The organism is Cupriavidus sp. 01T418 (assembly GCF_056398885.1).
The window spans coordinates 56,101-112,014 of the sequence record NZ_JBFTQG010000014.1 but is presented as its reverse complement, the minus strand read 5'-3'; the positions used below and the strand labels follow the sequence as shown (position 1 = coordinate 112,014).

General features: G+C 65.0%; 50 protein-coding genes and 1 pseudogene (2 of these 51 cut by a window edge). 30 read left to right on the top strand and 21 right to left on the bottom strand.

The features are described from left to right. From AC1DQ3_RS16690 to AC1DQ3_RS16665, 6 genes are all read left to right on the top strand, one after another. Positions 1-1,411: the 3' portion of a xanthine dehydrogenase family protein molybdopterin-binding subunit gene (locus AC1DQ3_RS16690; RefSeq protein WP_477121275.1), read on the top strand. 1,637 nt of this gene lie to the left of the window's left edge; 1,411 of the gene's 3,048 nt are visible here — the last part of the coding sequence; its start codon lies beyond the left edge, outside the window; the stop codon is at positions 1,409-1,411. Continuing rightward, positions 1,408-2,223 (top strand): FAD binding domain-containing protein, encoded by an 816-nt coding sequence (locus AC1DQ3_RS16685; RefSeq protein WP_477121274.1) that lies wholly within the window; start codon positions 1,408-1,410, stop codon positions 2,221-2,223. Before AC1DQ3_RS16690 ends, AC1DQ3_RS16685 begins: the two co-directional genes overlap by 4 nt. Then, entirely contained in the window at positions 2,220-2,783 is a 564-nt protein-coding gene (locus AC1DQ3_RS16680) for a (2Fe-2S)-binding protein (RefSeq protein WP_477121273.1), read from the top strand. The genes AC1DQ3_RS16685 and AC1DQ3_RS16680 overlap by 4 nt, the downstream gene beginning before the upstream one ends. Next, positions 2,776-4,368, top strand: a complete 1,593-nt coding sequence (locus tag AC1DQ3_RS16675; RefSeq protein ID WP_477121272.1) for an AMP-binding protein — start codon at positions 2,776-2,778, stop codon at positions 4,366-4,368. Before AC1DQ3_RS16680 ends, AC1DQ3_RS16675 begins: the two co-directional genes overlap by 8 nt. Before the next feature lie 3 nt (positions 4,369-4,371). After that, complete coding sequence (locus AC1DQ3_RS16670) at positions 4,372-5,187, top strand: enoyl-CoA hydratase/isomerase family protein (protein WP_477121271.1); 816 nt, start codon at positions 4,372-4,374, stop codon at positions 5,185-5,187. A 138-nt stretch (positions 5,188-5,325) separates the two neighbouring features. Continuing rightward, the gene (locus AC1DQ3_RS16665; protein WP_477121270.1) at positions 5,326-6,678 is read left to right on the top strand and encodes an MFS transporter; all 1,353 of its coding nucleotides are present in this window, start codon (positions 5,326-5,328) and stop codon (positions 6,676-6,678) included. A 15-nt stretch (positions 6,679-6,693) separates the two neighbouring features. Here AC1DQ3_RS16665 and AC1DQ3_RS16660 read toward each other — a convergent pair whose 3' ends face one another. The 5 genes from AC1DQ3_RS16660 to catA form a co-directional block, all read right to left on the bottom strand. Next, positions 6,694-7,479 carry a 1,6-dihydroxycyclohexa-2,4-diene-1-carboxylate dehydrogenase gene (locus AC1DQ3_RS16660; RefSeq protein ID WP_477121269.1) on the bottom strand — a complete coding sequence of 262 codons (786 nt, stop codon included), beginning with the start codon at positions 7,477-7,479 and terminating at the stop codon, positions 6,694-6,696. Positions 7,480-7,506: 27 nt separating this feature from the next. Next, positions 7,507-8,526: a benzoate 1,2-dioxygenase electron transfer component BenC gene (gene benC, locus AC1DQ3_RS16655; protein WP_477121268.1), complete on the bottom strand. Its 1,020-nt coding sequence runs from the start codon at positions 8,524-8,526 to the stop codon at positions 7,507-7,509. A 25-nt stretch (positions 8,527-8,551) separates the two neighbouring features. Next, positions 8,552-9,055 (bottom strand): benzoate 1,2-dioxygenase small subunit, encoded by a 504-nt coding sequence (benB, locus tag AC1DQ3_RS16650; RefSeq protein WP_477121267.1) that lies wholly within the window; start codon positions 9,053-9,055, stop codon positions 8,552-8,554. Further along, positions 9,052-10,431, bottom strand: coding sequence for a benzoate 1,2-dioxygenase large subunit (benA, locus tag AC1DQ3_RS16645; protein ID WP_477121266.1), 1,380 nt, complete (start codon positions 10,429-10,431; stop codon positions 9,052-9,054). The genes benB and benA overlap by 4 nt, the downstream gene beginning before the upstream one ends. A gap of 119 nt (positions 10,432-10,550) precedes the next feature. Next, positions 10,551-11,471: a catechol 1,2-dioxygenase gene (catA, locus tag AC1DQ3_RS16640; protein WP_477121265.1), complete on the bottom strand. Its 921-nt coding sequence runs from the start codon at positions 11,469-11,471 to the stop codon at positions 10,551-10,553. A 218-nt stretch (positions 11,472-11,689) separates the two neighbouring features. Between catA and AC1DQ3_RS16635 the strand changes: the two genes are divergently transcribed. Both AC1DQ3_RS16635 and acnB read left to right on the top strand, forming a co-directional pair. Then, positions 11,690-12,613: a LysR family transcriptional regulator gene (locus AC1DQ3_RS16635; protein ID WP_477121264.1), complete on the top strand. Its 924-nt coding sequence runs from the start codon at positions 11,690-11,692 to the stop codon at positions 12,611-12,613. Between the two features lie 158 nt (positions 12,614-12,771). Further along, positions 12,772-15,357, top strand: coding sequence for a bifunctional aconitate hydratase 2/2-methylisocitrate dehydratase (acnB, locus tag AC1DQ3_RS16630; protein WP_477121263.1), 2,586 nt, complete (start codon positions 12,772-12,774; stop codon positions 15,355-15,357). A gap of 430 nt (positions 15,358-15,787) precedes the next feature. Here acnB and AC1DQ3_RS16625 read toward each other — a convergent pair whose 3' ends face one another. Next, positions 15,788-16,837 (bottom strand): AraC family transcriptional regulator, encoded by a 1,050-nt coding sequence (locus AC1DQ3_RS16625; RefSeq protein ID WP_477121262.1) that lies wholly within the window; start codon positions 16,835-16,837, stop codon positions 15,788-15,790. A 192-nt stretch (positions 16,838-17,029) separates the two neighbouring features. Between AC1DQ3_RS16625 and AC1DQ3_RS16620 the strand changes: the two genes are divergently transcribed. From AC1DQ3_RS16620 to AC1DQ3_RS16595, 6 genes are all read left to right on the top strand, one after another. After that, a complete protein-coding gene (locus AC1DQ3_RS16620) occupies positions 17,030-17,596 on the top strand; it encodes an RBBP9/YdeN family alpha/beta hydrolase (protein ID WP_477121261.1) in 567 nt (188 codons plus the stop codon). A gap of 202 nt (positions 17,597-17,798) precedes the next feature. Next, positions 17,799-18,794, top strand: a complete 996-nt coding sequence (locus tag AC1DQ3_RS16615) for a Bug family tripartite tricarboxylate transporter substrate binding protein (protein ID WP_477121295.1) — start codon at positions 17,799-17,801, stop codon at positions 18,792-18,794. Between the two features lie 194 nt (positions 18,795-18,988). After that, positions 18,989-20,047 (top strand): beta-keto acid cleavage family enzyme, encoded by a 1,059-nt coding sequence (locus AC1DQ3_RS16610; RefSeq protein ID WP_477121260.1) that lies wholly within the window; start codon positions 18,989-18,991, stop codon positions 20,045-20,047. Between the two features lie 265 nt (positions 20,048-20,312). Continuing rightward, on the top strand, positions 20,313-21,161 hold the full coding sequence (locus tag AC1DQ3_RS16605) for a TauD/TfdA dioxygenase family protein (RefSeq protein ID WP_477121259.1): 849 nt from the start codon (positions 20,313-20,315) through the stop codon (positions 21,159-21,161). A gap of 112 nt (positions 21,162-21,273) precedes the next feature. Further along, positions 21,274-21,534: a hypothetical protein gene (locus AC1DQ3_RS16600; RefSeq protein WP_477121258.1), complete on the top strand. Its 261-nt coding sequence runs from the start codon at positions 21,274-21,276 to the stop codon at positions 21,532-21,534. A gap of 91 nt (positions 21,535-21,625) precedes the next feature. Next, positions 21,626-22,108 carry a DUF4440 domain-containing protein gene (locus AC1DQ3_RS16595; RefSeq protein WP_477121257.1) on the top strand — a complete coding sequence of 161 codons (483 nt, stop codon included), beginning with the start codon at positions 21,626-21,628 and terminating at the stop codon, positions 22,106-22,108. Here AC1DQ3_RS16595 and AC1DQ3_RS16590 read toward each other — a convergent pair. Beyond that, entirely contained in the window at positions 22,078-22,419 is a 342-nt protein-coding gene (locus AC1DQ3_RS16590) for a hypothetical protein (RefSeq protein WP_477121256.1), read from the bottom strand. The genes AC1DQ3_RS16595 and AC1DQ3_RS16590 overlap by 31 nt on opposite strands. Before the next feature lie 180 nt (positions 22,420-22,599). Beyond that, complete coding sequence (locus tag AC1DQ3_RS16585; RefSeq protein ID WP_477121255.1) at positions 22,600-23,253, bottom strand: TetR/AcrR family transcriptional regulator; 654 nt, start codon at positions 23,251-23,253, stop codon at positions 22,600-22,602. A gap of 241 nt (positions 23,254-23,494) precedes the next feature. On the opposite strand from AC1DQ3_RS16585, the gene AC1DQ3_RS16580 reads away from it, so the two are divergent. From AC1DQ3_RS16580 to AC1DQ3_RS16530, 11 genes are read left to right on the top strand one after another with little or no spacing between them, the layout of a single operon-like run. Continuing rightward, positions 23,495-24,271 carry an enoyl-CoA hydratase/isomerase family protein gene (locus AC1DQ3_RS16580; protein ID WP_477121254.1) on the top strand — a complete coding sequence of 259 codons (777 nt, stop codon included), beginning with the start codon at positions 23,495-23,497 and terminating at the stop codon, positions 24,269-24,271. Between the two features lie 20 nt (positions 24,272-24,291). Then, positions 24,292-25,086 (top strand): enoyl-CoA hydratase-related protein, encoded by a 795-nt coding sequence (locus AC1DQ3_RS16575; RefSeq protein ID WP_477121253.1) that lies wholly within the window; start codon positions 24,292-24,294, stop codon positions 25,084-25,086. Then, positions 25,079-26,917, top strand: coding sequence for an acyclic terpene utilization AtuA family protein (locus AC1DQ3_RS16570; protein ID WP_477121252.1), 1,839 nt, complete (start codon positions 25,079-25,081; stop codon positions 26,915-26,917). Before AC1DQ3_RS16575 ends, AC1DQ3_RS16570 begins: the two co-directional genes overlap by 8 nt. Positions 26,918-26,922: 5 nt before the next feature. Continuing rightward, on the top strand, positions 26,923-28,410 hold the full coding sequence (locus AC1DQ3_RS16565) for an acetyl-CoA carboxylase biotin carboxylase subunit (RefSeq protein WP_477121251.1): 1,488 nt from the start codon (positions 26,923-26,925) through the stop codon (positions 28,408-28,410). Beyond that, entirely contained in the window at positions 28,410-28,907 is a 498-nt protein-coding gene (locus tag AC1DQ3_RS16560) for an acyl-CoA carboxylase biotin carboxyl carrier protein subunit (protein WP_477121250.1), read from the top strand. Before AC1DQ3_RS16565 ends, AC1DQ3_RS16560 begins: the two co-directional genes overlap by 1 nt. Before the next feature lie 2 nt (positions 28,908-28,909). Further along, positions 28,910-30,511 carry an acyl-CoA carboxylase subunit beta gene (locus tag AC1DQ3_RS16555; RefSeq protein WP_477121249.1) on the top strand — a complete coding sequence of 534 codons (1,602 nt, stop codon included), beginning with the start codon at positions 28,910-28,912 and terminating at the stop codon, positions 30,509-30,511. A 27-nt stretch (positions 30,512-30,538) separates the two neighbouring features. Then, positions 30,539-31,726 (top strand): acyl-CoA dehydrogenase family protein, encoded by a 1,188-nt coding sequence (locus AC1DQ3_RS16550; protein WP_477121248.1) that lies wholly within the window; start codon positions 30,539-30,541, stop codon positions 31,724-31,726. A 39-nt stretch (positions 31,727-31,765) separates the two neighbouring features. Beyond that, complete coding sequence (locus AC1DQ3_RS16545; protein WP_477121247.1) at positions 31,766-32,587, top strand: SDR family oxidoreductase; 822 nt, start codon at positions 31,766-31,768, stop codon at positions 32,585-32,587. A gap of 43 nt (positions 32,588-32,630) precedes the next feature. After that, positions 32,631-34,214, top strand: a complete 1,584-nt coding sequence (locus tag AC1DQ3_RS16540; RefSeq protein ID WP_477121246.1) for a class I adenylate-forming enzyme family protein — start codon at positions 32,631-32,633, stop codon at positions 34,212-34,214. A gap of 43 nt (positions 34,215-34,257) precedes the next feature. Beyond that, positions 34,258-34,545: a hypothetical protein gene (locus tag AC1DQ3_RS16535; RefSeq protein ID WP_477121245.1), complete on the top strand. Its 288-nt coding sequence runs from the start codon at positions 34,258-34,260 to the stop codon at positions 34,543-34,545. Continuing rightward, a complete protein-coding gene (locus tag AC1DQ3_RS16530; protein ID WP_477121244.1) occupies positions 34,542-36,140 on the top strand; it encodes a class I adenylate-forming enzyme family protein in 1,599 nt (532 codons plus the stop codon). The genes AC1DQ3_RS16535 and AC1DQ3_RS16530 overlap by 4 nt, the downstream gene beginning before the upstream one ends. Positions 36,141-36,325: 185 nt before the next feature. Here AC1DQ3_RS16530 and AC1DQ3_RS16525 read toward each other — a convergent pair whose 3' ends face one another. The 3 genes and pseudogenes from AC1DQ3_RS16525 to AC1DQ3_RS16515 all read right to left on the bottom strand — a co-directional run. Beyond that, the gene (locus tag AC1DQ3_RS16525) at positions 36,326-36,895 is read right to left on the bottom strand and encodes a ComEC/Rec2 family competence protein (protein WP_477121243.1); all 570 of its coding nucleotides are present in this window, start codon (positions 36,893-36,895) and stop codon (positions 36,326-36,328) included. 198 nt (positions 36,896-37,093) lie between these two features. Beyond that, the gene (locus AC1DQ3_RS16520; protein WP_477121242.1) at positions 37,094-37,546 is read right to left on the bottom strand and encodes a hypothetical protein; all 453 of its coding nucleotides are present in this window, start codon (positions 37,544-37,546) and stop codon (positions 37,094-37,096) included. Positions 37,547-38,340: 794 nt separating this feature from the next. Continuing rightward, positions 38,341-39,167, bottom strand: a pseudogene (locus AC1DQ3_RS16515) (IS4 family transposase); the annotation flags it as partial. Between the two features lie 152 nt (positions 39,168-39,319). On the opposite strand from AC1DQ3_RS16515, the gene AC1DQ3_RS16510 reads away from it, so the two are divergent. Next, positions 39,320-39,484 carry a hypothetical protein gene (locus tag AC1DQ3_RS16510; protein WP_477121241.1) on the top strand — a complete coding sequence of 55 codons (165 nt, stop codon included), beginning with the start codon at positions 39,320-39,322 and terminating at the stop codon, positions 39,482-39,484. 435 nt (positions 39,485-39,919) lie between these two features. On the opposite strand, the gene AC1DQ3_RS16505 is transcribed toward AC1DQ3_RS16510, so the two are convergent. After that, a complete protein-coding gene (locus tag AC1DQ3_RS16505; protein ID WP_477121240.1) occupies positions 39,920-42,655 on the bottom strand; it encodes a DUF2235 domain-containing protein in 2,736 nt (911 codons plus the stop codon). A gap of 735 nt (positions 42,656-43,390) precedes the next feature. Here AC1DQ3_RS16505 and AC1DQ3_RS16500 point away from each other — a divergent pair. The 3 genes from AC1DQ3_RS16500 (at position 43,391) to AC1DQ3_RS16490 (ending at position 46,075) form a co-directional block, all read left to right on the top strand. Next, positions 43,391-43,969 carry a DUF1294 domain-containing protein gene (locus AC1DQ3_RS16500; RefSeq protein WP_477121239.1) on the top strand — a complete coding sequence of 193 codons (579 nt, stop codon included), beginning with the start codon at positions 43,391-43,393 and terminating at the stop codon, positions 43,967-43,969. A 310-nt stretch (positions 43,970-44,279) separates the two neighbouring features. Next, positions 44,280-44,723: a thioesterase family protein gene (locus AC1DQ3_RS16495; protein WP_477121238.1), complete on the top strand. Its 444-nt coding sequence runs from the start codon at positions 44,280-44,282 to the stop codon at positions 44,721-44,723. Between the two features lie 68 nt (positions 44,724-44,791). Next, positions 44,792-46,075, top strand: a complete 1,284-nt coding sequence (locus AC1DQ3_RS16490; protein WP_477121237.1) for a DUF1444 domain-containing protein — start codon at positions 44,792-44,794, stop codon at positions 46,073-46,075. Between the two features lie 30 nt (positions 46,076-46,105). Here AC1DQ3_RS16490 and alkB read toward each other — a convergent pair whose 3' ends face one another. From alkB to fliF, 7 genes are all read right to left on the bottom strand, one after another. Continuing rightward, entirely contained in the window at positions 46,106-46,759 is a 654-nt protein-coding gene (alkB, locus tag AC1DQ3_RS16485; RefSeq protein WP_477121236.1) for a DNA oxidative demethylase AlkB, read from the bottom strand. 134 nt (positions 46,760-46,893) lie between these two features. Continuing rightward, a complete protein-coding gene (locus tag AC1DQ3_RS16480) occupies positions 46,894-48,303 on the bottom strand; it encodes a flagellar hook-length control protein FliK (protein ID WP_477121235.1) in 1,410 nt (469 codons plus the stop codon). A 25-nt stretch (positions 48,304-48,328) separates the two neighbouring features. After that, positions 48,329-48,784 carry a flagellar export protein FliJ gene (gene fliJ, locus AC1DQ3_RS16475; RefSeq protein ID WP_477121234.1) on the bottom strand — a complete coding sequence of 152 codons (456 nt, stop codon included), beginning with the start codon at positions 48,782-48,784 and terminating at the stop codon, positions 48,329-48,331. After that, a complete protein-coding gene (fliI, locus tag AC1DQ3_RS16470) occupies positions 48,777-50,240 on the bottom strand; it encodes a flagellar protein export ATPase FliI (protein WP_477121233.1) in 1,464 nt (487 codons plus the stop codon). The genes fliJ and fliI overlap by 8 nt, the downstream gene beginning before the upstream one ends. Then, entirely contained in the window at positions 50,233-51,066 is an 834-nt protein-coding gene (gene fliH, locus AC1DQ3_RS16465; RefSeq protein WP_477121232.1) for a flagellar assembly protein FliH, read from the bottom strand. Before fliH ends, fliI begins: the two co-directional genes overlap by 8 nt. Further along, positions 51,053-52,045, bottom strand: a complete 993-nt coding sequence (gene fliG, locus AC1DQ3_RS16460; RefSeq protein WP_477121231.1) for a flagellar motor switch protein FliG — start codon at positions 52,043-52,045, stop codon at positions 51,053-51,055. The genes fliH and fliG overlap by 14 nt, the downstream gene beginning before the upstream one ends. Further along, entirely contained in the window at positions 52,035-53,708 is a 1,674-nt protein-coding gene (gene fliF, locus AC1DQ3_RS16455) for a flagellar basal-body MS-ring/collar protein FliF (RefSeq protein ID WP_477121230.1), read from the bottom strand. Before fliF ends, fliG begins: the two co-directional genes overlap by 11 nt. A 515-nt stretch (positions 53,709-54,223) precedes the next feature. Here fliF and fliE point away from each other — a divergent pair. Next, the gene (fliE, locus tag AC1DQ3_RS16450) at positions 54,224-54,547 is read left to right on the top strand and encodes a flagellar hook-basal body complex protein FliE (RefSeq protein ID WP_477121229.1); all 324 of its coding nucleotides are present in this window, start codon (positions 54,224-54,226) and stop codon (positions 54,545-54,547) included. A 122-nt stretch (positions 54,548-54,669) separates the two neighbouring features. On the opposite strand, the gene AC1DQ3_RS16445 is transcribed toward fliE, so the two are convergent. Together AC1DQ3_RS16445 and AC1DQ3_RS16440 are read right to left on the bottom strand one after the other, a co-directional pair. Beyond that, on the bottom strand, positions 54,670-55,323 hold the full coding sequence (locus AC1DQ3_RS16445) for an LbetaH domain-containing protein (RefSeq protein ID WP_477121228.1): 654 nt from the start codon (positions 55,321-55,323) through the stop codon (positions 54,670-54,672). Further along, positions 55,314-55,914, bottom strand: partial view of an NAD-dependent epimerase/dehydratase family protein gene (locus AC1DQ3_RS16440; protein WP_477121227.1) — the 3' portion only. 209 nt of this gene lie beyond the right edge of the window; 601 of the gene's 810 nt are visible here — the last part of the coding sequence; its start codon lies beyond the right edge, outside the window; the stop codon is at positions 55,314-55,316. Before AC1DQ3_RS16440 ends, AC1DQ3_RS16445 begins: the two co-directional genes overlap by 10 nt.

Genomic DNA, 55,914 nt, shown 5'->3' with positions numbered 1-55,914 from the left:
GGACCCGGCCGATGTGGTGGTGAACGTCGAGTTCGATACGCACAAGGATGCGTGGTCGGTCGCTGCCGGCAACTACTCGAGCCGCTTCGCCGGCGCCGTGGCCGGCACCGTGCACCTGGCCGCCGAGCGGGTGCGCCACAAGCTGGCGCGTATCGTGGCGCCGCAGTTCGGCTGCACGCCGGCCGACGTGGTATTCGAGGACGGCCGCATTGCCCGCAAAGGCGCGCCCGAAGCCGGCCTGCCGTTCGCGCGCGTGGCCAGCAATGCGCCGCACTGGTCGCCGCAACTGCTGCCGGCGGGCGAGGAGCCGGGCCTGCGCGAGACGGTGTTCTGGTCGCCGCCCAACCTGGAAGCGCCGGACGACCTGGACCGCATCAATACCTCGGCCGCCTACGGTTTCGCCTTCGATATGTGCGGCGTGGAGATCGACCGCGCCACCGGGCGCGTGCGCATCGACCGCTATGTGACCGCGCACGACGCCGGCACGCTGCTCAACCCGGCGTTGGCCGACGGCCAGATCCGCGGCGCCTTCGCCCAGGGGCTGGGCGCGGCGCTGATGGAAGAGTTCCGCTATGGCGCCGACGGCAGCTTCCAGTCCGGCACGCTGGCGGATTACCTGATGCCGACCACCTGCGAGGTGCCCGATGCGGTGATCGTGCACCTGGAAACGCCGAGCCCCTTCACGCCGCTGGGCGCCAAGGGCCTGGGCGAGGGCAACAACATGAGCACGCCGCCCTGCATCGCCAATGCGGTGGCCGACGCGCTCGGCGTGCAGGATATCCGCCTGCCACTGACCCCGGCCAAGGTGATGGCGATGGTTGGCTTCGACGACCCGCCGCCCTCGCGTCCCGAACTGCTCGAAGCCATGCGCCAGGCCGCCGCACCCACGGCCCGCAAGGGCAGCGGCAAGGCGCTTACCGCGCGCGGTTCGGTCGATCTCGACGCCACGCCCGAGGCCATCTTCGCCGTGCTGCTCGACCCGCAGGCGCTGGCCAAGGTGGTGCCCGGCTGCCACGCGCTGGAACGCACCGCCGAGAACCACTACCGCGCCGACGTGACGGTGGGGGTGGGCATGATCAAGGCGCGCTTCGAGGCGGAGATCGCGCTGTCGGACCTCGATCCCCCGCGCCGGCTGCGGCTGGCGGGTGCCGGCATGTCCGCGCTGGGCAGCGCGCGCGGCGCCGGCCTGGTGGAACTGGTCCCGCATGGCAGCGGCACGCGCCTCAGCTACGACTACGAGGCCGAGGTATCCGGCAAGGTCGCAGCCGTGGGCGGACGCATGCTGGAGGGCGCGGCCAAGGTGGTGCTGCGCCAGTTGTTCGAATCGCTCGGCCGCCAGGCCGCCGGCAGGCCGGTACGGCCGCAAGGCTGGCTGGCCCGCCTGCTGGCACGTTTGGGAGTCCGCCGATGAAACCGTCCGCATTCGATTACCTGCGCGCCGAAACCACGCAGCACGCGCTGGAGGCGCTGGCTCGTGGCGGCGAGGGCGCGCGCGTGCTGGCCGGCGGCCAGTCGCTGATGGCGGTGCTCAATATGCGCCTGGCGCAGCCGCAACTGCTTGTCGATATCTCGCGCACCGCTGAGCTGAACACGGTGCGCGTGGAAGACGGGCACCTGGTAGTGGGCGCCGCGGCCACGCAGGGCAGCGTCGAATGGCGCAGCACGCTGGCCGACGAGGTGCCGCTGCTGGCCATGGCCTTCCCGCATATCTCGCACTTCCAGATCCGCAACCGCGGCACTGTGTGCGGCTCGGTCGCCCATGCCGACCCCAGCGCCGAGCTGCCGCTGGTGCTGACCGCGCTGGGCGGCGAAGTGGTGCTGCGCTCCGCGCGACAGCGCCGCGTGTTGCCCGCGGCCAGCTTCTTCCAGGGCATGTTGATGACGGCGCGCGAGCCCGATGAACTGGTGGAGGCAGTGCGCTTTGCACTGCGGCGCCCCGGCGCGCGCTACGGCTTTGCCGAATTCTCCGCGCGCCACGGCGACTTTGCGCTGGTGGCCTGCGCGGCCACCGTCACCGACGACGCCATCGCGCTGGCGGTCGGCGGCGTTGCGGACCGGCCGGTGCTGGAGACCTGGCCGCGGCTGCGAGGCAAGGACTTGGTGGAAGCCATCAACGATTTCAGTTGGAAGCTGGGCGCGCAGGACGACGCCCATGTCAGCGCGCAGTACCGCCGGCACCTGGTGCGGCAACTGGGAATGCGCGTGATCGAGGAGGCAAAATGAGCAAGACCATCAAGGGCAGCCCATTGGGCAAGCCAGCCGGGGTGATGTCGCGCCAGGAGCGGCGCCGCATCACCCTCACCCTGAACGGCCGCGAACGCAGCGGCTGGTGCGAGCCGCGCGAGCTGCTGTCGGACTTCCTGCGCCACCAACTGGGCGCCACCGGCACCCATGTCGGCTGCGAGCACGGCGTCTGCGGCGCCTGCACGGTACACGTCGACGGCGTGGCCGCGCGTTCCTGCCTGATGCTGGCGGTGCAGGCCGAGGACCGGGCCATCGATACCGTCGAAGGCCTGGCGCCGGCCGTAGGCCTGGGCGACCTGCAGGAAGCCTTCCGCCGCCACCACGCGTTGCAGTGCGGCTTTTGCACAGCCGGCATTCTGATGTCGTGCGCGGACTACCTGGAGCGCGTGCCGGCACCCACCGAGGCGCAGGTGCGCGACATGCTCTCCGGCCACCTGTGCCGCTGCACGGGCTACACCCCCATCGTGGCCGCCGTGCTCGACGTGGCCGCGCGCCGTGCCGCTGCCGGCGCGACCAGCGAGGAGGCCTGCGATGCTTGATCTTGGCCGCACCTTCCTGCAGAGCGTCGAGCGCAGCCCGCACGCGCCCGCCATCGTCGATGGCGACCTGATGCTCACCTATGCGCAATGGTACGAGCGCATCCGCCGCGTGGCGGCCGGCCTGCGCGAGTTGGGGCTGGAACCGGGCGATCGCTTGCTGGCCGTCTTGCAGAACCGCTGGGAATTGGGCACGCTGCACTGGGCCTGCCAGTTCGCCAGCATCGTGATGGTGCCGCTGAACTGGCGGGCCAAGCCGGAGGAGCTGGAGTATTGCGTGCGCGATGCCGGTGTCAAGGCGCTGGTGTTCGAGCCGGTCAGCGCCGATGCCGTGCTGGCCAGCCCGGCGGCGCAGGCCGTGCCGTGTATTGCGCTCGATGGCGCGGCCGGCGGCTGGATGTCCTTCGCCTCGCTGCTGGACAGCATTGCGCCGGCCGCGGCGCCGCTGGCCGAAGCGGGCGATGTTTCGCTGATGCTCTACACCTCCGGGACCACGGGCAAGCCCAAGGGCGTGCCGCGCCGGCACCGGCAGGAGCGCGCCGCCGCGCTCGCGCACGTGGCGCAGAACCTGTATCGCTACGGCGAGCGCACCCTTGGGGTGATGCCGCTGTACCACACCATGGGCGTGCGCTCGCTGCTGGCGATGGCGCTGGTGGATGGCTTGTTCGTTTGCATACGGCGCTGGAACGCCGGGCAGGCGCTGCAGGAGATCGCCGCCCACCGTGTGAGCTGCCTGTACCTGGTGCCCACGCTGTACCACGATCTGCTGGCCGATCCGGGTTTCGACACCACGGCGGTGCGCACCGTGACCAAGCTCGGTTTTGCCGGCGCCTCGATGAGCGACGGGCTGCTGCACCGCCTTGCGCTGGCCTTCGAGCCGCACCTGTTCGTGAACCACTACGGCTCGTCGGAGGTGTACACCTTCAGCATCGACCAGCACGCCACCCGCAAGCCCGGCAGCGCGGGCCGCGCCGGCATCAACACGCGGCTGCGCGTGGTGCGTCTGGAGGCAAGGTCGCCCGACGATCTGGCAGCCATCGGTGAGGAAGGCCAGATCATTGCCGACCTGCGCGGCGACGAGGCCTTCGAAGGCTACTGGAACCGCGACGACGCCAACGCCAAGTCCTTGCGCGATGGCTGGTACTTCACCGGCGACACCGGCTACTTCGATGCCGACGGCGACCTCTTCGTCAGCGGCCGGGTCGACGACATGATCATCAGCGGCGGCGAGAACATCTCGCCGGCCGATATCGAATCGGTGCTGTCGCTGCATCCTGCGGTGGACGAGGTAGCGGTGGCTGGCGTGCCCGACGCGCGCTGGGGCCAGAAGGTGGTGGCCTTCGTCAAGCCGCGCGGCAGCGTCGATGCGCAGGCGCTGGACACCTATTGCCGAAGCTCCGACCTCGTCAACTTCAAGCGCCCGCGCGACTACGTCTTCGTGGCGGAGATTCCCAGGTCGCCGGTGGGCAAGATCCTGCGCCGCAAGCTGTCCGCCGGCGAGTACGCGCTGGCCCCGCATTCCGTCAACCCCAAGCCCAACCCCAATCAGGCCGCGCACGCCGCGCCAGCCGACACCATCAAGGAGTAAGACATGACCCAGGTAACCGGACTGATCAATCCCGACCAGCAACGCTTGCAGGAACTCGACGGCTTTTCCGTGCAGATCGATGCCGCGCGCGAGCGCGCGGACATCATCCTGCACCGCCCGCCCTACAACGTCATCTCCATGCCCGCGCGCGACCAGCTGCGCGCGGTGTTCGAGGCGCTGGATGCGCACGAGCGCGTGCGCGTGATCGTGCTGCGCGCGCAGGGCGAGCATTTCTCCAGCGGCGGCGATATCAAGGGCTTCCTGGAGGCGTCGCCCGAGCATGTGTCGCAACTGGCCTGGAACGTGGCGGCGCCGGCGCGCTGCAGCAAGCCGGTGATAGCCGCCAACCGTGGCTATTGCTTCGGCGTGGGTTTCGAGCTGTCGCTGGCCTGCGACTTCCGCATCGCCACCGAGACCACGCAGTACGCGCTGCCCGAGCAGAAGCTCGGGCAGATCCCGGGCTCGGGCGGCTCGGCCCGGCTGCAGAAGATGGTGGGCATCGGCCGCACCAAGGACATCGTGATGCGCTCGCGCCGCATCTCGGGCAAGCAAGCCCATGCGTGGGGCATCGCGGTGGAATGCGTGGCCGACACCGAACTGGAAGCCGCCACCGATGCGCTGGTCGACGAACTGCGCGGCTTCTCGCCGCTGGCGCAGCGCACTGCCAAGAAGCTGCTCAACGACACCGAGGACGCGCCGCTGTCGATCGCCATCGAGCTGGAAGGGCACTGCTATAGCCGCTTGCGCAGCTCGGACGACTTCCGAGAGGGCGTGGAAGCTTTCCACGGCAAGCGCAAGCCCGCGTTCCAGGGCAGCTGATGCCATCGGCGGGCGCGACCCACAGGCAACGAAGCGCGCTGGCCGCGCATCGCGGGGAGGCGCTTGCCTGGCGGCTGGCACCGCTGACGCAGAAGAGATCCGCGGAGATTCACCGAGATCCAACCAAAGGAGACAACCATGGAAGTCGCAGTAGAAAAAATCGCGGCGCTGCCAGCCCCAAGCAACCGCCAGGTCCTTGGCGCCGTGGCCGCGTCGTGCATGGGCTGGGCGCTGGACCTGTTCGACCTGTTCATCCTGCTGTTCGTGGCGCCGGTGATCGGCAAGCTGTTCTTTCCGTCCGAGCACGCCATGCTGTCGCTGGCGGCGGTCTACGCGTCGTTCGCCGTGACGCTGCTGATGCGTCCGATCGGCTCGGCCATATTCGGCTCCTACGCCGACCGTCACGGCCGCAAGGGCGCGATGGTGGTCGCCGTCACCGGGGTGGGCTTGTCCACGGCGGCCTTCGGCCTGTTGCCCACGGTGGCCCATGCCGGGCTGCTGGCGCCGGCCTTGTTTATCCTGCTGAGGCTGGTGCAGGGCGTCTTCGTGGGCGGCGTGGTGGCTTCCACCCATACCATCGGTACGGAGTCGGTGCCGCCCTCATGGCGCGGCGCGGTGTCCGGGCTGGTGGGCGGCGGCGGTGCCGGGCTGGGCGCGCTGCTGGCCTCTGTTATTTATATGGCAATGACCGCGCTCTTCCCCGGCGAGGCCTTCGATGACTGGGGCTGGCGCTGCATGTTCTTTTCCGGCATTGTCAGCTCGGTGCTCGGCCTGCTGATCTTCAATTCGCTGGAAGAGTCTCCGCTGTGGAAGCAGTTGCAGGCCGCCAAGGGCCACGCGGCGCCGGTGGAGAACCCGTTGCGCACCCTGTTCTCCCGTCAGTACCGGGGCGTCCTGCTGGTCAATATCCTGCTGACCGTCGGCGGCGGCAGCGCCTACTACCTGACGTCGGGCTACCTGCCTACCTTCCTCAAGGTGGTGGTGAAGGCGCCAGCCGGCGAGGGTGCGGCCATTCTCATGGCGAGCAGCCTGGGGGTCATCGTCGCATCGGTGCTGGCCGGCCATCTTAGCTCGGTGGTGGGGCGCAAGCGCGCCTTCCTGCTGATCGGCACGCTTAGCCTGGTCGTGCTGCCCGCGCTCTACCTGCTGATGCCGACGGCGCCAAACGTCGCGATGCTTGGTTTCTACTCGGTGATCCTGAGCATGCTGGGCTGCGCCGGGTTCGCGCCCATCCTGATCTTCCTCAACGAGCGCTTTCCCACCAGCATTCGCGCGACCGGCACGGGTCTGTCCTGGAATATCGGCTTTGCCATTGGCGGCACCATGCCTACCTTTGCCTCGCTGGTGGCCAGCTCGCCGGCGGCGCTGCCGCAGGTGCTGGCGGCCTTCCTGGGCCTGGTCACCCTGGTGTACCTGGCAGGGGCGCTGATCGTGCCGGAGACCTTGGGCCGTATGCGCGACGGGGCATCCGCGCAGCCCGGGGCGCGCTGAACCGCCCCGCGCGGCTTAGCCCGGATCCCCACCGCCCACCGGCAGGACCGTGCCGGTGATATAGGAGGCCTCGTCGGAGGCCAGGAACAGGATGGCGCGCACCTGTTCGCCGATGGTGCCGTAGCGGTGCATCAGGCTGGAGGCGATGGTCTGGTCGACGATGCCCTGGTACCAGGCGGCTTCCTGCGGGGTTGGTTCCGCCGTGTTGCGGGGCACCTTGCGCGGCGGCGCCTCGGTGCCGCCGGTGGCGACCGCGTTGACGCGGATGCCGTCCTGCGCGTGCTCGAAGGCGAGGCTGGCGGTCAGCGCATTGACGCCGCCCTTGGCGGCCGCGTAGGGTACGCGGTAGATGCTGCGCGTGGCGATGGACGAGACATTGACGATCGTCCCCTGCCTGCGCCCGATCATGGCGGGCAGCACGGCGCGGCAGCACCACAGCGTGGGAAACAGGGAGCGGCGGATCTCGGCTTCGATCTGCGCTTCCTCGTATTCCTGGTAGGGCTTGGCCCAGATGGTGCCGCCCACGTTGTTGACGAGCACATCGATGCGGCCGTAGGCCTGCAGCGCGGCGCTGGCCATCTGGCAGGCGCCGGCGTAGGTTTCCAGATCGGCCTGTACTGCCAGTGCCTGGCCGCCATTGGCGACGACTTCCGCGGCGACCTCCTGCACCAGTTCCGAGCGGTCGACCAGCACCAGGCGGGCGCCCTCGGCGGCGGCGGCGAGCGCCACGCCGCGGCCGATCCCTTGCGCCGCGCCGGTGACGATGGCGATTTTTTCGCTAAAGCGCGCGTTTGTGTTCATGGCGTGTCTGCGTTCCGTGGCGTGTGATCAGGCAGCGTTGCTGGCCGAGAATTTTTCATAGTGGAAGCTGCCCGGCGTCACCGCGGCGTCCTGCAGCCAGCCACGCACCGCGTCCACCATGGCGACCGGGCCGCACAGGTAGATGTCGACATCCCCGCCGTTGAGCCAGTCCTGCTCCACGTGCTGCGTCACATAGCCCTTGCGGGTTTCGCTGCTGGCGGGCTCGACCACGCAGGTGCGGTACTCGAAGCCGGCAAGCTTGCGCTGTGCCTCGTCGAGCTGTTCCAGGGCCACCAGATCGATGTCATGCGTCACGCCGTATACCAGGCGGATCGGATGCTGGCTGCCGTTCGCGGCCAGCACGTCCAGCATGGACAGGAACGGCGCGATGCCGGTGCCGCCCGCCAGGAACAGCACCGGGCGGGTCACCTCGCGCAGGTAGAAGCTGCCGTAGGGGCCGGCGAAGGAAATCGGCTGGCCGGGCTGCGCCTCCTTGCTCAGGAACTCGCTCATGCGGCCGTTGGGCACGTTGCGCACCACAAACGCAGTGCGCGTGGCGCCGGGGGCCGAGCTGAACGAGTAGGAGCGGGTCAGGCCGGTGCCCGGGATTTCCACGTTGACATACTGCCCCGCCAGGAAGGTCGGCGCGGCGGTCTCGCCGAGGTCGATCGAGAAGGCGATGGTGGAGTCCGACAGCTTGTCCACCGCCGCCAGCTTGCCCTGGAAGCGGGTCACGCCCGTCTTGCACGCGGCCGACGATGCCGGCACCTTGATCACGCAATCCGAGCGCGGGCGCGTCTGGCAGGCCAGCACATAGCCCTTGGCCGCTTCCTCGGGCGTCAGGGCGTCTTCGATATAGCTCGACTCGGGCAGGTCGTACTCGCCGGACTCGCACAGGCCGCGGCAGGTGCCGCAGGCGCCATCGCGGCAGTCCAGCGGGATATTGATCTGCTGGCGATAGGCGGCATCGGACAGGGTCTCGTTGGCGGCGCAGGTGATGAAGCGGGTGACGCCGTCTTCGAACTGCAAGGCGATGTTGTATTCCATGGCGTGTTTCCTCCGGCGCGTCCGCTCAGATGTGATAGATGTCGATGACCTGGTTGATGTAGTCGTTCTTCAGCACGACGTACTTGTCCAGGATCTGCGGGCGCTCGCCGGCAAAGTCGATGACGTAGCGCGACATGCCGAAGTAGCTGTAGTTGGTCTTGTAGCGGTGGCTCAGCGTGTGCCAGTTGAAGCGCACCGTGCAGACGCTGCCTTCCGCGCGCTCCAGTTCCACGTTGCTGATGTGGTGGCTGGTGCGCGTGTCCGGCATGGTGGCGCTGGAACGCTCGGTCTTGATGCGGAACACGCGGTCTTCCAGGCCCTGGCGGCTCGGGTAGTAGATCAGCGAGATCTCGCGCTGCGGATCGGTCACCAGCGTGTCGTCGTCGTCCCAGGACGGCATCCAGAACGCGGCATCCGGGTGATAGCAGGCCAGCCATTCATCCCATTGTTCGTCGTCCAGCAGGCGGCTTTCCCGGTAGAGGAAGGCCTGGATATCGGCAAGGCTGGTGGTGGCGGCGGTGGTGCTCATGCTTCGCTCCCTGCCTTGCTGGTTTCGGCGCCGGTGGCTTTCTTCATGACGTCCAGCCAGTAGCGGTGCTGCACGGTGTACAGGCCTTCGTCCTCGGTCTTGACGCCGCTCATCAGCGGCTTGAGGCCAATCTTCTGCGCGGCTTCGTCGGCGCCTTCCACCCAGTGCGTGGCGCCGCGGCACATATCGTTCCACTCCAGCGCGCTGCCGGCATAGCCTTGCTGGCAGGCACGGAATTCTTCCAGGTCGTCCGGCGTGGCCATGCCGCTGACGTTGAAGAAATCCTCGTACTGGCGGATGCGGCGGGCGCGCGCCTCGTCCGCCTCGCCCTTGGGCGCGATGCAGTAGATGGTGACTTCGGTCTTGTTCACGGACAGCGGGCGCAGCACGCGGATCTGCGAGCCGAACTGGTCCATCAGGTAGACGTTGGGATACAGGCACAGGTTGCGCGAGTTCTGGATCATCCAGTCCGCCGTCTGCGCGCCGCAGCGCTCGGCGAACTCCTCGCGCCGGCTGAAGTTGGGCCGGTCTTCCGGATTGGCCCAGCGCGACCACAGCAGCATATGGCCGTGATCGAAGGCGTAGAAGCCGCCCCCTTGCCGCCCCCAGTTGCCCGCGTCCATGGCCCGGATCTTGTCCTCGCGGAGGTTCTCCTGCTTGCGGTGGTTGGTGGTGGCGGCGTAGTTCCAGTGCACTGCGGAGACGTGGTAGCCGTCGGCGCCGTTCTCCGTTTGCAGTTTCCAGTTGCCTTCGAAGGTATAGGTGGAAGCGCCGCGCAGCACTTCGAGCCCGTCGATGGACTGGTCCACGATCATGTCGATGATCTTGGCGGCTTCGCCCAGGAAATCCTTGAGCGGCGCCACATCCGGGTTCAGGCTGCCGAACAGGAAACCACGATAGTTCTCAAAGCGCGCCACCTTCTTCAGGTCGTGCGAGGCTTCCTTGTTGAAGCAATCGGGGTAGCCGGCGCCTTCCGGGTCCTTGACCTTGAGCAGCTTGCCGCTGTTGTTGAAGGTCCAGCCATGGAAGGGGCAGGTGTAGGTGGCCTTGTTGCCGCGCTTGTGGCGGCACAGCATGGCGCCGCGGTGCGTGCAGGCGTTGATCAGCGCGTTGAGTTCGCCCTGGCGGTTGCGCGCGATCACGATCGGCTGGCGGCCGATGTAGGTGGTGTAGTAGTCGTTGTTGTTGGGGATCTGGCTTTCATGCGCCAGGTAGATCCAGTTGCCCTCGAAGATATGCTTCATCTCGAGTTCGAACAGGGCCTGGTCGGTGAAGGCGCTGCGATGCAGCCGGTAGTCGCCGGTTTCGCGGTTCTCCACCAGGTAGTCGTCCAGTCGCTTCAGGGTCGGGCTGTGGTCCGGGTAAATGGGGATCATGAGGTGTCTCCAGCATCCGTGGCGGATGCGCGGGGCCGTGAGGGGTCCTCAGGCGGCCCTGATGTTGCTTGCGCGGCCGGCGGGTGCGCCGGCCGCGTGGTTCCTGTCGTGGGGACCGCTTACGCGGCGGCGCGCGTGCGCTCGACTTCCGGTGCCGGCGCTGCCGCGCAATCACCGTACAGGCGGAAATCGAAATCGATCGAGGCGAACGGCTTGTTCAGGCCGCGCGCGGCAATTTCCTGCGGCGCATCGATGCGCTCGACCGCCGGCACCAGCCCCTCGCGGCTGGCGAAGGCGAAGTCGTCCCACAGGTACGCATCGCCGTCGATATTGATCTGGGTGGTCAGCTTGCGATGGCCGGGCGCGGACACGAAGAAGTGGATGTGCGCGGGACGGCGGCCATGGCGGCCCAGCAGGTCCAGCAAACGCTGGGTGGTGCCTTGCGGCGGGCAGCCATAGCCCATCGGCACGTTGCTGCGGAACTGGTAGCGGCCCTCGCTATCGGTCACGATGGTGCGGCGCAGGTTGAAGTCCGACTGGGTCTTGTCGAAGAACGAGTAGTTGCCCAGCAGGTTGGCGTGCCAGACCTCCACCGAGGCGCCGGGCAGCGGCTTGCCGTCGACGCCGAACACCGTGCCCTGCATGAACAGCACTTCGCCCTTGCCGTCCTCGCTGCCGTCGTCGAGCCGGGCAACGCCCACGCTGGACGGTGCGCCGGCTACGTACAGCGGGCCCTCGATGGTGCGCGGGGTGCCGCCGATCAGGCCGGCCTTCGCCTCCGCTTCGTCGGCGCGGATATCCAGGAAGCGCTCCAGGCCCAGGCCGGCGGCCAGCAGGCCGAGCTCCTGGCTGGCGCCGGCCTCGGCGAAGTACTCGATGCCTTTCCAGACTTCGCTGGCGCTCAGGTCAAGATCCTCGATGGCCTTGAACAGGTCGGTGGCCAGGCGGACCACCACGCTTTGCGCACGCGCGTCGACATGGCCCTTGGCGGTGTCGACGACGAACGCTTTCACCAGCGCTTCGATTTCCGGGTGAGTCATTTTGTCTGCTCCTTGTCTCTGGTTTTCTGGGTGGGGCCCGTCTTGCAGGGCCTCGCTTGCGCCTCGGCGCAAGGTCATCGGCGGGGCGGTGCGATTCGAATTAGAATGCCAAAAAGGTATAAAAAATCGTTGTCACAGCCTGATGCGAAGAATAGGAGCGCTAAATTTGGCGGTCCAACACTGTTTTAGTATCGGCTGAATACTCAAAAGGTATAGTCGTGGACTTGCGTCACTTACGTTACTTTGTCGCCGTCGCGGAGGAACTCAACTTCACTCGCGCCGCCGAACGGCTGCATATCGCCCAGCCACCGCTAAGCCGTCAGATCCAGCAGCTGGAAGAGGGCCTGGGGGTGCAGCTATTCGAGCGCAACGCGCGGCCGCTCAGGCTGACCGAGGCGGGGCGCTTCTTCCATGCGCACGCCCTGCAACTGCTGGCGCAGGCCGCGGAGCTGGAGTCGATGACCCGGCGGGTGGGGCAGATCGAGCGGAAGATGTCGCTCGGCTTTGTCGGCTCGACGCTGTACGGCATGCTGCCCAAGATCATCCGGCGCTTCCGCACGGCGCACCCCGAGATCGAGCTCAGCCTGCACGAGATGACCACCATGGACCAGATCGCGGCGCTCAAGCAGGGCACCATCGACGTGGGGTTTGGCCGCATACGGCACGAAGACCCCAGCGTGCGCCGGGTCGTGCTGCGCGAGGAGCGGATGATCGTGGCGCTGCCGGTCGGACATCCGCTGTCGCTGGTCAAGCACGTGGTGTCGCTGCACGACCTGCTGGGCGAGACCCTGATCATCTTTCCCAAGGCGCCCCGTCCCAGCTATGCCGACCAGGTGCTGGCGGCGTTCCACGACCGTGCCTTGCAGCCGGGGCGCATCCATGAGGCGCGAGAGCTGCAGATCGCGCTGGGGCTGGTGGCGGCGGGGGAGGGCATTGCCATCGTCCCGAGCAGCGTGCATGGCCTCAAGCGGGACGACATCAGCTACCTGGAACTGGACGATCCCAACCTGGTGTCCCCCATCATCATGAGCACGCGCAGGCTCGACGAGACGGAGGAAATCCGCAGCATGCTCGACACGATCTACCGGCTGTATGAAGAGGAGAAGCTGGTGTACCTGCCCCCGGGCAAGGAGCAGGGCTAGCGCGGAGGAATGGCGGCCTGGAGAGGGTGACCGTTGATTTTATTGGATTTTTCTTTATCCACTCTTATATAAGATATAAGACGTTTGACCTAAAACGCACTTCCCTTTAGAATCGCGGCACAACCGGTTTTTGCAACCCTATTACTCCGCAGGTTCCCATGCTTGAAAACTATCGCGCCCATGTTGCCGAACGCGCCGCGCTTGGCATTCCTCCTCTGCCGCTGACCGCCAGGCAGACCGCGGAGCTGATCGAATTGCTGAAAGCGCCCCCTGCGGGTGAAGAGCAGGTCCTGGTCGACCTGGTCACGCATCGCGTGCCGGCCGGCGTGGACGATGCCGCCAAGGTGAAGGCCTCCTACCTGGCCGCCGTCGCGCTGGGCAAGGAAGTCTGCCCGCTGATCTCGCGCGCCAAGGCAGCCGAGTTGCTGGGCACCATGCTGGGTGGCTACAACATTTCCCCGCTGATCGAACTGCTGGACGATGCCGAGATCGGCACCGTTGCCGCCGAAGCGCTCAAGAAGACGCTGCTGATGTTCGATGCCTTCCATGACGTCAAGGAAAAGGCCGACAAGGGCAACGCCAACGCGAAGTCGGTGCTGCAAAGCTGGGCCGATGCCGAATGGTTCACCAGCCGTCCGGAAGTGCCGGAAAGCCTGACCGTGACCGTGTTCAAGGTCACCGGCGAAACCAATACCGACGATCTGTCGCCCGCCCCGGACGCCACTACCCGCCCGGACATCCCGATGCACGCGCTGGCGATGCTCAAGAACGCGCGCCCGGGCATCACCCCGGAAGAAGACGGCAAGCGCGGCCCGGTCAAGTTCATCGAATCGCTGAAGGACAAGGGCAACCTGGTTGCCTACGTGGGCGACGTGGTCGGTACCGGTTCCTCGCGCAAGTCAGCCACCAACTCGGTGCTGTGGTTCACCGGCGAAGACATCCCCTTCGTGCCGAACAAGCGTTTCGGCGGCGTGTGCCTGGGCAGCAAGATTGCCCCGATCTTCTACAACACCATGGAAGACGCAGGCGCGCTGCCGATCGAGCTGGACGTGTCGCAAATGGAAATGGGCGACGTGGTCGAACTGCGCCCCTATGACGGCAAGGCCCTGAAGAATGGCCAGGTCATCGCCGAATTCACCGTCAAGTCCGACGTGCTGTTCGACGAAGTGCGCGCCGGCGGCCGTATTCCCCTGATCGTTGGCCGTGGCCTGACCGCCAAGGCTCGCGAGTCGCTCGGGCTGGCTCCGTCCACGCTGTTCCGCCTGCCGAACAACCCGGCCGACACCGGCAAGGGCTTCACGCTGGCCCAGAAGATGGTTGGCCGCGCCTGCGGCCTGCCGGAAGGCCAGGGCATCCGCCCGGGCACCTACTGCGAACCGAAGATGACCTCGGTGGGCTCGCAAGACACCACTGGCCCGATGACCCGCGACGAGCTGAAGGACCTGGCTTGCCTGGGCTTCTCGGCCGACCTGGTGATGCAGTCGTTCTGCCACACCGCGGCGTATCCGAAGCCGGTCGACGTCAAGACCCACCACACGCTGCCCAAGTTCATCAGCACCCGTGGCGGCATCTCGCTGCGCCCGGGCGACGGCGTGATCCACTCGTGGCTGAACCGCATGCTGCTGCCCGACACCGTCGGCACCGGCGGCGACTCGCACACCCGCTTCCCGATCGGCATCAGCTTCCCGGCAGGTTCGGGCCTGGTGGCATTCGCCGCCGCCACCGGCGTGATGCCGCTGGACATGCCGGAATCCGTGCTGGTGCGCTTCAAGGGCAAGATGCAGCCCGGCGTGACGCTGCGCGACCTGGTCAATGCCATTCCGCTGTACGCCATCAAGGCGGGCCTCCTGACCGTGGCCAAGCAAGGCAAGAAGAACATCTTCTCTGGCCGCGTGCTGGAAATCGAAGGCCTGCCCGACCTGAAGGTCGAGCAAGCGTTTGAGCTGTCCGACGCTTCCGCGGAGCGTTCGGCCGCCGGTTGCTCGGTGCGCCTGAACAAGGAACCGATCATCGAATACATCAACAGCAACATCACGCTGCTGAAGTGGATGATCGCCGAAGGCTACCAGGACCCGCGCAGCCTGACGCGCCGCATCCAGGCCATGGAAGCCTGGCTGGCCGATCCGAAGCTGCTGGAGCCGGATGCCGACGCCGAGTACGCCGCCGTGATCGAGATCGACCTGGCCGACGTGCATGAGCCCATCCTGGCCTGCCCGAACGACCCGGATGACGTCAAGACCCTGTCGGAAGTGGCTGGCGCCAAGATCGACGAAGTCTTCATCGGTTCGTGCATGACCAACATCGGCCACTTCCGCGCAGCCTCCAAGCTGCTCGAAGGCAAGCGCGATATCCCGGTCAAGCTGTGGGTTGCCCCGCCGACCAAGATGGACGCCAAGCAGCTGACCGAAGAAGGCCACTACGGCGTCTTCGGCACCGCAGGCGCCCGCACCGAAATGCCGGGCTGCTCGCTGTGCATGGGTAACCAGGCGCAAGTGCGTGAAGGCGCGACGGTGATGTCGACCAGCACCCGCAACTTCCCCAACCGTCTCGGCAAGAACACCAATGTGTACCTGGGTTCGGCCGAACTGGCGGCGATCTGCTCGCGCCTGGGCCGCATCCCGACCAAGGAAGAGTACATGTCGGACATGGGCGTGCTGAACGCCAACGGCGACAAGATCTACAAGTACATGAACTTCGACCAGATCGAAGACTTCAAGGACGTGGCGGATACCGTGACGCTGTAAGCGGCACCGGTTTTCGACAGATACGCCTTGGTACTACGCATTACTAGTCGCCAATGACCGTCCCCTGTTTGCCCGGAAACGCGCGCCAGGGGCGGCATTGGCATTAACCAATGCATGGTCCGGTGCGAGCATTTTGCCCATGCCGACCACTGGGGTTGCCCTCCCAATTTTTTTGAGCTTTGTGTTTTAAAGGCATATCAAGCTCAATCCCACCTCTCGCAGGCCGAGTGTCCCTCCAGACACCATTCCGGCCGCCATAACGCCCCAACTCTGGCTACGCTAGTGACCTCGGACATTAAAGTCCTTGCACGACCCGTGGCTCCGGCGTGCCATTGACGGTCCTTCTCCCTACAGCCGAAGGCTGTATCAGGCCGGTCGAGCCACTCACCAGGGGAGTCAGCGCGGCGACATCCGGGCAGTGGTACGCCAATCACGCCAGACGCTCTGGCGTCGACAGACAACTGTCTTCTTCAGTCAATGCATGTTGTTTCCACTTTGAAACGGTCATGCCAAAGTGCTTTCTGAACCAGAAGGCGAAAGCGCTGGCACTTGAGAATCCGAGAAGATCCGCGAGTTCGGCGAGCGAGCGGTCGCTGTCGAGTATCTGGCGGGACGCGAGTTCAGCCCTGATCGACTGAAGCAAGGAGAAGAAACTTACGCCCTCTGCGGAAAGACGGCGATGCAATGTTCTGCGGTCTACCCCAAGGTGCTTTGCCACCTGATCCGACGTACACCTTCCGCTGGGCAACATGGCAACCACGACATGCCGAACGGTGTGCGTCGCGCTTTCAACTGAATCAGAAAGCGCCTGGTCCAGAAATCGACGGACATATGGCGCCATGCGGTAGTCATTGCCAGATATCGGTACAGCCAGATCCCGCGCGGCGCAGACGATGCCGTTGAAACTCGCATTGAACTCGACGGCGACGCCGAACAGTGCCTTGTGACATGAGGCATTGCGCGGTGGACGGTGCTCGAAACAAACGCTTCGGGGACGCCATGTTGGCCCCAATAGCTCTTCGATGGTCCGGTATAGCACGCCCACTGCCAGTTCAATCGACTGCCGCACTGGGAGCCTGCCGGTGTCCAGCATCTTCTCTCGAATCAGCACAGCGTCCTCGTAGTCCTCAATGCTGGTCAACAGCGTGGCATTGATCAGCCGCATGTATCGACACAGGTTCTCCAGCGCTTGCCGCACATTTGGGGCTTCCCGCATCACAACGCTGATCGGCCCCATGTTGGACAGTCGCCGGTTCATGGCGAGTTGCAACCCGAAGTCCTCCACACCTGCCGCCTGGGCGCTGTCCTGAAGTACTCGGCGTACTGCTGCGGTACTGACAGGTGTGTCCGGGTCGAGAAGGCTGCGGGGATTCAGTCCTGCCTTGCGCAACAGGCCGTCCGGATTGAGTCCGTGGTAGCGCGCCAGTTCCGCGTAGCCGGCAAGGCTGGCGCTTCGGACCAGGGGGATGTGCTGCGGCATGGTTGTGTCCCAATTTAGACATTACACGTCCCAAATGATACATCGATACCGACGTTGCAGAGGTATCCTTCGGATGCTGGCCTTGGTTCCATGGGGGGCCAGCCCGCGGTGCAGGACTGCATACCAACATCAGGAGTAGACGCGAGCCGTTGGCAAGCTCGCGTGCTGCACCAGCTCAAACGGAATTCCATCATGACAAGATCCACTGTGCTCATCGTGCCCGGTCTGCGTGACGAGGTTGCGCAGCATTGGCAAACATTGCTGGCGGAGCGGTTGCCCGATGCCCGTACGGTGCCGCCCATGGGGCGGGAAAATCTTGACTGCTCCCGCCGGGTCGCGGCGATCGAGCAGGCGGTGGCAGCCATCGACGGGCCAGTCGTGCTGGTCGCCCACAGTGGCGGCTGCATCATGCTTGCTCACTGGGCCCTGACAACCGCACACGCGGCACGAATCAAGGGCGCGCTTCTGGCATGCCCACCTGACTTTGAACGCCCCATGCCGGAAGGCTACCCGACACTGTCCGCGATACAGGCCAGCGGTTGGCTCCCGGTACCGCGCCAGCGGCTACCGTTTCCAAGCCTGGTCGCGACCAGCCAGGACGATCCGCTGGGCGAGCTGTACAGGGTTCTCGAACTCGCACTAGCCTGGGGCAGCGACACGACGGACCTGGGCAAGGTCGGTCACCTGAACCCGGCATCGGGCTACGGCCCATGGCCGATGGCCGAACAGTTGATTGCGCAGCTCGACGCAGCGCTCTGATCTCCGAGGTGCACTGAGGCTACGTCGCACCGCTGACTGAGCAAAGGGCAGCTCTCAACGCAAGAGCTGCCTGCTTATCCCGCGCTGCAGGACCTTGGCCCGATGCCAAGGTTCCGTGCGCACTGTTCGATGGCGCGGCCGCCGCAATGATTTTGCAGAAACGAGAGGAGACCATATGCACAAGAAAATGAGAGGAGACCATATGCACAAGAATTACAGAATGCAAGGGCGTCGCTGGGTGCTGGCGGCAGCCTTGGGGCTGGCGTGCGGCGTGCCTGCCGCGCATGCGCAGGTGAGTTGGACGAGCAAGCCCCTGCGCCTGGTCGTGGGGGGGCCCGGCGGCGGTACCGCCGATGCGGTGGCGCGCGTGCTGGCCGAAGGGTTGCACCAGAAGCTGGGCAGGCCCGTGATTGTCGAATCGAAGCCGGGTGCGGCTGGAGCCTTGGCAATCAGCGATCTGATCAATAACGGCAAGGATGGCTCGACCTTTCTGGTGATCCAGGGCGGTGCCGTCAGCGAAACGCCGCTGGCCATCAAGGTGCACTACCAGCCGTTCAAGGACCTGAAGCCGCTGGCACAGCTCAGCCGCACAGCACTGGTGCTGGTCGCCAACAATGAATTGCCGGTCAACAACCTGCGGCAGTTGGCCGAGTACGGCAAGGCGCAGAAAGAGGGCGTGCTGTTCGCTTCCTACGCGACGGGTATGCGTGCCCATACATCGGGGATGTTGCTGGGGCAACTGCTAGGCATTTCGATGAGGCATGTGGGCTACAAAGGATCGCCGCCTGGGCTGACCGATCTGATGGGAGGGCATGTGCCCTTGATGATGGATGGCTTGTTGACGTCGCTGCCGCTCATCAAGGCTGGCAAGATCAAGGCGCTGGCCGTGAACTACCCAACGCGTGCATCTGAATTGCCGAATGTGCCCACATTCAAAGAGCTGGGCTATCCGCAACTTGCAGATACTACTGGCTGGATGGGCGTTTGGGCGAATCCCGCTGCGCCAGCCGAAGCCCAGCAAGCGATTCGTGATGCCTCGCTGAAATTCTTCGCGCAGCCGGATACCCAGAAAAAACTGCGTGAAATGGGCATGGAGCCTGGAAGCAATGACACGCCCGAGGAGCTGGCAGCCGGCCTGAAGCAGGCGTACAAGAAACAGGATGAGATCCTGAAGTCCATTAACTATCAGCCTGAATAAACGCCAGGGAACCGCTCTTGTGGACCTCTCCCGGATTGCAGGTCGATTGACATGATGGTCGGCGCGATTCTTATCACGGCAAGCTTTATCAAAATACCACGAAGATTGAGATTTAGTTGTGGCAATGTTTTCTGCTGCCATGACAGCGCTTGCAAGCGAAATCAGTTTATTTAACTTTTAATCGGAGACTAATAATGAACTTTCTTGACGGCCACCTGTATCCCGAAAACCAGCAACCCCTGGTTATTACCGCTGCGCCATATGCGCCGGGTTATTTGCCTTCAGACTTCCCTGAGGACATCCCCGTATCCATGGAAGCACAGATCCAAAAGGCCGTGGATTGTTATAACGCAGGCGCAACCGTGCTGCATCTGCATGTGCGCGAAGCGGATGGCAAGGGCAGCAAGCGCCTGTCCAAGTTCAACGAGTTGATTGCCGGCGTGCGCAAGGCCGTGCCCGAGATGATTATCCAGGTGGGGGGCTCCATCAGTTTTGCCCCCGAAGGCGAAGGCGAAGCCGCCAAATGGCTGAGCGACGACACCCGCCACATGCTGGCCGAACTGGATCCCAAACCAGACCAGGTAACCGTTACCGTCAACACGACCTTGATGAATGTTACCGAGCACGCCGAAGACGCAGACTACGCGGGCCTTTCGCGGGGGGTTCCAGCCTACTACAGCGCATACAAGGAGATGATCGTTCCCTCTGGTCCGGGTTGGGTGGAGGAGCATATTCGCCGTCTTAGCAAGGCAGGTATCCAGAGTGCCTTTCAATGCTACAACATCAACAGCTTCGAGACGGTGGAGCGGCTGATGCGCCGCGGCATCTACAAGGGCCCGCTGGTAATGAATTGGGTAGCACTCAGCGGCGGCTTTGACAAGCCCAGTATCTATAGCCTCGCCAATATCGTTCGCGATGTGCCAGATGGCGCCATGCTGACCGTGGAAAGCAACCAGCGCAACGTGCTGCCGGTGAACATGATGGGTATCGCCATGGGCTTGCATGTGCGCTGCGGCATTGAAGACGGTGTCTGGAACCAGCAGCGCAACGGTAAGGCTAGCAGTGTGTCTCAGATCGAGCAACTGGTGCGTATTTCGCGCGAGTTCGGCCGTCCTATCGCAAGTGCCAAGGAGGCACGTGAGATCTGCAAGATCGGCGTGTTCTATGACACCGTCGAGGAAACGCTGGAAGCGAACGGCTTTGCCCCCAATCGTAAGGGCGGAACCCAGGGGTATCTGCTCAAGACGGCCTGAGGGCTCAACTCAACTCAACTCATCATCCGATTCCCGGCTGCGTCATTGCTACGGGCGGAGCGAGGCAGCATGCTGGTTTTTACCAACGTGCTGCCAGGCATTTGCTGTAAGAGAGCCATGGTGCATTCTTTAGCCTTGAGCAAAAAAAAATGCACTGTGGCATCTCAAACACGGCCTCGATGAGGCGAACGAAATGCGAAAGCGGTCTGCGCGGGCGTCCACGCATGCTCGCGCACCAGACTCTCACTCTCAAAGGAGAATGGCTATGCAGGTCGAACGATTGACTTGTTCCATCGGCGCCGAGGTGTCAGGCGTCAATCTCGGTGATGTATCGCGCGACGCGTCGTTGTTCGCCGAGATCAAGGCGTTGCTGCTCGTGCACAAGGTTCTGTTCCTGCGCGACCAGGACATCACGCGCGCCGAGCACCTTGCATTCGCGCGCCGGTTTGGCCAGCTTGAGGATCATCCGATCGTCGGCAGCGATCCGGAGCATCCGGGCCTCGTGCAGATCTACAAGTCGCCGGACCAGCCGCTCGACCGCCGCGAGAATTCGTGGCACACCGACGCGACGTGGCGCGTGGCGCCACCAATGGGCGCGGTGCTGCGCTGCGTCGAGTGCCCGGACGTTGGCGGCGACACGATGTGGGTGAACATGGCACTCGCGTATGAGCAATTGCCGCAGCACGTGAAGGACGATATCGCTGATCTGCAAGCAAGCCACAGCATCCAGTCGAGCTTCGGCGCTTCGATGCCGATCGAAAAGCGTCTGGCGCTGAAGGCACAGTACCCGGACGCCGAGCATCCGGTGGTGCGCACGCACCCGGAGACGGGCGAGAAGGTGTTGTTCGTCAACAGCTTCACGACGCACTTTGTCAATTTCAAGACGTCCGCGCGCGTGCGCGTCGGGCAGGACGGCAACCCGGGCTCCGGCCAGTTGCTCGCCTATCTGATCAGCCAAGCCTATATCCCCGAATACCAGGTCCGCTTCCGCTGGAAGAAGAACAGCGTCGCGATCTGGGACAACCGCTGCACCCAGCACTACGCAGTAATGGATTATCCACCCTGCGTCCGGAAGATGGACCGGGCGGCGATCATGGGCGACCGGCCGTTCTGAACCCGGGACCTTCGCCGGCACAGCGTCGGCGGACCGCACACACACATCGGCCCCCGTTCATATAGGCCGACGGCGGCGTCCCGCCGTCCCGCCGTCCAAACAGACGACTAATGTGTTCGACAATTGGCCTGAAGGCGGCCTCGTTGATCTCGGTCAGGCGATGGGCCTCCACGGGGGGCCGGGCTCGATTGCATTCGAAGCCCAGGTGCCGACTGGACTGGAGCGTTGCGCCAATTTGGATGTCTTCTTCTCTATGCCAGGTGATCAGGTGGTCGGTGTCGAGAGCAAGTTCACCGAATGGCTAGACGCCAAAGATGTCGGTCCGGGTGAGGCATTCCGTCCTTTCCGCGGTCAAACGATCGTTCTCGCATAGCCAGGCACCAGTGTGTGCTAAAGCACAGTGACCAAGCCCATTTCAGATTACGGTAAACCAACCCCGATATGGGGACCTGAGGAATTCAGCCATGAAACTATTTCGCATTGCTGTCTTGGCGTTCGTGCTCGCAGGATGTGCCACGAACCAAAGCACGCCAAGCAGTGCGCAGGCGTCGCGAACAGAAAGCTGTAAGGTGACGTCAGAGCAGGAGATTGCGGCGTTGTTTGATCGATGGAATCGGTCACTGCAGACAGGTGATCCACACAAGGTGGTGGCCAACTATGCGGAACGGTCAATTCTCCTTCCGACGGTATCCAACAAGCCTCGCTTGACAGTCGCAGAGAAAGAGGACTATTTCCATTATTTCCTACAAGATGGTCCGTCTGGGAAGATAGACTTCCGTAGCGTTGAACTGGGATGCAATTCTGCTGTTGATTCCGGGCTCTACACATTCACCTTCGCACGAACGGGAGCCGTCGTTAAGGCCCGCTTTACCTACACCTATCGCTGGGATGGTGCGCAATGGCTAATTACAAGCCATCACTCGTCGGCCATGCCGGAGAAGATGTAACTGACGCGTAAGCCCCAGTTTCTGAGGGCAGGGCTTGCATCATTGCCGCTAGCTGCTTCGACGTGCCGCCTTCCAGGATGATGCCCTGATTTGCCAACCGCGCAACCAGGTCCGGCGATGCAACGGCCTTTTGCACCTGCGTGTTGAGCCGTTCCACGATCTCTTTCGATGTGCCGGCCGGCGCAAGTAGCGCGAACGCTTAACTGTCCGGGCCTGGCCTTGGCCAGCGCGACCAGTTCCTTGACCGAATTCGCCGGGATCGAAGGGTTCACGACCAGCATATGGGGTACATGGCCTACGTCCTTGTTCATGCAATGCTCCAGTTCAGTAGGTTGTCCGCGTCCACAGTCACCATGCCCCGGGAACCAGCCGGGCCGCGGTTGAGGTTCAGTCAGAGCCAACAGAGCCGCCGGATCACCGGGCTCCACGCGTGCCATCAGCCGCTGGAAGTGTCAGGTCCCAAGGCCTGATCCCTGCCGCTGCCTGCCTTGTCAATCCAGGGCATCGCTCCTCGGCTTGACCGGGTCCCTGGCAGGCGGCTGCGCGTCGTCGCAGGTTGCGTGGCACAGCGTGCAGGAGACAAGCTCGTCCGCGATTTGCTCGGGTGTCAGCGGCCCGCGGGGGCTGTACCAGCCTACTGTGCCGTGCAGGGCGCTGAGGAAGAAGCGGCAAGCCATCGCATCGGCGCGGTGGGTCAGGCCAGCGTCCTTGAGGCGCACAAAGGCGGCCTGCCACAGCGCCTCGAAGCGCTGCCGGAGGGCCAGAATGGCCTCAAGCTGCTCGCCTTCCAGGTAGCGCCATTCGTCTGCCACTAACGGCACCACGCTGCTCTGGGTTTCCAGCAGGCGCCCGAGGTGAGCACGCGCCAGCGCGTGGAAGTAGTCCAGGGCGGTCATTGCCTCTGCGTCGATCGCCTCCAGGTCCGCCAGACAGCCCCGCAAGCCTTCCTCGACACCGGCGAACAGCAAATCCTGCTTGCTGGCGAAATGATAGAAGGGGCTGCCCGCCTGCATATTGGTGGCCCGGGCGATGTCGCGCATGGTGGTGCCGTGGTAGCCCTTCTCCTTGAACAGCACCGCCGCTGCGATGACCAGGTCATTGCGGCGGTTGACGTCGTTGATGTCCTCGCGTTTGGGTCGCGCCATGTGTCCTTCTGCCGGTTCGTGGTTAGGCGCCATTCTAGACGAGGCCCCGCAGGCACCTCGCCCGAACTGCGGCCGCGGGCCGCAGGCGTAGTCGTTGTCTGGTGCGTTTCCAGTATTGTAGATCATTAAAAACCAATCACTTGATTTTTTAATGGCAGACATCTAGACTTTGTCGGACAGCAACCCGGAGCCAGGCGCTGAGCCTGGCCGCGGCGGCAAGCCATTCCGAAGGAGGAGACCAATGACGGACATTTTCCGCGCCGAACGCAGCAGGCATGTGCTCACGCTGACATTCGGCGCAGCCGACACGCGCAATGTGATGAATGAGGCGTGGTTTGCCGCGCTTGAGCAGCAGCTATACGAAGCGCAGCGGGATGCGCAGACCAGGGTGGTGGTGCTGTACGCGCAAGGCGATGCCTTCTGCGCTGGCGGCGATCTGCATGGCTTCCAGGCCGGTCCGCTGCCGGAAGGGTATTTGCGTTCGGCCTTTGCCCGTCTGCTGGCGCGTCTGGACGATTTCGACAAGCCCATCGTTGCCGCCGTGCACGGCAACGCCATCGGCGGCGGCACCACACTGCTGCTGCATTTCGACTTTGTCTTCGCCGCCGAGGGCACGAAGTTCCAATTGCCGTTCACCAGGCTGGGCCTGGTGCCGGAGTTCGGCTCCAGTTACCTGTTGCCGCTGCACGCCGGTATGCGCCTGGCGACCGAGCTGACCCTGCTCGGCCAGCCCTTTGACGCGCTCACCGCACAGCGTGCCGGCATCGTGAACGGCGTCCTGCCAACGGACCAGTGCATGGCCCGCGCCGAGGCAACGGCGGCGGCCCTGGCCGCGCTGCCGCCCGCGGCCATGCGGGCGAGCAAGCGTTTGCTCAAGTCAGGGCATCGCGCTGGCCTGTCCGCTGCCATGGCGGCGGAGGCCAAGGCGCTGGAGACCGGCCTCGCCTCGGCCGAAATGCAGGAGGCGATTGCCGCCTTCTTCGCCCGGCGCCAGCCCGATTTCTCCCGTTTTTCCTGAGTGCCAAGGAGTTCCGCAAGATGTCTGAACCGATTCTGATCGAGCGCAGGGACAGCGTGCTCTGGCTCACGCTCAACCGCCCCGAAACCCACAACGCACTGAACCGCGCGATGACCAGCCAACTGGTCGACGGGTTCCGCAGCGCCGCTGCCGACGACACCATCCGCGCGGTGGTGCTGACCGCGGCCGGAGACCGCACCTTCTGCGCCGGCGCCGACCTGAAAGACCGCGGCACCGACAGCGGGTTCGCCGCGAGCGGGGCGGAGAACCCGCTGGTGCAGGTCTATCGCGCCATGCGCGCCTGCCACAAGCCCATCGTCGGGCGCATCAATGGCGCCGCTCTGGGCGGCGGCCTTGGGCTGGTTTCGGCCTGCGACCTGGCGCTGGCCGCGGATCACGCTCGCTTCGGCATGCCGGAAGTCAGGGTGGGGCTGTTCCCGATGATGATTACCACCTACCTGGTCCGCCAGTTGCCGCGCCGCCGCTATTGGGAGATGGCCTTCCTTGGCGAGCCGCTCAGCGCAGGGGAGGCCGAGCGCTACCACCTGATCAACCGCGCGGTGCCGGCCGCCGAGATGGACCGCCACGTCGCCGATGTCCTCGCGCGGCTCGAAGCCAATTCGCCCAACGCGCTGCGCGTGGGCAAGCAGGCGCTCGACCTGATGCAGGACATGTCGATCGACCAGACCCTCGCCTACGCGGAGTTGGTGATCGAGCGGCTCGCCGGCAGCGACGAGGCGCGCGAAGGCATGGCCGCCTTCGCGGAGAAGCGCAAGCCGCGCTGGGCGACCGGAGGGGAGAGCCGTCATGGCTGAGCGCAAGGTTGCCATCGGCTGTTCCTCCGGCTTCTGGGGCGACAGCGCGCAAGCCGCGGCGCAACTGGTCGGCAGCGGCCGGATCGACTATCTGGTATCGGACTATCTGGCCGAGATCACTATGTCACTGCTCGCACGCGCCAGGGCGAAGAACGCCGAACTGGGCTATCCCCCGGATTTTGTCGAGACCCTGGCGCCGCTGCTGCCCGCCATCGCGGCGCGCGGCATCCGCGTGGTGTCAAACGCCGGCGGCATCAACCCGCGCGCCTGCAGGCAGGCGCTCGCACAGGCGGCGCAAGAGGCCGGCGTGGCGCTGCGCATCGCCGTGGTCGAGGGCGACGACCTGCTGCCGCGCATCGATGAACTCAAGGCCCTCGCGCCCACGGAAATGTTCACGGGGGCGCCGCTCCCCCAGCGCCTCCAGAGCTGCAACGCCTATCTGGGTGCGCGTGCCATCGCCACCGCGCTCGATGCCGGCGCCGATATCGTCCTGACCGGACGTTGCGTGGATTCTGCGGTAACGCTGGGCATCCTGATGCACGAATTCGGCTGGCGCGATACCGACTACGACCTTCTGGCGGCCGGCAGCCTCGCCGGCCATGTCATCGAATGCGGCCCGCAATGCACGGGCGGCCTGTTCACCGACTGGGCCGAGGTGCCGGGCTGGGAAGACATGGGCTATCCCATCGTCGAGTGCTTGGCCGACGGTGCCTTCACGGTGACCAAGCCGGCAGGCACCGGCGGCCTGGTCAGCCCCGCCACCGTGGCGGAGCAGATCGTCTACGAGATCGGCGACCCCGCCGCCTACATCCTGCCTGATGTGGTGTGCGATTTCACGCAGGTGAAGCTGGCGCAGGAGGGCCCCGACCGCGTGCACGTGAGCGGCGCCCGCGGCCGCGCCCCGACGCCGACCTACAAGGTCAGCGCCACCTACGCCGACGGCTGGCGCGTGATCGCCACCATGATGGTGGCAGGGCGCGACGCCGCGGCCAAGGCGCGCCGCATGGGGCAGGCCATTATCGAGCGCACGCGCCAGCTCAACCTGGCGGCCGGGCGCGCGGATTATCGCGAGACGTCGGTCGAGGTGATCGGCGCCGAAGATACCTATGGGGCGAGTGGCCGCTTTGCCGCTTCCGCCCGCGAAGTGGTGCTGAAGATCGGCCTGCGCCACGACGATAAGACCGCGCTGGAGGTCTTCGGCCGCGAGATGACACAGGCCGGCGTAGCCATGGCGCAAGGCACTACCGGGCTGTTCGGCGGACGGCCGTCGCCGTCGCCGGTGGTGAGGCTGTTCTCCTTCCTGCTCGACAAGCGCCGGGTGCCGGTGCAGGTTGAGCTGGGCGGCACCGCGACCGCCGTGGCGGTCGCGGCCGGCCAGCCGCTGGAACGGCGGGAACCGGCTGTGCCGGCCGACGAGCCTGCCCCCGCGGATGCCGTGGAAGTGCCGCTGATCGCCCTCGCCTGGGGGCGCAGCGGCGACAAGGGCAACGACGCCAATATCGGCGTCATCGCGCGCCGCCCGGAGTTCCTGCCAGTGCTGCGCCGCGAACTGACGACGGAACGGGTCGGCGCCTTCTTCGGCCACTACGTTTGCGGCGCCGTGCAACGCTGGGAGCTGCCGGGCTTTCACGCACTGAATTTCCTGCTGGCCGGGGCGCTGGGCGGCGGCGGCATCGCCTCGCTGCGCTACGACCCGCAGGGCAAGAGCTACGCACAGATGCTGATGGACCTGCCGGTCCGCGTGCCGGCCGCCTGGCTCGCGGCGCAAGGGCCGCTCGCGCTGTACGCGGTGGGCGCCAAGTCAACGAACGCAAAGCAGAACGGAGCCTAGCAACCATGCCATACATCAACACGGTGCTGATCGCCAACCGCGGCGAGATTGCGGCGCGCATCATCCGCACTTGCAGGCGCCTGGGCAAGCGCGCGGTGATCGTCTATCACGCGGCGGACCAGGACTCGCTCGCGGTGCGCCTGGCTGACGAGGCCTATCGCATCGACGGGCCGACGCCCGTGGCCGCCTATCTGTCGATCGATAACATGCTCGCCGCCTGCCGCGCCACCGGCGCCGATGCGGTGCATCCCGGCTTTGGCTTCCTGTCCGAGAACGCGGAATTCGCCCGCGCGCTCGACGCCGCAGGCATCCGCTTCATCGGCCCCGGCGCGAACGCCATCGATGCCATGGGCGACAAGATCCGCTCCAAGCGCCTCGCCACGCAGGCCGGGGTCAACACCATTCCCGGCTATGACGGCGAAATCCGCGATGCCGGCCATGCGCTCGACGTGGCAACCACGATCGGCTTTCCGGTCATCCTGAAGGCCAGCGCCGGCGGCGGCGGCAAGGGCATGCGCGTGATCCACGACGCGGACCCGGCAACCTGCCGTGCCGCCTTTGAGCGCACCACCAGCGAGGCGCTGGCCGCGTTCGGCGATGCGCGGGTGTTCCTCGAAAAATACATCGAACGGCCGCGCCATATTGAGATCCAGGTCCTGGGCGACAGCCACGGCAACATCGTTCATCTCGGCGAGCGCGAATGCTCGATCCAGCGTCGCCACCAGAAGGTAATCGAGGAGGCGCCTTCGCCGTTCGTCCACGAACCGCTGCGTCAGGCAATGGGTGCCCAGGCAGTAGCACTGGCCAAGGCGGTCGGTTATGCGTCGGCAGGTACCGTCGAGTTCGTGGTCGATGCCTCTGGCGCGTTCTACTTCCTGGAAATGAACACGCGAATCCAGGTGGAGCATCCCGTCACCGAGATGATCACCGGCCTGGATATCGTCGAGCAGCAGATCCGCATTGCCGAGGGCGAGCCACTGGGCTTCCGCCAGGACGAGGTCCGGCTGAAGGGGCATGCCATCGAGTGCCGCCTGTGCGCCGAGGACGCCGAGCGCGATTTCATGCCGGCCACCGGCAAGCTGCGGGTATTTCGCCCGCCGGAGGCAGACGGCTTCCGTCTGGATGCAGGTGTGCAGGAAGGCGACACCGTGACATCGGCGTTCGATCCCATGCTGGCCAAGCTGATCGTGCGCGGCGCTAACCGTGCCGAGGCGATCGAGCGGATGCGCGCCGTGCTGGAGCAGACAGTGGCCCTCGGCGTCACCACCAACGCCGCCTACCTCGAACGCGTGCTGGCCCATCCGGAGTTCGTGGCCGGCAATACCTGCACCAGCTTCCTGGAGGAGCACAAGGCGGCGCTGCAGGTGCCGGCGCCCACGCCGGAACAGGCTGCCGTGGTCCTTGCCGCGGCATTGCTGACCAACCGCACACTGACCGATGCACGCTTTGCGCCGCCCGCGGTGCATGGCGCCATGCGTACCTGGAGGAACTGATGAAGCTGACAGCGGAACTAGGCGCCGGCGCGCGCCATCAGGTCGCGCTGGTGCGCGATGCCCGTGGCGGCAGGGTCGAAGTCAACGGCGTCGTATTTGACGTAGTGATGGAGAACAATCCGGACGGCGCGCTGGGGCTCACGCTGGACGGCCACACCCATGCCGTCTGGGTCGCCCAGCATGGCGAGACTGCCTATGTGCATGCCTTCGGGCGCGCGTGGACCGTCACGCTGCGCGATCCGGTCCGGGGCGGCGGTGCGGACGCGGACGAGGGCGATATCTGCGTGGCCCCAATGCCGGGCACCGTGATCGAGGTCGCGGTCGCCGTCGGCGATCGCGTGAGCGCGGGGCAAACCATGATCGTGATCGAGAGTATGAAAATGCAACTTAACCTGGAAGCGGCCCGCGATGGCGTGGTCGCGGAAATTCCCTGTGCAAAGGGTGACTTGTTCGACCGGGACGCGTTGCTGGTGCGGCTCGAAGCAGGGAAGGAGTAAGCATGCGCCGCATCGAATCCCGTATCAATACACGTTCCGAGGGCTTCCAGGCCAACCGTGCGCACAACCTGCGCGTGCGCGAGGAATTCCTGGCGATGATGCAGGACGTCCGCCACCACCGGCCGGAGCGCGACATCAAGCGCCTGCGCGACCAGGGCAAGCTGCTGGTGCGCGAGCGCCTGGACTTGCTGCTGGATCCCGGCACCCCGTTCCTGGAGCTCTCACCGCTCGCTGCCAATCATGCCAAGTACGACGCGCACATCAAGGGCGCCGGCGTGGTCTCCGGCATCGGCGTGGTCAACGGCCGCGAAGTCATGGTGCTGGCCAACGACAGCACCATCAAGGGTGGTGCGGTCTATCCGCTCGGCGCAAAAAAATCCATCCGCGCGCTCAAGATCGCACTGGAGAACCGTCTGCCGATCGTGCACCTGGTCGACAGTGCAGGCGCTTACCTGCCCATGCAGATGGACATCTTCCATGAGGGCGGCCATATGTTCTACAGCCAGTGCCGCCTGTCGGCCGCCGGCGTGGAACAGGTCGCCGTGGCCTTGGGTCATTGCACCGCAGGCGGAGCCTACGTCCCCACGCTGTCCGACTACTCGATCATGGTGCGCGGCTCCAGCGGCGTTTTCCTTGGCGGCCCGCCGCTGGTCAAGGCCGCCACCGGCGAAGACATCAGCGCAGCCGAACTGGGCGGCGCGGATGTGCACACGCGCATCTCGGGTACGGCCGACTACGCAGTTGACTCGGAAACCCAAGGCATCGCGCTGGCACGCGAAATCGTGGGCACGCTGCGCCGCGGTACCAAGCAGACGGTGGACAGGCGTGAGCCGGAAGCGCCCTACTACGATCCCGATGAACTCTACGGGATCATTCCCGACGACATCAAGAAGCAGTTCGACATGCGCGAGGTCATCGCGCGCCTGGTCGACGGCAGCTTGTTCCATGAATACAAGCCCGACTACGGCACCACGCTGGTGTGCGGCTACGCCTACCTGTGGGGCTACAAGATCGGCATCCTCGCCAACAATGGCGTGCTGTTCAGCGAGGCGGCGCAGAAGGCCACCAACTTCATGCAACTGTGCGACCGCGACGGCGTGCCGCTGCTGTTCCTGCACAACATCACCGGCTTCATGATCGGGCGCGACTACGAGCATCGCGGCATTACCAAGGACGGCGCCAAGATGATCATGGTCCAGAGCAATGTGCGCGTGCCCAAGTTCAGCGTCCTGTGCCATGCCTCCTTCGGCGCCGGCAACTACGGCATGGCCGGGCGCGGCTACGATCCGCGCTTCCTGTTCGCCTGGCCGCATTCGCAGTGCGCGACCATGGGTGCGGAGCAGGCCGCCAAGACGCTCTCGCAGATCAAGATCGCCGCGCTCGCACGCGAAGGAAAACTGCCCGATCCCGCCGAGATCCAGGCCATCCATGACCAGATCCACCACGACTTCACCCGTAGCAACAGCGTGTACTACCAGACCTCCGAGCTGCGCGACGACGGCGTGCTCGATATGGTCGATACGCGTAATGCGCTTGGGGTTGCGCTGTCAGCCTCGCTCAACGCGCCGTTCGGCGAGCGGCAGCAAGGCATTCTGCGCATCTGAAGTGAATTCACCAGGACAGGAGACACGATGACGACTTCGACTTCACAGTTCGAACTCTCCACCGAGCAGCGAGAAATCTACGAACAGGCCTTCCGCTTTGCCAAGGCGGAGCTGGCGCCGTTGCTGCCACGCATGGACGACGAGGATTGGTATCCCGAGCAACTGATGCCCATGCTCGGCAAGGCCGGCTATCTCGGCATCACTGCGCCACCGGAGTATGGCGGTTCCGGCATGGACCTGTTTTCCGCCGGCATGGTGGCGGAGGCGTTCGGCTACTGGAACGCCAACGCCAGTTTCATCTGGGGGCCGCACGAAAACCTCTGCCTCAACAACATCCTGCGTAACGGCAACGCAGAGCAGAAGCAGCGCTACCTGCCGCGCTTGTGCTCGGGCGAATGGGTGGGGGCGTTGGCGCTGACCGAACCGGGCGCGGGCTCGGACGCGCTTGACGGCATGCGCACCACGGCCCGCCGCGATGGCGACAACTACGTGCTCAACGGCCGCAAGATGTTCATCTCGAACGGCCCGGTGGCCGACGTCATTCTGGTCTACGCCAAGACCGATCCTGCGCTGGGCGCCAAGGGCATCTCGGCCTTTATCGTGGAGAAGGATTTTCCCGGCTTCAGCGTGGCGCAGAAGCTGGTCAAGATGGGCTGGCGCGGCTGCCCCACCGGCGAACTGGTGTTCGACGAATGCCGGGTGCCGGCCCGCAACCTGATCGGCAGCGAGCATCGCGGCGTGGCGGTGGTGATGAGCGGGCTCGATCTCGAGCGGGCCTTCCTGGCCATGCCATGCATCGGCTCGGCGCAGCGCTGCCTGGACCTGTCGCTCGACTATGCCAACACACGGCAGCAGTTCGGCAAGCCGATCGGTTCGTTCCAGATGGTGCAGGCGATGCTGGCCGACATGTACACCGAACTGGAGGCGGCGCGTGCGCTGGCCTATCGCGCGCTGATGGCGTGCAACGTGCTGGAGCAAGGCGGCGGCGGGCGCGGCGACTTGCACAAGCTGTGCGCGGCGTCGATCCTGCGGGTCGGGGAGATGCTGCTCCATGTGACCGACAAGGCAGTGCAGATTCACGGCGGCACCGGCTTCATCTGGGAGACCGAGGTCAACCGCCACTACCGCAACGCCAAGCTCGCCACCATCGGCGGCGGCACCAGCGAGGTCCGCCGCATGATCATCGCTGAAGAATTGCTGCGCGCCGCCCGCTGACCCGCACCCGTAACCAGCCGCTTTCGACAGGACATCGCCATGAACGTATCCTTTGACTTCGCCGGCCGCCACGTCTTCGTGTTCGGCGGCACCACCGGCATCAACCTCGGCATTGCCCATGCCTTCGCCCGGCACGGCGCCTATGTGACCGTGGCCAGCCGCAAGCAGGAAAACGTGGATGCCGCAGTCGCCGCGTTGGCGGCGTACGGCGCCGGGGTGCTCGGCGTAACGGCCGACGTGCGCGACTTCGATGCAGTAGGCCGCGCCTTCGCCGCCGCGCACGCCCGCTTCGGCAAAATCGACGTGCTGGTCTCCGGCGCCGCCGGCAACTTCCTGGCCGAGCTCAACCAGCTCTCGTCCAACGGCTTCAAGGTGGTGGTCGATATCGACCTCAATGGCACCTTCCACGTGATGCGCCAGGCCTTCCCTTACCTGGCCAGTCCCGGCGCCTCGGTCATCAATATCACCGCGCCGCAGGGCGCGATCCCGATCCGCTACCAGGCCCATGTGTGCGCGGCCAAAGCCGGGGTGGACCAGCTCACCCGCGTGCTGGCGATGGAGTGGGGCGCCGCCGGCGTGCGGGTGAATGCCATCTCGCCGGGGCCCATCGCCGACACCGAAGGCATGCGCCGGCTCTCGCCGCAGGGCACGGAGGGCGGGGCGCTGGTGCGGGGGATGGTGCCGTTGGGGCGGCTGGGCACCAGCGAGGACATCGCCAACCTCGCCATGTTCCTCGGCTCGTCCGCGGCGTCGTTCATCTCGGGCGCGATCATCCCGTGCGATGGCGGCGGCGCCATCGACAGCGTCAAGCCGATGATCGAGGCTGCGGCCAGGGAGCAGGCGGCGCGCCCAGCCGGCTGATTCCGCCGGGAGCGGGACACTACAACATCAAAAGGAGACAAGCATGCAAGTACCGCAAGCATCGGCAGTGAGCCGCCGCATCCGACGCGTGGCGCTGGGCGATCTGCTGTATCGCACGGCCGCCAAGTTCGGAGACCGCCCCGCCGTGGTCGATGGCGAGCAACGCCTGAGCTATGCCGAGATGGATGCGCTCAGCTCGCGGTTCGCCCACTACCTGATCGAGGCGCATGGCAGCGGGGTCCAGGTCGCCACCCTGTGCGCCAACTCGGCCGACATGGTGGTTGTCATCAACGGCATCCATAAATCGGCCAATGTCTGGGTACCGGTCAATATCCAGCTCGACCCTGCGCAGATCGCCTACATCCTGCGCCATGCCGAGGTCTCATGCATCATCGCCGATGAGGTCCTATGCCGGCAGCCGCAGATGGCGGCGTTGCTGCAAGAGCTGGGACTGCCCATAGTGGTCACCATGGGCAGCGAGCCGAACCCGACAGGCGCGACGCTGGCAGCGCTGGCAAACGGCTTCCCCATCGTGCTGCCAGAGGTGGACATCGACGGCGACCAGCCCGCGCTGATCATGTACACCAGCGGCACGACCGGCAATCCAAAGGGCGTGGTGCATACGCATGCCTCGGTCTACAGTGCGGTGATCGGCAACCTTTCGACCTTTGCCTTTACTGCACAGGACGTGGTGACGGGAATCCTGCCGCTGTTTCACTGTGGGCAGCACGTGGTGGCTGCGGCGGCCTGTGCTGCCGGCGCCTGCATCGTGATGAGCCGGGGTTTCCAGCCGGGTCTCGTCATCGACAGTGTCATCAAGGAGCGAATCTCCGTGCTGGTGGGCCTGCCGATGATGTATGCGGCAATCCTGTCCGACGCCAAAGCCGCGACGGCGGATTTCTCGTCGCTACGCCTTTGTATCTACGCCATGGCGCCGATGCCGCGTCCGCTGGTGGAAAAAATCGCGTCGGTGATTAGCCCCAACATCATGCTGGTCACGGGGCAGACCGAGATTTACCCGGTCACGATGAGCTTCCGTCCGGTAGAGCATCCCGCGTGCGATGCGAACTATTGGGGGGTCTCCACGGTGGTTTCCGAGACCGCCATCATGAATGACGACGGCAGGGTCCTCGAGCCCGGCGAGGTCGGCGAGATCGTGCACCGTGGCCCGAACGTCATGCTTGGCTACTTCAAGGATCCCGCGGCGACCGAAGCGGTCCAGCAATTCGGTTGGCACCATACGGGCGATCTTGGCATGATCGACGAGGGCGGGCAGTTGCTTTTCCTCGATCGCAAGAAGGACATGATCAAGACCGGTGGCGAGAACGTGGCCAGTATCAAGGTCGAGTCCGCCATTCTGGCGCACCCCGCCGTGGCGGCGGTAGCGGTGGTTGGCTTGCCCCATCCTCACTGGAGCGAGGCCATCTGCGCCTTCGTGGTGCTGAAGCCCGGTGCGGACTGCAGCGAGGCCGAGCTGACCGAATACTGCCGCACCAGCCTCGGAAAGTTCGAGGTGCCGAAGGCGGTCAAGTTCATCGACGCGCTGCCGCATACCGCCACTGGCAAGATCCAGAAGCACATGCTGCGCAAGCAGTATGCGGACTGTTTCGCCGTAGCTGAGTGCTGACTGGCCCGCAGGCGGGCTGGGCATTTTTTAGTCGAGGAGCATCATGATCGGCAGAAAGGATCTGGGCCATCCCGATAGCGCAGCGCTCGTGGAACTGAGGGCGCTGCGCACGGAAATCCGCCGCACCAGCCGGCAGGCAAATCTGCAGGCTGTGTGCGCGGGCTGCTGGGGTAGCGATGCCTACAAGGCAGCGCTGGTAGCAGTGTTCGACGGCTGGATCGTCGGCAGCAGCGGGCAACGGCAGCTAGTGTGCTTCGCCTCGGCGGCCGAGATGGGGCTGCGCCGGGCTCCATTCTTTTACGTATCTATCATCGCCAGGAGGACCGCATGACCACCAACCCGTCTCCCGCCACCATTGGTGCCGCCCTGCGCCAGGCTAGCCAGCAATGGGGCCAGCGTACAGCCTATCTGTGCGAGCAGCAGGCGTACAGTTTCGCCGAGGCCGAGGCCGCTTCCGCACGGCTTGCCTGCGGCCTGCTTGGGCTTGGGCTTAAGCGCGGCGATCGCATTGGCGTGATCGCCTTGAACCAGATCGAGTGGCTGCAGTTGTTCTTCGCCGCGACACGCATCGGGATCGCGGTGGTGGGCCTGAGCGTGCGCTATCGCGACAACGAGATCGAGCACATGGTGAATGACAGCGCGGTCAAGGCTGTCTTCACGGTGCAGGAGTGCGAGGGCTTCGACTTCCTCGCCATACTGGAGCGGCTGGCGCCGCGCATGCCCGGCATGCAGCACGTGGGGCTGATCGACGCACCGCCATCACCCGAAACAGGCGCATTGCGGCTTTCGGCACTGGCTGCTACCGCGCCGGATGGCGCCGCGTTGGCTCGCGCCGAGGCTCAGGTCGAGCCAGCGGACCTGGCTATGGTGATCTACACATCGGGCACCACCGGACGGCCAAAGGGGGCCGGCCTGTCGCATCACAGCATGCTGGCGGCCGCATTGGCCCAGGCACGCCATGTGCGAATGACCGAGGCCGACCATATCCAATTGGCCCTGCCCTTCAACCATGTGGGAGGCATCACCTGCGGGGTGCTGACCTTCTTGCTGAGCGGCGGCGCCTGCGAACTCGTGCCGGCTTTCAAGGCCGACCTGATGCTCGCCATGATGCGCCAGCATCCGCCCACGATTCTCTCGGGCGTGCCAACCATGGCCACGCTGCTGTTGATGCACCCGGATGCAGCCGAGATGGACTTCTCTTCGATCCGGCTGGTGATCGTGGGCGGTGCCACTGCGGATGCCGTGTTGCTCGAGCAACTGCAGGCGCGCATGCCGCAGGCTTCGGTCATGAACTTATACGGCATGTCGGAAACGTCGGGGGCGATTGTCATGACACCCTGGGAAGCCGAGCGGGCGGATCTGATGCAATCGATCGGCCGTATCCTTGATACCGCGGCGATGCGCGTGGTCACGCGCGACGGCGAGAACGCGGTCGCGTGCGAGATTGGCGAGCTCTGGTTTCGCGGGGCCGGTGTCTGCGCGGGCTATGTGGGCGGCGCGGCCGGGGCCGATGGCTTTGACGCGCAAGGATGGCTGCACTCGGGTGACCTGGGCTACGTGGATGAGCGCGGCTTTATCTACCTGAAGGGCCGTAAGAAGGACATGTATATCCAGGGCGGCTTCAACGTCTATCCGGCCGAGATCGAAGGGGTGATCGCGCGGCACCCCGCCGTCATGATGGTTGCCGGCATTGGCGTGCCCGACCCAGTGATGGGGGAGATCGGGCGCTACTACATCGTGCCAAAACCCGGTTGCCAGGTCACGCAGGAGGAAATCCGCGTCTATTGCGCGACCCGCCTGGCCGACTACAAGGTGCCGCGCCAGGTGGTACTGCGGGACACGCTACCGCTGACGCCCGCTGGCAAGATCCACAAGGCGGCATTGCGCGCCGAGAGCGGAGCGAACCTCCCTTCGCTGCCTTCCTAGCCCGCGTGGGTGTCGGCATGGCACCCATAGCTGCCGGCCCTCGGCTGGCGCTTCCCGACCCACTACAGCCACCGGACCGGCGTCTTCGTCGACGACAGCCTTTAAGCTACAACAGTCATTCGCCCGGCCACGTCGGGCGGCGCGGCCTGGCGGGCGACTATCGAGTCCGAGACAAGGGAGCACGGTCAAGGAAGGAGCGGGAGCTCCAGCACATCGTCCGTGGTGTTTTTGTTCGTTCTATCGAAGGCTATATGGGCATTGATCGAGTTAGTTGTTGGGTGCCCATATCCAGCGTGTGTCCCCGCAGAGAAAAATGCCTTTGACGTGTGAGGTACAACCGGGCTCGGCACGTTGTTCGCGCTGGCTGCATCACCGTGATGGGGGACAATGATGGCATCGTATTGCCGGTTGGCCAGATTCACCACGTTCATATTGCCGTCGGTTAGCATCCTGGAATACACATAATCACCGGCAGCAAGGCCGAAAGTACCATTGCAATCAACGATCGCTACCAGGCATTCACCGTTTCGGTCGGAATGACTGGGGTTCGCGCGCAGGACTTCTAGCGAATTTTTGGCGTTCAGGGAGAAGGAATGATTGGAGAGGCCGACCACTTTGCCTTTAATGGCTGGCGCACTGAATGCCAGCGCCGGTTGCCCTGCTGGAAGACAGACCGCGCTCGTCGCACTTAGCAGTCCGCTGTCCCAGTCCAGTAGCCTCCAGTGGTCGGAATCCGGGTGAGAGAGAATGGCCATCACTGTGTTGAGGTTTTGGATCGTAGACCTGAGTTGGTTTACAAAGGGTCGTCCGCCAACGTGCACGCCGCTCCGGTATTCGCCGCGTCGAACGGGCACTCCAGCCCCGGCATCCAGTAAATAGCCGACTCCACCCCCGTGGAGTAAACTGCACATGCCTTGCCCTACGTGGAAGCCGGTCAGATCAACTGTCTGGCCCTATGGGACAGATAAAGTGGCCACCGTACCGACGCTCAACGGCAGTACGGGAGGGCCACTCACCGGATAAATGTCCAGGATTGTTAGATACGTCGGATCCGCGTCTGCAAAGGCAGGGTACGCGTAACTGACAGTGTGGGTCGCACATGGAACGAAACGAATGCTGATCCAGTCTGTCCCACCGCCCGGATCCTCCTCGCTGGTGCCTTGGATTGTCGCCAGCCCGTTATAAATGCTACCGAGCGAGCGAGCGTGATGGTTGAAGTCGTCCCAACCCTGGTCGATGATGTACGTTTGACATCCGCGGGGCGTGTTAAAAAACTGCCCCTTGAAGCTGACGTCCGAAACCGCGATGAAGCGGATGCAGTTTTGCCCGGGGTCATAGTCTTGAATGGCCCACTGGTTATCGATCTGGGCGTAGAGGATATCAAACGGACCTTCGAGCTGAAACATGTCTCGGCCTCCGGGATGATATTGACGGGAGGAAGTCGCTCACGAACCGCAGCAAGTATAGGCCGCCGCCCTGCAGGTATCCAAAGCGAAAAAGTAATGGCTGAGGGTGACGAAACTGGGCTGGGGTCGGGCGAGGTGGCACGTCACAACGCTACTCTGAGGGGGAACCGAGCAGTCCACGCCACCCTGCATCAGCTATTTCAAGCCCTCGGCGAGTCACGCTGTTTCACGCCCTTGGGGGCTTGACCGAAGCAGGTCCGTTACGCCGCAACCTTCCAGGGTCAAGGAAGGAGCGGCTGTTCAAGTATATCGTCGACCGTGTTCCTGTTCGTAACAGCGAAGCGAGCCTCCTGGTGTGCGGAGGCCGGGCTCGTTGCCGGTGATTATGTATGCATCCCGGATGCACATTGACGCACCATCGCAATCGACGATCGACACGAGGCATTCGCCATTTCGGTCGGAACGGCTGGGGTTCGCGCGAAGGACCTCGAGGGGAATTGTTGGCGTTCAGCGTGAACGTGCTATCTGAAAGCCCGACGACTTTGCCTTTGACCGCTGGCGCGCTGAATGCCAACGCCGGGTGTCCTGCGGGAAAATTAGACTGCGCTCGTCTTGATTAGCAGGGCATTAACCCAGTCCAGTAGCCGCCAGTGATCGGACTCGGGATGAGACAGAATTGTGACGAGTTGGTTGAGGCTTTGAATCGCGTGCCTGAGGCGGTTCACAAAGGGACGACCGTCAGCATGTGTGCCACTCCGGTAATCGGGACGTAGGACCACCTCGTTATACAGAAGTCATGAATCCCCCCGCAGCGCCTGAATCGTGAATGCGGCATCCATGGTTCGCTGCATGCCGATCCAGATCGTCTTGGCGCCGGGCTCGCCATCGCTTTTGCGCCCAAGGAACCCGCCCCAGGGACGCCACCAGACGAATCATCTTGTTGAGCGTGACCGGTGTCTTTGGACGAGCCTTCTTGGCGAGCAGGTAGGCGCCCCGAACCGCGTCGGCCTCAAAGAACAGTGAGGCATCCAGCTTGGGGCAGGTTCTGCCCAGCCGCATCAAGCGGGCAATGCGCCATGCCACCACCATGTACAGCACCAAGGCCCGCTCCAACCGATCCATCTGCGATAGCTGCAGCGCTTCGCCCTTGCACCCGGTCTTCAGGACATGGAAGAACATCTCAACCTCCCAACTGGCCCGGTACCAGTCGATGAGTTCAACCACCGCGTCCGCGTCCGCAGCCTCGCGGTTGGGCAGCAGCCGCCATACCACCGGCTTGATGCCGGCGGGCGCGTCGACCTGACGGGCCACCACACAGGTAAGCGCCAGACCGCTGCGCCCCGGCAGCTTTACCCGTTATGCGCGCAACTCTTGTCTGACCTGGCGTGCCTTGCAGCCCGCGTGCCTCGGTAAAATGAAGGTGGTTTCTCCCAGTACCGCGCTGGCGTCAACGCTATCCCACAACTTGCCGGCCACGGCAAGGTTGCGGTTGTGCTGACAGCGGATCAGCCAGTCGGCCGGGTGGCCCAGTGCCTGTGTACGAGCTATCAACGCGGCGATATCCCCCCTCCCGATCCGTCACATAGACGAGCCGTGTCTGCGGCAGTAGCGCGGCGAGCTCGTCAGTGGTTGGATGCACAATAGCGCGCTTTTTCGCGATGTGGTAGGTCTGCTACTGTCCCTTCGTCTGGCGATGGCAACGCCGAGCGAACGCCCATCAAATCCACTGCTGCCAACGTCTGCATCCATCGCTCGCCTTATCTTCGTGGCCGCATGTCGCGCGCAACGACGCGCGCGTTTGGCTCAGGCATCGCCCTGCACCTGTTTGGCGCCTACTTGTCGTATGTGCGCGGACTCGAGATGCCGCTAGCGTTCTCCACCGCAAACCTCCTCCGGGCGCATGTGAAAGCCGACAACGTCCAGCCGATCGCCATCTAAGGCGAGAAGCGCCTCGCCGAATACCCCGAGGTGCCGACTGTGCAGGAGGTGGAATAGGACCCGGCGCTCCAGCCTAGCGGCTGGGTCGGGCTCTTTGCGCCGACGGGCACGCCAGCCCCGGTGATCGCGACGCTGCAAAAGGAAGTCGCTGCTGCCCTGAAGACCCTGACCTCAAGCACTTCGCCGAAGCCGTTGGGGTGGACCTGGTAGGAAATTGGACCGAAGTTTGCCAAGGACATCGAGCGCGCCCGTCAGACCGCCCAGCGTTTCGTCACCGCCTCCGGCGTCAAGCTCGATTGACCGGCGGGTGCGTATCGGCAGAAACCGGACTGCTGAGGCAAGTCGGCCTATTGTTTTGGGACAGCGCCGCTGCGGCCGTCTGGTTGGTAGGCTGCCTGGACGAAGGGAGAGGCATCACTGAGCGTCGCCCTCGGCTCACTTGGCGAATTCGCGCTCGACGCTCACCGTGGCGGATCCGGTATTGTTGCTGACGAAAAGATCGGCACTTCCCGGCCACATGATCACCGCGTCATTGACATACAAGAACAGTTCACCCGTCGTACGCGCCTTGATCTCGGTGGTCAGCACCTTCCGGCTGTCCGGCGTTGGGGCGCATGACAGTGCCCGTTCGGCGGCGGGGCCGGTGATCTTGCCTCGAATACCGCGGCCGTGCGCGGGGTCAGGGAGTTGACAAGCCGGATAAGTATGCGGTTCGAAACCGTCTTCTGGCCCGAGGACATATTCGTCATTGCCGATTTCGTCGATCCGGGCAATCGGGTTGAACCAGTTCGCTGTCCAGGCGCGTTTTAGTGGCGTCGCGGTGAACAGGGCGAAATTGTTTGCCGGAAAACCTCCGACATCCGCGCGCATCGTCCGATCGAACCATGGCTGCCGCGTCGTGATCGTGATGCGATAGTGTCGGCCGGTTACAAGTACCAACCCGGAAGCCCAGCACATCGAGTCGGTCTGGAAAGTCCTGTCACTCAAGCCAATTCTCTCCGTCTTTCGTGCGTCCCCCATCACGCTTCCTTTGCAAAAAAGGCCGGCTGCGTTGAACGCTTCGTACAGGGCTTGATTCACAATGAGCCAACCCGCAACGACGAGTAACAGCGCGAATGTGATCGGTACGACCCGCTTAAAGGCCAGTCTGCTGATGCTACGCAAGTACGCATTTTCCCGTAGCCATCTGGCGACCGCCATCGCGAACGTGCCCTCGATGGGGTCCGTCGCGGTCCCCGATTGCGACGTTGGTCGCCGACCAACCATGCGTATCCCGAGCAGCGCGGTTAGCACTCCCGTTAGTATTGCGAGTTCGGCAAAAAGCATTGTTTCGGATGGACTGTGGATCCGCGACCAAACCATGTAGGCGACCGTGACGATGAGCGCCACGGCGACACCATTACGCCAGCCTTTCTGGCTTTGCTTGTACCATTCGGCGTAAGGTTTCCGAAAACTACGGTGCCAGGCGAGACGCGAGCGATCGTGAATGCGGCCCTTGAGGATATTGCTACCCAATATGCAGCCTACGATGGTGAGCATGATCAGGCCCATTTCCAGGGAATGCTCTTTAAGGCCCTCCGTCCAGCCCTCTGCGTAGCGGGGTATCAGTCCGCTCAGTGCATCCGTGAGATTGCTAATGGGCCCGCGCGAGCCGTTGTCGATCTGACTGCTCCAGTCATGGATAGTGCTCGCAAGGCCAGAACCGATAAATGGAATTCGTTCGACGATCCAGCGCACTGAGCTGGACAGTAAATCGCCAAGCCACGGATAAGCGATCAGGAGCAAAGTCGCCACGACGGTGACGACGTAAAGGCAATTGCGCCAGAAAACCGTGTCCCATACAAAACAGATGAACTCCCGGTCTGGACTCTCAAGCTGCCTGATGGCTTCTGTCAACTGAGCCTTTTCTCTGGTGATTGCGGCATCGTCTGTATTGAGGGTGGGGCGTGCGATCAAAGCCACCCGCTTCGTCTCGTCCAACTTTAGCGACAGGGGGGCGCCCTCCATTGGGAGCAACGTGCCATCGGGGGCAAGCACCCAGAATTCGTTTGGCAGAGAAATGGGTGAGTAGTGGTCGGATCCGTACGCCATTCGCATCACGACACTACCGTGAATGATGGGCAGGATGCGATAATCGTCTTTGTCCTTTGCGACCCAGATCTGGCGGGGTCCATAATGGTAATAACAACCGAAGCCCGCTCGGGAATCGTAAATGCGGGCGTAGGGCGACTTCGCGGCACAGACTTGCGCCACGGCCAGCTCGTCCAGGCTAAGACCCGCTGCAATCGCCTCTGCCATCATCCATTCCAGGGAGACGAGCGAGAGCTGGTCCTCAGGATACCCGCCACCGACATTGGAATGCACGCCGGCGAACCAGACCTGTGCGAGACGACCCGCTGGAACCTGGCCCCTGGCAATCAAGTCGGCTTCCGCGACCTCATCCCAAAGGACAGGATGGAAGGTCGTGCGCTCGTCATCGAGCGAGAGGGCATGGCAGGCCTGCTGGACACGCGGCGAAAGGGTCGTGTCACCAAACAGCATAGGCCAAAGCACCAGATCGATACCGCGCTTCAAGCCAGCGATCGGCATGCCATAGGCGTCGACTGTATCCCATAGCCCGATAAACCGAATTGGGATGTTTGCTCGACCTGCCGACGTCGTCAGTTCTTTGATTTTGTTATAGCTGTGATATCCCTTTATACGATCTTTCGCCCAAATCAGGCCGTCTCGTAGCCATCGCATCACGAAGACGAAGGGGCTGCGCGAGGGGAATCTTGCCGCCCGATAGTGGCGATAGGCGGCTGCCGCATTTCTCGTCAGTTCCTCGTCCGAGTGTGCGATGACTAATCCTTCGGTCGCGATGAGATCCAGCAATACACGAATCGTGAAAGCGCCTCGGCTGAAGCCGAAACCATAGATACGGTCATCGGCATCGTAGTTCAGGCAAACGAATTTGTAGAGGTTGAGGACGTTGCGCTTCAGGCCCCAGCCAAAGGCGCCCCCGATCGCAGCAAGATACTTGTTGGACGAAGTGCCGACGCCGTCATCATATCTCGCGATCTGCGCTGGCGTCGTCTGATCGAGTGCCTGGAACAGGCGCCAGACATTCGTCTTTTGTGCCTTCGCTGAACTGTTGCCGGTGCCATCAGAGAAGAGAACAATATTTTTCATGGTTCGCCTCCCGAATCTGCCAGCCCCCTGACAGCCCCCTGACAGCCCCCGCAAAAGACCAGTGAACCACGACGGCCAACTCACGGGTCCAAACTCGTCTGAGTATAGTGAGCGAAACTGGATTTGACATCCCGTTATTAGGGGGCGCCGGACTTTGGAAACGGCGTCATCACCCTTTCCGGTCAACCTTGCCGAGGGTGAGGGACGGGTATCCGCGGCTCCCGACGCTTGGTTTCGCTGTACAAAAGCTTGGACATCTACTGCGACCCCGAGCGATATTTGGTCAAGGGCTGCTTCGACCTCACTAATAACCACATCCCTGAGGTCCACGGCTTCATACCCCTGCGGGATTGGCTGCAACGGAACTCTGAACCCATGCAATCTGTAACGGTGACAGTCTTGGATCCGGCCGCCATCTAGGTTGGCCGCACCTGGTCCGAGTATTTGGGGGAGCGGCGTGGCCGAGAGCTCGAAGACACTCCTCTCCTAAGGGGGCTCCCAAGGCATTGCTCTTTCGTCTGCTGCATGACCTTCGCGACCCTGTCTCTCGGAGATTAAATGACCGCTTGTTGAGTGGTGCGGCCATGCGAATGTCTCGATGACGCATCGTTCGAGGGGCCCTTCATGGCCGATAAGCGACCTTGTCGGGTCGTTAGGCCTAGCACCGCCGCACGTGTCACGGAGCCGCCCCCTCCGCTTACACTTGGCGCCTCCGGCAATACCAACCCAAAGACCATGAATAAAGCGGGGCGAATCAAATCCTGGCATGCGGATAAGGGCTATGGCTTCATCGACATTCACGCGGACCTCAAGGACGTGTTCTTCCATGTCAGCGCATTGCAGACTCGCTCAGTTCAACCGAAGCCGGGTGACCGCGTGAGCTTCGAGCTCGCCAGAGGAAAGGATGGCCGGATGCAGGCGCTCAACGTCACGATAGCGGGCGCACCGAAGTCCGGCGGCGGCGGGGCAAGCTGGTTGCCGGCGCTCGTCGGTCTGGCGGCCTTGGCAACCATAGTCGTTGGTGCGCTTCGTGGTTACCTCCCTCAACAGGCCGGCATCGTCGGTGTTCTCGCCAGCGTCATCGCATTCCTCGCGTACGCTGACGACAAGGCGCGGGCAAACCGAAACGCGTGGCGCATTCCTGAGGCCAATTTGCATCTGATTGCACTCTGCGGCGGATGGCCAGGCGCGCTCGCCGCCCAACACCTCTTTCGGCACAAGAACCGGAAGCAGGCGTTCCAGGTTGTCTTCTGGGGCACCGTGGCCTTGAACATCGGCGCGCTGGTGCTGTGGAAGACGGCCATTGCCAATTGATGTACGAAGAGGGGGGGGAGCGACAGCGCGGATAGGGTGACTGCTACCGGCTGACCCGGAAATTGGAGGTCGCTCTTCAGGCACCAGTTGGTCCGCCGATGCCGTCACCCTGCAAGCGACTCCCAGATCCCGGCTTGCAGATTTCCATGCAGATTTCCGGATACACGGACCTATAATCCCGAATTCAAGATGTTTATTTCCCAGATACACGGGATTATTCATCCTGCCAGCAGGCGATCGGCTTCGGGCCGTGCCTTTGTCCAGCTTGTGGGGGGAGCAACCCAGATTCCCACCCCGCTTTCCTTGCATCATGGCTCGCCTCAGACTCGAATTTCCCGAAGACCAGTATTGCTACTCCACGCACCTCACGGTGCGCGTGACCGACATCAACTCGGCCAACCACCTCGGCAACGACTCGATGATCTCGATGATTTCCGAGGCACGCGCCCGCTTCCTGTTCGAGTTCGGCATCCAGGAAACCCAGGGCGACGGCGTCGGCATCATCGTCAGCGACCTTGCCACCACCTACCGTACCGAGGCCCACGCCCGCGACCAGCTGTTGTTCGAGGTCGGGGTGATGGATTTCAACCGGTACGGTGGCGACATCACGTTCCGCATCACGCGCCCGCAGGATCTGGCGCTGGTGGCGATGGCCAAGTCCGGCTTTGTCTTTTTCAACTACGAGTTCAAGAAGGTGGTGCCGATGCCGGAAGCCTTCTCCGGCAAGTTCTCCAAGGTCAACTGGGTCGACTGATCGGCAGATCGCCTGATCGCCTGATTGCTTGATCGGTTGAGCGGCACAGGCGCGACATGGGGTAAGGTGTGAGCAATGCCATCCGCGCCACGCTTTCCGCCATGGGTTTCTTCGATTCGCTCTTCCTGCGCAAGCCGTCGCCGGACCGTTTCGCGGCGCAGTTCATCGCCGCGGCCAAGCGGCAGGGTTTCGAGGGCCACCTCGTATTCAATGCGGACGAGTTCCGGCTCGAGCACGGGCGCAATGCCTTTTTCAACCTCCACAATGCCTACCGGGCGTATTGCGAGGCACGCGGCGCGCAGCGCGACAAGGCGCTGCACAGCTTCGTGGCCACCTTGTGCTCCAGCGGGCAGGCCACGCCGGCCCTGCTGTCCGCGGCCGGCCCCATGCTCCGCCCGCTGATCCGCAGCCGCTCGCTGATCGACGAAATCCGCTTGCACCATATGCGCACGCAAGGCGATGGCCGCGCATTCGAGACCGCCTACCTGCCCTTCGGCGAGGATTGCGTGATCCTGCTGGCGGTGGACTATCCGGAAACCACGTCGACCTTGTTGAGTGGTCCCGCAGCTTCCTGGCAACTGACCCTGGACCAGGCGCTGAGGATCGCCGGCGACAACTTGCGCGACCACACCGCCGAGGCCTTCGCGCAGGTAGCCCAGGGTGTGTACCGCGGGGCCTGGAACGACGGCTACGAGGCCAGTCGCGCGCTGCTGCCGGATGTGCTGCAGCGGGTGCCGGTGCGCGGCCGCCCGGTGTTCATGATGCCCACCCGCGAGGTGCTGCTGGTGACGGGCGACCAGGACGATGCGGGGCAGCTGCACATGGTGGAGCTGAGCCTGCAGGCTTCACGGCAGGGCCGCACGATCTCGCCTGCCATGTTCCGCTACGCGCCCGGGAGCGCGGCGCATGCCTTGCCGTCGGGCGCGGAGGTGTCGCATTTCGTGCCGGCCGGCGCCCAGGCGGCGCGGCATCTTGCCCACCTGGAGCGGCTGTACCGCAAGGAGGAATACGACGCGCAGAAAGCCGCCCTCGACCGCCTGAACGCGCGGGACGGCGCCGATGTGTTCCTGGCCAGCTACCTGCTCTACGGCCAGCAGGGCGATCCCGTTGCCTCGTTTTCGATCACCACCTGGACCCGTGGCGTGGATACCTCGCTGCCGCGCGCGGATCGCATCGAACTGGTGAGACCCGATGCCGAGGATGCCCCTGGGAAGACGCGGGTGGTGGGATGGCAGCAAGCGCAGGCGCTGCTAGGCGACCTGATCGAGGAAGAAGCGCACTATCCCGCCAGGTATCGTGTACGGCGCTTTCCGGACGAAAGCCGCCTGGCGCTGCTCGATGAGATCGGCTGACGCCCGCCAGCGCTGCGCTGCCCGGCCAGGCTAGCGTGTCTTGCGAAAGGTCAGATTGATCCGCTCGCGCCCCACCAGCGCATGGTCGCCGTCGGCAAGCGGCGCGATGCCATGGAACGCCAGGCGTGCGGGGCCGCCCCATACCACCACGTCGCCATGCGCAAGCCGCACGCGTAGCGGGCGCTCGGCACGCCGCAGGCCGCCGAACAGGAATATGGCGGGCAGGCCGAGCGAAACCGAGACGATGGGCGCGCGCAGGTCGAGTTCGTCGCGGTCCTGGTGCAGGGAGAGGCGGGTGCCGGGCGCGTAACGGTTGAGCAGGCAGGCGTCCGGCACGAAACCGGCGAAGCCGGCAGCGGCGGCCGCATCGCGCGCCAGCGACAAGAAGGCCGGCGGCATGGCTGGCCATGGCTGGCCACTGAGCGGGTCGGCCGGTTCATAGCGGTAGCCGGTGACATCCGAGACCCAGCCAAACGGGCCGCAGTTGGTCATGGCCACCGACATGCGCAGCCCGCCCGGCGTGATGAGGTGGCGCCATGGCGCTTGCGCCGCAATACCACGCACGGTATCCAGCAGGGTTTGGTCATGCTCGCGCGCGAAACCGCGCAATACCACCGCGCCGGGCACGATCGGCTCGGCGTGGGGTGCGGCTTGCGGCAGGGAGTCAAACAGGTCGAAGGTCATGGCGTTCTGGCGGGCCGGGCGCACCAGCCTTGGCGGCTGCGGCCCCGGGCTAAAACGACATGGTAAGCGCGAACGCAAGTGGCTGCTTCGGGCACGCCGGCATGTGCGCCGACGCCCCCATCGCGCCCGCGCGTTCAGGCGAAGGTGTCGACCTCGCCACGCGCGAGGGTACGTGCCACCGGTGCCGTGGGGCCTGCATTGACCGGGGCGGCGGTGGTGCCGGCCAGCGTGCCGAAGCCGTTCTGCGGGCTGCCCGGCTGGCGTTGTTGCTGCTGGCCATTGCCCGCCTGGCCGGCAAAGCTGTCGGCGCCGACTGAGGTCTGGCCCAGCTGGATGCCGTTGTCGGCCAGCGCGGTGCGCAGCTGCGGCAGCGCCGCCTCGACCGCGGCACGCACGGCTGCGTGGGGTGAGACGAACTGGGCCTGGGCCTGGTCGTTGACGACGTTGAGCACGACCTTGAGCGGGCCGAGATCGGGCGGGTTGAGCTGCAGCTCGGCGGTGTGGTTGCCTTGGGTCGACAGGCGCACCATCTGCTGGCCGAGCGCTTGCGGCCATTGGCCATCGCCTACCGGCGGAGCGATCGGCAGCGAGGTGGCTGGCGACAGGCCGCCGGCGGTCGGCGCCTGGCTCGCGGCCATGGTGCTTGCGGCCATCAGCGGCATGGCGGCCGCGCCGGCTGGTGCGGCTTCCGTGCTGGCCGGTTCAGCGGCGCGCATGGCTGCCGCCAGTTGCATCGGGTTGGCCGGCGCGGCAGTGGCGGGAGCCTGGGGCTGGTTGCCCTTGCCGGCTTCGCCAATCTGCAGCGGGGCCTTGTACTGCTGGCCGGCCGCGGCGTCCTGCTGCCCGGCGCCGGACTGTCCCTTGCCGGCTTGCTGGCCCGCCATGGCGGCCGTCAGGCTGGCAGCCAGGTCCGGGCTGGCCTTGGATGCTTCGCCGGCCGGGGTGGCCACGGCCTTGTCCCCGGTTGCGGCCTGGGTGACCGCCGCGCTTTGCGGCACGGCTTGCGGCACGGCTTGCAGCACTGCGCGTTGCGAAGCGATCGTGGCCAGCGTATCGGCTGCCGCCGGGCTTGCCGGCGTGGCGGCTGCCGTGGAGGCCTGGGCAGGGTCCGTCAGGTCCTTCAGGTCTTTCAGGCTGGCCTGGGCGCCCGGCACCGCCGCCGCGCCGGGCAGTCCGGCCGCCGCCGGCTGCGCATCGTTGGCTGCCGGCGTGGCAGTCTGGGCCGGTTGCGGCGCCAGCAGGGCGGCCAGCGCGGCGGCTGCGGACTGGGCGGTGAGGTCCGCTGCCGCTTCCTGGCCCTGGTCGCCGCCCTTGTCCTGGCGGCGCGACGGCTTGGCCGCTACCGTGCTGCCTTGCGTGGCTTGCGCGGGGCTGCTGCTGCTGGCGGCGCGATCCTTGCCGCCTGCGCGCGCCAGCGCATCGCCGAACCCCTGCGACTGCGTATCGTTGCTGCTGGCGTTGCTGGCGTTGCTGGCGTTGCTGGCGCTGCGCGAGGAGGCCGCCGTGCTGGCGGCAGTGCTGGCAATCTGGCTGATATCGATCATTGTGGATTTTGTCTCGCTGGGCGGCTTAGCGGTGGCGGCTCGCGACCTGCAGGCGGGCGGCGCGGGCGGCGTATTCATCGGTGTCGCGTTGCTCGCGACGCGTGCTGGCTAGCTGTTCGCGCGTCTCGGCGCGGGTGATCAGGGTGTCGAAGGAGTTCTGGCGGCGCTTTTGCTGCTGCCAGTTGGCGCGGCCGGCCAGCAACTGCGCCTCGGCCCGGGCCAGCGATTCGGTCTGCTGGCGGATGGCGGTATCGAGCGAGGCCAGGAACTGCGCGAAGTCCTGCCAGCGCGTGGAGGTCATGCCGTCCTGCGCGATGGCCTGCATGCGCTCGCGGTACTCCTGCCGGTACTGGGTGAGCGCTGCCAGTTGCTGCTCCGCCTGGTTGCGCAGGCCCTGCAGCCGGCCCAGCTCGCGCGCGGCGGCATCCGCATCGTTCTGGGCCAGGTCGGCCAAGGTATTTAACGCAGATGGCTTAGCCATGTTCACTCCGTTGGAAGAGACTATGCAACTGGCTGATCGAGGCGTCGTAGCCGGCGCGCTCGTGGATATCCTGCTGCAGGAAAGCTTCCATCTGCGGATGCAGGTGGATGGCAAGATCCAGTTCCGGATCGTTGCCCGGCACATAGGCGCCCACGCTGATCAGGTCGCGGTTGCGCTGGTAACGCGACATCAACTGCTTGAAGCGCCGCACCGAGGCAAACTGCGGCGGCTCGATCAGCGCCGTCATGGCCCGGCTGATCGAGGCTTCCACATCGATGGCAGGGTAGTGGCCGGACTCCGCCAGGCTGCGCGACAGCACGATGTGGCCGTCGAGAATGGCGCGCGCGGAATCCGCGATCGGGTCCTGCTGGTCGTCGCCTTCGGTCAGCACCGTGTAGAAAGCGGTGATCGAGCCGCCGCCTTCGGCGCCGTTGCCGGTGCGTTCCACCAGCGTGGGCAGCTTGGCGAACACCGAGGGCGGATAGCCCTTGGTGGCGGGCGGCTCACCGATGGCCAGCGCGATCTCGCGCTGGGCCATGGCATAGCGCGTGAGCGAGTCCATGATCAGCAGCACATGGCGGCCCTGGTCGCGGAAGTACTCGGCCAGGCGCGTGGCATAAGACGCGCCCTGCATGCGCAGCAGCGGCGAGGTGTCGGCCGGCGCGGCCACCACCACCGAGCGCGCGCGCCCTTCCGGCCCGAGGATATTCTCGATGAAGTCCTTGACTTCGCGGCCGCGCTCACCGATCAGGCCGACCACGATCACTTCGGCGCTGGTGTAGCGCGCCATCATGCCCAGCAACACGCTCTTGCCCACGCCGGAGCCGGCGAACAGGCCCATGCGCTGGCCGCGCCCGACCGTGAGCATGCCGTTGATGGCACGCACGCCCACGTCGAGCACGGTCTCGATCGGCGCGCGCGACAGCGGGTTGATCTGCGTGCCGCCCAGCGTGACCTCGGCGGCGGCGGTGATGGGGCCAAGGCCATCCAGCGGCCGTCCGGCGGCATCGAGCACGCGCCCGAGCAGGCCTTCGCCCACGGGCAGGCGTTTCGAGCCGGGCTCGCGCGGGGTGTTGTCGCCGCTGGGCCGTGGCGTGGGTTCGAGCGGATAGACGCGCGCGCCGGGCACCAGGCCAACCACGTCGGATTGCGGCATCAGATAGAGCCGGTCGGCGCCGAAGCCAACCACTTCCGCCTCGGCCAGGCGCGGGCCGGAGGTCTTGCCGTGCGACTGGCCGCCGGGCAGCTCGATCAGGCAATCGCTGCCCACCGGCAGGCGCAGGCCCACGGCTTCGAGCACCAGGCCGGCGGCGCGGGTGAGGCGGCCGCAGCTGCGCTTGCTGTCGATCTCGGCAATGCCGGCCGAGGCCGCGGCCAGCGCGTCGCGCCAGTGCTGGCCATGCAGGCCAGGCGCGCCGGCAGCGCTGAAATCCGTATTTGCCGCGCTATCAGGCATGGGGCGGCTCCCACGGGTCGTCGCGCCCAAGCGCCTTGACCACGCGACTCCAGCGTGTGGACAGCGTGGCATCGAGCTCGCCGCTGGCGGCACTCGCCACGCAGCCGCCGCGCGCCACGGCGGGGTCGGCGCGCACGCTCCAGCCGGCGGCCTGCAACTCGCCGGCCAGGTGGGTTTCCACCAGCGCGACGTCGTCCGGGTTGAGCAGCAGGCAGGGCGAGCCCGACAGCGCCGGCTCGGCCGCGAGCAGCTCGCGTACCGCGGGCAACAGGATGGCGGGGTCGGCCAGCACGGCCTGCTGCACGAGCTGGCGTGCCACATCGAGCGCCAGTGCGATCAGGGTCTGGCCCACTTCCTCGTCGACGCGTCCAAGCGCGTGGCTGAAGGTGGCGGCGAGTTGTTGCAGATGGGCGGCTTCGGTGCGGGCGCCTTCCAGGCCACGCGCATAACCCTCGCGGTGGCCGTCGCCGTAGCCCTGGGTCTGGCCCTGGGTATAGCCCTGGGCGTAGCCTTCCTTGCGCGCCCCTTCGCGCATGGCGTCGAGCGCGGCAAAGTCGATCGGCGGCGGGGCGGGCTCGAAGGGCAGGAACTCGGCCGGGTCGGGTTCGGCCTTGCGCGGATCCAGCGACACCATCTGCCAGCGCTGCCAGCCGTTCTTTGGCGCGCTGCGGTCCGCCGGCGCAGCAAAGCTCTCGAAGCCGGTCTCCCGCGGCGTGGCGCGGGTGCCCGCGCCGCGGAGGGCGCCGGCACCGCCGCGCGATTCGGCAAGGTTGCTGTCCGCGGCAAGGTCGCGGAACTGGCGCAGGGCACGTTCAGACGTAGGCATCTTCGCCACCACCGATGACAACTTCGCCGGCTTCGGCCAGGCGTCTTACCACCTGGAGGATGTTCTTCTGCTCGGCCTCGACCTGCGAGACCCGTACCGGGCCCAGCGCTTCGAGGTCTTCGCGCAGCATTTCGCCGGCGCGGGTCGACATATTGCGGATGAACTTGTCGCGCAGCTCAGCCGGCGCGCCCTTGAGCGCAACGATGAGCGACTCGGTGGCCACTTCCTTGAGCACCCGCTGGATGCCGCGGTCGTCCACTTCGAGCAGGTTCTCGAACAGGAACATCTCGTCGATGATCTTCTGCGCGAGGTCGCCGTCGTGCAGGCGCACGCCTTCGATCACCGCCTCTTCGTGGGCCGTGCTCATCATGTTGATGATCTCGGCCGCCGTGCGGATGCCGCCCATGCGGCTGCGCTTGAGGCTCTGGCCCGCCAGCAGCTTGGTCAGCACGTCGGTCAGTTCCTGCAGGGCGCCAGGCTGCACGCCGCCGAAGGTGGCGATCCGCAGGATCACGTCGTTGCGCAGGCGGTCGGTGAACATGGCGAGAACCTCGGAGGACTTCTGCCGGTCCAGGTGGATCAGGATGGTGGCGATGATCTGCGGGTGTTCGTCGCGGATCAGCTCGGCCACCGAGGTGGAATCCATCCAGTTCAGTGAATCGATGCCGGCGCCCGGGTCGCGCGATTCGAGGATGTCCTCGATCACCGACAGCGCGCGCTCCTCGCCCAGCGCCTTGTTCAGCACGCTGCGGATGAAGGCGCTCGAATCGACGTTGAGCGCGAGGTACTGCTCGGTCTCCGCGCGGAATTCGGCCAGTACCTCGGACATCTGCTCGCGCGTCACCGAGTTGAGCGTGGCCATGGCCGTACCCAGGCTCTGCACTTCGCGGGGCGCAAGGTGCTTGAATACTTCGGCTGCGGCATCTTCACCGAGCGACATCATCAGGATGGCGCTCTTCAGCAATCCTTCATCGTTCATCGCTTGATATCCAGTTCTTGATCACACTGGCAACCAGGCGCGGGTCGCGTTGCGCGGCGTCACGCACCAGGGCGAGATCGCTTTCATATTTGGCGGCGAGCCGCTGGACTTCCGGATTGGCCTGCTCTTCAGTCGGCAGCAATATGGCTTCGTTGCTGTCCGATTTATCCGCAGGCGGCGGCAGTACCGGCGCGGTGTACTTGCGCAGCACCGGGCGCGCCACCTTGAACCACACGAACAGCGCCAGCAGGGCCAGCAGCAGGTACTCCGCGGCGGTCTTGGCCAGCGCGATCATCTCGGGCTGCTGCCACAGCGGCAGTTCCGGCTTGGCTTCCTCGGCGGTGAACGGGCTGTTGACCACGTTGAGCGAGTCGCCCCGGTCGGCCGAGAAGCCCATCGCTTCCTTGGTCAGGCTCTCGATCTGGGCAAGTTGCGCGGCGGGCAGGGCCTCGGACACCATCTTGCCGTTGGCGCCGGCCTTCTGGCGGTAGTTCACCACCACGGCCACCGACAGGCGCTTCACGCCGCCAGGCGCTTGCTGCACATGGCGCACGGTGCGGTCGAGTTCGTAGTTGGTGGTGGCGTCGTGGCGGCTGCTGCTCGGGCCGGTCTGGGCCGTGGCGGTGGCGCCGGACGGGGCCTGTCCGGGCTGGTTCGGCTGTCCCGGCCGCGGTGGCTGGGCCGTGGTGATCGGTGCCGTGGGCGGCGGGGGCGGCTGGTTCGACAACGCGCCCGGTACGCCGCCGACCGGCGCCGCGCCTTGCTGGCTCGATTCGCTGGACTGCTGGCTGCGAATGGCGGCGCGGGTGGGGTCCTGGTTAGGCTTGAAGGACTCGTCGGTGTGCTCGACGATGGCGAAATCCACATCGGCGGTGACTTGCGCCTTCACATTGTCCTGGCCGACGATCGGCGCCAGGATGGCCTCCACGCGCTGGGTGTAGTTGCGCTCCAGCGCCTGCACGTACTTGAGCTGGCCGGCATCGAGCATGCGCTCGTTGGCGCCGCTGCCCGACAGCAGGTTGCCGTGCTGGTCGACGATGGAGATCGACTTGGGCGTGAGTTCCGGCACGCTGGACGAGACCAGGTAGCCGATCGCGGCCACCTGGCCGTCGTCGATGGCGCGGCCCGGATAGAGCTGCAGCACCACCGAAGCGGTCGGCTTCTGGCGTTCGCGCACGAACAGCGTGGGCTTGGGAATGGCCAGGTGCACGCGTGCCGACTGCACTGCGCCGATCGATTCGATCGAGCGGGCCAGCTCGCCTTCCAGGCCGCGCTGGTAGTTGACCTGTTCGGCAAACTGGCTGATGCCGAACTTCTGCGTATCCATCAGCTCCATGCCGGTGGTGCCGCTCTTGGGCAGGCCCTGCGAAGCCAGGCGCAGCCGGGTCTCGTGGACTTTCTCGGCGGGCACCATCACCGCACCGCCGCCTTCGGCGAACGTGTACGGCACGTTCATTTGCTGCAGGGAGGCGATGACGGCGCCGCCGTCCCGCTCGGACAGGTTGCTGTAGAGCACCTTGTAGTCCGGCGCACGCGACCACAGCACCCCCACCACGATGGCCGCGGCAAGGGCTGCGCCGCCCAGCATCAGGGGCAGGCGCGGATTGGTCTTCAGGCGCGCGAACAACTCGGATTTGTTCGACAGGGCTGCCACGGCGTTCATGCGCGCGCCCCCGTCATGGCCGGTCCGGCATGGGCCAGGATCGGCTGGGCTGTATGGCGGGCGCCGTTCTGGCTGCCCTGTCCACCCCGGCTGGCCTGGCTAACCCTGGCTTCGGCATGGCTAAGATCACGCTGCTGACAAAACACGCGTACTCCCCGCGAGAGTTGATGGGATTCGGGTCCCGGACCGGGGCGCGCAAAGGCAGCGGCATCCCAGATTCGGCACGGTATCGATGATCTTCCAAGGTGGCTGCGGACAATCCGGTGAATAAGCCTCGTTTTCCACCCGAATTCCCGCAATGACCCGGCCGGCGCCGCGGGTACGCTTCGGGGGCTGGCACAGGCGGCACGCGCGGATGCGGTATTTGCGGCATGCGCGGCGCATTGCGGCAGGTTGGCCGGCAGCGGCCCGGGCGGGTGCCCGGCGCAACCCTCTAAATGTCTTTTTCTCGAACCGGTCTCCCCCCGGGCAGCCAAGGCTGGCCTTGGGGCGGGGCGGGTTCCAAGCGGATCGCCATGACTATCATCTCTTCCATCGACGGCATGTTGCAGCAACTGCGCGGACTGGCGCAGAGCGCTACCGGGCAGGAAAGCCAGGCTACGTCCGCTGCTGCGCCGGGCGGCTTTGCCGGTGAACTACAGCGTTCGCTGGCGCGGGTCAGCAGTGTGCAGGAGAAAGCCTCCGCGCAGGCTGATGCGTTTGAATTGGGCAAGCCGGGAGTTTCGCTCAATAATGTGATGATCGATATGCAGAAGGCCAATGTCTCGTTCCAGACCGCGGTGCAGGTGCGGAACCGATTGACGTCGGCCTATCAGGAAATGATGAGCATGACGATCTAAGCGGCCGCGGCTGCGGGCGGTTGGATGGCCTGCGGGAGAGAACAAGCCCCCTGTGTCCGCCAGCGCGGGCAGGGGGCTTGTTTTTTTGCCGGGCAGCAAAGGGCTGAGGCGGCCTGCCGCTATCAGATGCGGAAATACTCCTGCGCTGCAGGCTCCCGCGCCGGCTTGCACACCAGATCGCCGGCGTTGCCGGCGTAGACCAGGCAGTTCCCTGGCGTGTCGCGGTTGATCACGCTCACGCCCTGGGCAATGACCGACCCACTCCCCACGTGGCTGCGCCCGATGATGGCCGTATTGGGGTACATCACCACGCCATCGCCGATCACCGGCGCCGCGCCGTGGTTCTTGCCGACCGTGGAGTTCTGGTACAGGACCAGGTAATTGCCGTAGGTGGCTTTTGCCAGCACGATGCCGACGGAGTGCCCGATGAAAAAGACTTCCGGCAGCTCGATCTCATAGAACATGTCGATGCCGTTGAGCGCCTTGTTCAGCAGGAACAGCCGCGTGCAGGCCTTTGCGTCGCCCTCGTTGCGCCAGATCGTGTTGGCGAGGTAGTAGAGATACTGGCAGTACTGGCTGGAGTGCAGATAGTTGAAGCGGCCTGGCTGCCACATGCGCACCGCGCCGATGCAGCGCTCCACCCTGGCCAGCGCTTCCGCCTGGTGGCGCTTTATCAACGGCAGCAGGGTGTCCGCCTTGCCGTCCGGTACCAGCGCCGCGACCTGGGCGCAGGTGTAGACGGCGAGGCTCTCCGGGGTCTGGTCGATCAGTTCCACGTTCGTATTCCTTCCAGGTAAGCGTCCAGTACCTCGCGTACGTCGCGCGGCGCCACGCCAAGGGCGCGCAGGCGCGCCACGCTGCAGACCGCGGCCGGCTGCGCACGGGTGGACCTGGCCAGTCTCACGTCCCAGCCAGCGCGGTTGAACGCGTCGGCCAATTCGCCATTGGAGACGTTGGCCCCGCTGGCCACATTGAAGATGCCTTGCGCACCCTGTGCCGACATGGCCGCCAGTGCCTGCACCACGTCGTCGAGATGGATATAGTCGCGCACGAAGGCCGCGTCGCTGTCGAGCAGGAACTCCCGTTCAGCCGACGCGCGCTGCAGCCATTCGGACAGGAAGCCTGGCGAGCCAGCCGACCAGTCGAAGACGCAGGACAGCCGCGCCACGGCCGTACGCTCGGGAGCCAGCGTCAGGCACAGGTTCTCGCCCAGCGCCTTGGATAGATCGTACAGGTGCCGCGGATTGGCCGGCTGCAGCGTCAGCGCACCGGCTTCGTCGCCCACCGGCAGCGCGGCGCTGTCGTACACGCGGGTCGACGAGAGATAGACCAGGTGATCCCAGCGGCCCGCTTGCAGCAGCCGGGCC

What these genes read in the sequence shown, in the direction of transcription:
- AC1DQ3_RS16625 (WP_477121262.1), bottom strand. Translation starts at nt 16,837, where the DNA reads ATGCCGCAGCACATCCCCCTGGTCCGAAGCGCCAGCCTTGCCGGCTAC.
- AC1DQ3_RS16495 (WP_477121238.1), top strand. Translation starts at nt 44,280, where the DNA reads ATGGCTCGCCTCAGACTCGAATTTCCCGAAGACCAGTATTGCTACTCC.
- benB (WP_477121267.1), bottom strand. Translation starts at nt 9,055, where the DNA reads ATGAGCACCACCGCCGCCACCACCAGCCTTGCCGATATCCAGGCCTTC.
- fliI (WP_477121233.1), bottom strand. Translation starts at nt 50,240, where the DNA reads ATGCCTGATAGCGCGGCAAATACGGATTTCAGCGCTGCCGGCGCGCCT.
- alkB (WP_477121236.1), bottom strand. Translation starts at nt 46,759, where the DNA reads ATGACCTTCGACCTGTTTGACTCCCTGCCGCAAGCCGCACCCCACGCC.
- benA (WP_477121266.1), bottom strand. Translation starts at nt 10,431, where the DNA reads ATGATCCCCATTTACCCGGACCACAGCCCGACCCTGAAGCGACTGGAC.
- AC1DQ3_RS16605 (WP_477121259.1), top strand. Translation starts at nt 20,313, where the DNA reads ATGCAGGTCGAACGATTGACTTGTTCCATCGGCGCCGAGGTGTCAGGC.
- catA (WP_477121265.1), bottom strand. Translation starts at nt 11,471, where the DNA reads ATGACTCACCCGGAAATCGAAGCGCTGGTGAAAGCGTTCGTCGTCGAC.
- AC1DQ3_RS16540 (WP_477121246.1), top strand. Translation starts at nt 32,631, where the DNA reads ATGCAAGTACCGCAAGCATCGGCAGTGAGCCGCCGCATCCGACGCGTG.
- acnB (WP_477121263.1), top strand. Translation starts at nt 12,772, where the DNA reads ATGCTTGAAAACTATCGCGCCCATGTTGCCGAACGCGCCGCGCTTGGC.
- AC1DQ3_RS16665 (WP_477121270.1), top strand. Translation starts at nt 5,326, where the DNA reads ATGGAAGTCGCAGTAGAAAAAATCGCGGCGCTGCCAGCCCCAAGCAAC.
- AC1DQ3_RS16585 (WP_477121255.1), bottom strand. Translation starts at nt 23,253, where the DNA reads ATGGCGCGACCCAAACGCGAGGACATCAACGACGTCAACCGCCGCAAT.
- fliG (WP_477121231.1), bottom strand. Translation starts at nt 52,045, where the DNA reads ATGAACGATGAAGGATTGCTGAAGAGCGCCATCCTGATGATGTCGCTC.
- AC1DQ3_RS16685 (WP_477121274.1), top strand. Translation starts at nt 1,408, where the DNA reads ATGAAACCGTCCGCATTCGATTACCTGCGCGCCGAAACCACGCAGCAC.
- benC (WP_477121268.1), bottom strand. Translation starts at nt 8,526, where the DNA reads ATGGAATACAACATCGCCTTGCAGTTCGAAGACGGCGTCACCCGCTTC.
- AC1DQ3_RS16680 (WP_477121273.1), top strand. Translation starts at nt 2,220, where the DNA reads ATGAGCAAGACCATCAAGGGCAGCCCATTGGGCAAGCCAGCCGGGGTG.
- fliJ (WP_477121234.1), bottom strand. Translation starts at nt 48,784, where the DNA reads ATGGCTAAGCCATCTGCGTTAAATACCTTGGCCGACCTGGCCCAGAAC.
- AC1DQ3_RS16480 (WP_477121235.1), bottom strand. Translation starts at nt 48,303, where the DNA reads ATGATCGATATCAGCCAGATTGCCAGCACTGCCGCCAGCACGGCGGCC.
- AC1DQ3_RS16660 (WP_477121269.1), bottom strand. Translation starts at nt 7,479, where the DNA reads ATGAACACAAACGCGCGCTTTAGCGAAAAAATCGCCATCGTCACCGGC.
- AC1DQ3_RS16675 (WP_477121272.1), top strand. Translation starts at nt 2,776, where the DNA reads ATGCTTGATCTTGGCCGCACCTTCCTGCAGAGCGTCGAGCGCAGCCCG.
- AC1DQ3_RS16510 (WP_477121241.1), top strand. Translation starts at nt 39,320, where the DNA reads ATGTCGCGCGCAACGACGCGCGCGTTTGGCTCAGGCATCGCCCTGCAC.
- fliH (WP_477121232.1), bottom strand. Translation starts at nt 51,066, where the DNA reads ATGCCTACGTCTGAACGTGCCCTGCGCCAGTTCCGCGACCTTGCCGCG.
- AC1DQ3_RS16560 (WP_477121250.1), top strand. Translation starts at nt 28,410, where the DNA reads ATGAAGCTGACAGCGGAACTAGGCGCCGGCGCGCGCCATCAGGTCGCG.
- AC1DQ3_RS16545 (WP_477121247.1), top strand. Translation starts at nt 31,766, where the DNA reads ATGAACGTATCCTTTGACTTCGCCGGCCGCCACGTCTTCGTGTTCGGC.
- AC1DQ3_RS16670 (WP_477121271.1), top strand. Translation starts at nt 4,372, where the DNA reads ATGACCCAGGTAACCGGACTGATCAATCCCGACCAGCAACGCTTGCAG.
- AC1DQ3_RS16530 (WP_477121244.1), top strand. Translation starts at nt 34,542, where the DNA reads ATGACCACCAACCCGTCTCCCGCCACCATTGGTGCCGCCCTGCGCCAG.
- AC1DQ3_RS16615 (WP_477121295.1), top strand. Translation starts at nt 17,799, where the DNA reads ATGCACAAGAATTACAGAATGCAAGGGCGTCGCTGGGTGCTGGCGGCA.
- AC1DQ3_RS16580 (WP_477121254.1), top strand. Translation starts at nt 23,495, where the DNA reads ATGACGGACATTTTCCGCGCCGAACGCAGCAGGCATGTGCTCACGCTG.
- AC1DQ3_RS16565 (WP_477121251.1), top strand. Translation starts at nt 26,923, where the DNA reads ATGCCATACATCAACACGGTGCTGATCGCCAACCGCGGCGAGATTGCG.
- AC1DQ3_RS16520 (WP_477121242.1), bottom strand. Translation starts at nt 37,546, where the DNA reads ATGTTTCAGCTCGAAGGTCCGTTTGATATCCTCTACGCCCAGATCGAT.
- AC1DQ3_RS16570 (WP_477121252.1), top strand. Translation starts at nt 25,079, where the DNA reads ATGGCTGAGCGCAAGGTTGCCATCGGCTGTTCCTCCGGCTTCTGGGGC.
- AC1DQ3_RS16590 (WP_477121256.1), bottom strand. Translation starts at nt 22,419, where the DNA reads ATGAACAAGGACGTAGGCCATGTACCCCATATGCTGGTCGTGAACCCT.
- AC1DQ3_RS16575 (WP_477121253.1), top strand. Translation starts at nt 24,292, where the DNA reads ATGTCTGAACCGATTCTGATCGAGCGCAGGGACAGCGTGCTCTGGCTC.
- AC1DQ3_RS16595 (WP_477121257.1), top strand. Translation starts at nt 21,626, where the DNA reads ATGAAACTATTTCGCATTGCTGTCTTGGCGTTCGTGCTCGCAGGATGT.
- AC1DQ3_RS16525 (WP_477121243.1), bottom strand. Translation starts at nt 36,895, where the DNA reads ATGGCCATTCTCTCTCACCCGGATTCCGACCACTGGAGGCTACTGGAC.
- AC1DQ3_RS16610 (WP_477121260.1), top strand. Translation starts at nt 18,989, where the DNA reads ATGAACTTTCTTGACGGCCACCTGTATCCCGAAAACCAGCAACCCCTG.
- fliF (WP_477121230.1), bottom strand. Translation starts at nt 53,708, where the DNA reads ATGAACGCCGTGGCAGCCCTGTCGAACAAATCCGAGTTGTTCGCGCGC.
- fliE (WP_477121229.1), top strand. Translation starts at nt 54,224, where the DNA reads ATGACTATCATCTCTTCCATCGACGGCATGTTGCAGCAACTGCGCGGA.
- AC1DQ3_RS16500 (WP_477121239.1), top strand. Translation starts at nt 43,391, where the DNA reads ATGAATAAAGCGGGGCGAATCAAATCCTGGCATGCGGATAAGGGCTAT.
- AC1DQ3_RS16535 (WP_477121245.1), top strand. Translation starts at nt 34,258, where the DNA reads ATGATCGGCAGAAAGGATCTGGGCCATCCCGATAGCGCAGCGCTCGTG.
- AC1DQ3_RS16555 (WP_477121249.1), top strand. Translation starts at nt 28,910, where the DNA reads ATGCGCCGCATCGAATCCCGTATCAATACACGTTCCGAGGGCTTCCAG.
- AC1DQ3_RS16550 (WP_477121248.1), top strand. Translation starts at nt 30,539, where the DNA reads ATGACGACTTCGACTTCACAGTTCGAACTCTCCACCGAGCAGCGAGAA.
- AC1DQ3_RS16620 (WP_477121261.1), top strand. Translation starts at nt 17,030, where the DNA reads ATGACAAGATCCACTGTGCTCATCGTGCCCGGTCTGCGTGACGAGGTT.
- AC1DQ3_RS16505 (WP_477121240.1), bottom strand. Translation starts at nt 42,655, where the DNA reads ATGAAAAATATTGTTCTCTTCTCTGATGGCACCGGCAACAGTTCAGCG.